59 protein-coding genes and 1 pseudogene (2 of these 60 cut by a window edge) are annotated in these 57,671 nt (G+C 52.6%); all 60 read right to left on the bottom strand.

The genetic code is table 11. The features are described from left to right. Positions 1-858, bottom strand: partial view of a DHH family phosphoesterase gene (locus ACE99V_RS01180; protein WP_400489127.1) — the 5' portion only. Its footprint begins 138 nt before the window's first position; the window shows 858 of its 996 coding nt (coding positions 1-858); the start codon lies at positions 856-858; its stop codon lies beyond the left edge, outside the window. Then, positions 851-1,213, bottom strand: coding sequence for a 30S ribosome-binding factor RbfA (gene rbfA, locus ACE99V_RS01185; RefSeq protein ID WP_400489236.1), 363 nt, complete (start codon positions 1,211-1,213; stop codon positions 851-853). The genes ACE99V_RS01180 and rbfA overlap by 8 nt, the downstream gene beginning before the upstream one ends. A 30-nt stretch (positions 1,214-1,243) precedes the next feature. Continuing rightward, positions 1,244-1,525, bottom strand: coding sequence for a DUF503 domain-containing protein (locus ACE99V_RS01190; protein ID WP_400489128.1), 282 nt, complete (start codon positions 1,523-1,525; stop codon positions 1,244-1,246). Then, on the bottom strand, positions 1,525-4,053 hold the full coding sequence (gene infB, locus ACE99V_RS01195; RefSeq protein WP_400489129.1) for a translation initiation factor IF-2: 2,529 nt from the start codon (positions 4,051-4,053) through the stop codon (positions 1,525-1,527). The genes ACE99V_RS01190 and infB overlap by 1 nt, the downstream gene beginning before the upstream one ends. 11 nt (positions 4,054-4,064) lie before the next feature. Further along, complete coding sequence (locus ACE99V_RS01200; RefSeq protein ID WP_400489130.1) at positions 4,065-4,373, bottom strand: YlxQ family RNA-binding protein; 309 nt, start codon at positions 4,371-4,373, stop codon at positions 4,065-4,067. Further along, the gene (rnpM, locus tag ACE99V_RS01205; RefSeq protein ID WP_400489131.1) at positions 4,370-4,660 is read right to left on the bottom strand and encodes an RNase P modulator RnpM; all 291 of its coding nucleotides are present in this window, start codon (positions 4,658-4,660) and stop codon (positions 4,370-4,372) included. Before rnpM ends, ACE99V_RS01200 begins: the two co-directional genes overlap by 4 nt. Beyond that, positions 4,657-5,742, bottom strand: a complete 1,086-nt coding sequence (gene nusA, locus ACE99V_RS01210; RefSeq protein WP_400489132.1) for a transcription termination factor NusA — start codon at positions 5,740-5,742, stop codon at positions 4,657-4,659. The genes rnpM and nusA overlap by 4 nt, the downstream gene beginning before the upstream one ends. 47 nt (positions 5,743-5,789) lie before the next feature. Beyond that, positions 5,790-6,248: a ribosome maturation factor RimP gene (gene rimP, locus ACE99V_RS01215; RefSeq protein WP_400489133.1), complete on the bottom strand. Its 459-nt coding sequence runs from the start codon at positions 6,246-6,248 to the stop codon at positions 5,790-5,792. Between the two features lie 158 nt (positions 6,249-6,406). Then, positions 6,407-10,717 carry a PolC-type DNA polymerase III gene (locus ACE99V_RS01220; RefSeq protein ID WP_400489134.1) on the bottom strand — a complete coding sequence of 1,437 codons (4,311 nt, stop codon included), beginning with the start codon at positions 10,715-10,717 and terminating at the stop codon, positions 6,407-6,409. A gap of 100 nt (positions 10,718-10,817) precedes the next feature. Continuing rightward, entirely contained in the window at positions 10,818-12,557 is a 1,740-nt protein-coding gene (locus ACE99V_RS01225; RefSeq protein WP_400489237.1) for a proline--tRNA ligase, read from the bottom strand. Between the two features lie 35 nt (positions 12,558-12,592). Then, positions 12,593-13,675, bottom strand: a complete 1,083-nt coding sequence (gene ispG / locus ACE99V_RS01230; protein WP_400489135.1) for a flavodoxin-dependent (E)-4-hydroxy-3-methylbut-2-enyl-diphosphate synthase — start codon at positions 13,673-13,675, stop codon at positions 12,593-12,595. A 56-nt stretch (positions 13,676-13,731) separates the two neighbouring features. Beyond that, positions 13,732-14,997, bottom strand: coding sequence for an RIP metalloprotease RseP (gene rseP, locus ACE99V_RS01235; RefSeq protein ID WP_400489136.1), 1,266 nt, complete (start codon positions 14,995-14,997; stop codon positions 13,732-13,734). A gap of 37 nt (positions 14,998-15,034) precedes the next feature. Beyond that, entirely contained in the window at positions 15,035-16,186 is a 1,152-nt protein-coding gene (locus ACE99V_RS01240) for a 1-deoxy-D-xylulose-5-phosphate reductoisomerase (protein WP_400489137.1), read from the bottom strand. Between the two features lie 39 nt (positions 16,187-16,225). Then, the gene (locus ACE99V_RS01245) at positions 16,226-17,014 is read right to left on the bottom strand and encodes a phosphatidate cytidylyltransferase (protein WP_400489138.1); all 789 of its coding nucleotides are present in this window, start codon (positions 17,012-17,014) and stop codon (positions 16,226-16,228) included. A gap of 85 nt (positions 17,015-17,099) precedes the next feature. Beyond that, positions 17,100-17,870 carry an undecaprenyl pyrophosphate synthase gene (gene uppS / locus ACE99V_RS01250; protein WP_400489139.1) on the bottom strand — a complete coding sequence of 257 codons (771 nt, stop codon included), beginning with the start codon at positions 17,868-17,870 and terminating at the stop codon, positions 17,100-17,102. 74 nt (positions 17,871-17,944) lie between these two features. Continuing rightward, positions 17,945-18,502, bottom strand: a complete 558-nt coding sequence (frr, locus tag ACE99V_RS01255) for a ribosome recycling factor (RefSeq protein WP_400489140.1) — start codon at positions 18,500-18,502, stop codon at positions 17,945-17,947. After that, entirely contained in the window at positions 18,502-19,227 is a 726-nt protein-coding gene (gene pyrH, locus ACE99V_RS01260; protein ID WP_400489141.1) for a UMP kinase, read from the bottom strand. Before pyrH ends, frr begins: the two co-directional genes overlap by 1 nt. A gap of 242 nt (positions 19,228-19,469) precedes the next feature. Further along, the gene (tsf, locus tag ACE99V_RS01265; protein ID WP_400489142.1) at positions 19,470-20,357 is read right to left on the bottom strand and encodes a translation elongation factor Ts; all 888 of its coding nucleotides are present in this window, start codon (positions 20,355-20,357) and stop codon (positions 19,470-19,472) included. A 98-nt stretch (positions 20,358-20,455) separates the two neighbouring features. Further along, the gene (gene rpsB / locus ACE99V_RS01270; RefSeq protein WP_400489143.1) at positions 20,456-21,163 is read right to left on the bottom strand and encodes a 30S ribosomal protein S2; all 708 of its coding nucleotides are present in this window, start codon (positions 21,161-21,163) and stop codon (positions 20,456-20,458) included. 191 nt (positions 21,164-21,354) lie between these two features. Continuing rightward, positions 21,355-21,882, bottom strand: a complete 528-nt coding sequence (locus tag ACE99V_RS01275; protein WP_400489144.1) for a hypothetical protein — start codon at positions 21,880-21,882, stop codon at positions 21,355-21,357. Further along, positions 21,875-22,396: a DUF6115 domain-containing protein gene (locus tag ACE99V_RS01280; protein ID WP_400489145.1), complete on the bottom strand. Its 522-nt coding sequence runs from the start codon at positions 22,394-22,396 to the stop codon at positions 21,875-21,877. The genes ACE99V_RS01275 and ACE99V_RS01280 overlap by 8 nt, the downstream gene beginning before the upstream one ends. 27 nt (positions 22,397-22,423) lie before the next feature. Beyond that, positions 22,424-22,780 (bottom strand): hypothetical protein, encoded by a 357-nt coding sequence (locus tag ACE99V_RS01285; RefSeq protein WP_400489146.1) that lies wholly within the window; start codon positions 22,778-22,780, stop codon positions 22,424-22,426. Between the two features lie 14 nt (positions 22,781-22,794). Next, complete coding sequence (locus ACE99V_RS01290) at positions 22,795-24,210, bottom strand: flagellar assembly protein A (RefSeq protein ID WP_400489147.1); 1,416 nt, start codon at positions 24,208-24,210, stop codon at positions 22,795-22,797. Between the two features lie 41 nt (positions 24,211-24,251). Further along, a complete protein-coding gene (locus ACE99V_RS01295; RefSeq protein WP_400489148.1) occupies positions 24,252-25,040 on the bottom strand; it encodes a FliA/WhiG family RNA polymerase sigma factor in 789 nt (262 codons plus the stop codon). A gap of 17 nt (positions 25,041-25,057) precedes the next feature. Continuing rightward, positions 25,058-25,435, bottom strand: a complete 378-nt coding sequence (locus tag ACE99V_RS01300) for a hypothetical protein (protein WP_400489149.1) — start codon at positions 25,433-25,435, stop codon at positions 25,058-25,060. A gap of 2 nt (positions 25,436-25,437) precedes the next feature. After that, on the bottom strand, positions 25,438-25,923 hold the full coding sequence (locus ACE99V_RS01305; RefSeq protein ID WP_400489150.1) for a chemotaxis protein CheD: 486 nt from the start codon (positions 25,921-25,923) through the stop codon (positions 25,438-25,440). Then, the gene (locus tag ACE99V_RS01310) at positions 25,913-26,542 is read right to left on the bottom strand and encodes a chemotaxis protein CheC (RefSeq protein ID WP_400489151.1); all 630 of its coding nucleotides are present in this window, start codon (positions 26,540-26,542) and stop codon (positions 25,913-25,915) included. The genes ACE99V_RS01305 and ACE99V_RS01310 overlap by 11 nt, the downstream gene beginning before the upstream one ends. 5 nt (positions 26,543-26,547) lie before the next feature. Then, a complete protein-coding gene (locus tag ACE99V_RS01315; protein WP_400489152.1) occupies positions 26,548-27,024 on the bottom strand; it encodes a chemotaxis protein CheW in 477 nt (158 codons plus the stop codon). Positions 27,025-27,038: 14 nt separating this feature from the next. Continuing rightward, a complete protein-coding gene (locus ACE99V_RS01320) occupies positions 27,039-29,081 on the bottom strand; it encodes a chemotaxis protein CheA (protein WP_400489153.1) in 2,043 nt (680 codons plus the stop codon). 19 nt (positions 29,082-29,100) lie between these two features. Next, the gene (locus ACE99V_RS01325) at positions 29,101-30,225 is read right to left on the bottom strand and encodes a protein-glutamate methylesterase/protein-glutamine glutaminase (protein ID WP_400489154.1); all 1,125 of its coding nucleotides are present in this window, start codon (positions 30,223-30,225) and stop codon (positions 29,101-29,103) included. Positions 30,226-30,259: 34 nt separating this feature from the next. Continuing rightward, entirely contained in the window at positions 30,260-31,126 is an 867-nt protein-coding gene (locus ACE99V_RS01330) for a MinD/ParA family protein (RefSeq protein WP_400489155.1), read from the bottom strand. Further along, positions 31,119-32,420 (bottom strand): flagellar biosynthesis GTPase FlhF, encoded by a 1,302-nt coding sequence (gene flhF / locus ACE99V_RS01335; protein ID WP_400489156.1) that lies wholly within the window; start codon positions 32,418-32,420, stop codon positions 31,119-31,121. Before flhF ends, ACE99V_RS01330 begins: the two co-directional genes overlap by 8 nt. Beyond that, positions 32,420-34,402 (bottom strand): flagellar biosynthesis protein FlhA, encoded by a 1,983-nt coding sequence (flhA, locus tag ACE99V_RS01340; protein WP_400489238.1) that lies wholly within the window; start codon positions 34,400-34,402, stop codon positions 32,420-32,422. The genes flhF and flhA overlap by 1 nt, the downstream gene beginning before the upstream one ends. Positions 34,403-34,564: 162 nt before the next feature. After that, positions 34,565-35,662: a flagellar biosynthesis protein FlhB gene (flhB, locus tag ACE99V_RS01345; RefSeq protein ID WP_400489157.1), complete on the bottom strand. Its 1,098-nt coding sequence runs from the start codon at positions 35,660-35,662 to the stop codon at positions 34,565-34,567. After that, positions 35,659-36,213, bottom strand: a pseudogene (locus ACE99V_RS01350) (flagellar biosynthetic protein FliR); the annotation flags it as partial. The pseudogene ACE99V_RS01350 and the gene flhB, both read right to left, overlap by 4 nt. 107 nt (positions 36,214-36,320) lie before the next feature. After that, the gene (gene fliP / locus ACE99V_RS01355; RefSeq protein WP_400489160.1) at positions 36,321-37,097 is read right to left on the bottom strand and encodes a flagellar type III secretion system pore protein FliP; all 777 of its coding nucleotides are present in this window, start codon (positions 37,095-37,097) and stop codon (positions 36,321-36,323) included. Next, a complete protein-coding gene (locus ACE99V_RS01360; RefSeq protein ID WP_420997972.1) occupies positions 37,094-37,771 on the bottom strand; it encodes a flagellar biosynthetic protein FliO in 678 nt (225 codons plus the stop codon). Before ACE99V_RS01360 ends, fliP begins: the two co-directional genes overlap by 4 nt. Further along, complete coding sequence (locus ACE99V_RS01365) at positions 37,771-38,133, bottom strand: response regulator (protein ID WP_400489162.1); 363 nt, start codon at positions 38,131-38,133, stop codon at positions 37,771-37,773. Before ACE99V_RS01365 ends, ACE99V_RS01360 begins: the two co-directional genes overlap by 1 nt. Positions 38,134-38,154: 21 nt before the next feature. Further along, complete coding sequence (fliY, locus tag ACE99V_RS01370; RefSeq protein WP_400489163.1) at positions 38,155-39,477, bottom strand: flagellar motor switch phosphatase FliY; 1,323 nt, start codon at positions 39,475-39,477, stop codon at positions 38,155-38,157. Then, positions 39,470-40,465, bottom strand: a complete 996-nt coding sequence (gene fliM, locus ACE99V_RS01375) for a flagellar motor switch protein FliM (protein ID WP_400489164.1) — start codon at positions 40,463-40,465, stop codon at positions 39,470-39,472. Before fliM ends, fliY begins: the two co-directional genes overlap by 8 nt. A 40-nt stretch (positions 40,466-40,505) precedes the next feature. Then, positions 40,506-40,964: a flagellar basal body-associated FliL family protein gene (locus ACE99V_RS01380; RefSeq protein WP_400489165.1), complete on the bottom strand. Its 459-nt coding sequence runs from the start codon at positions 40,962-40,964 to the stop codon at positions 40,506-40,508. 13 nt (positions 40,965-40,977) lie between these two features. Continuing rightward, on the bottom strand, positions 40,978-41,199 hold the full coding sequence (locus ACE99V_RS01385) for a flagellar FlbD family protein (RefSeq protein WP_400489166.1): 222 nt from the start codon (positions 41,197-41,199) through the stop codon (positions 40,978-40,980). Between the two features lie 80 nt (positions 41,200-41,279). Then, positions 41,280-42,101 carry a flagellar basal body rod protein FlgG gene (flgG, locus tag ACE99V_RS01390; RefSeq protein ID WP_400489167.1) on the bottom strand — a complete coding sequence of 274 codons (822 nt, stop codon included), beginning with the start codon at positions 42,099-42,101 and terminating at the stop codon, positions 41,280-41,282. Positions 42,102-42,210: 109 nt separating this feature from the next. After that, positions 42,211-42,603, bottom strand: coding sequence for a TIGR02530 family flagellar biosynthesis protein (locus ACE99V_RS01395; RefSeq protein ID WP_400489168.1), 393 nt, complete (start codon positions 42,601-42,603; stop codon positions 42,211-42,213). 23 nt (positions 42,604-42,626) lie between these two features. Then, a complete protein-coding gene (locus ACE99V_RS01400) occupies positions 42,627-43,964 on the bottom strand; it encodes a flagellar hook-length control protein FliK (protein ID WP_400489169.1) in 1,338 nt (445 codons plus the stop codon). A 55-nt stretch (positions 43,965-44,019) separates the two neighbouring features. After that, positions 44,020-44,913, bottom strand: a complete 894-nt coding sequence (locus ACE99V_RS01405) for a MotE family protein (RefSeq protein ID WP_400489170.1) — start codon at positions 44,911-44,913, stop codon at positions 44,020-44,022. A 9-nt stretch (positions 44,914-44,922) separates the two neighbouring features. After that, positions 44,923-45,369, bottom strand: coding sequence for a flagellar export protein FliJ (gene fliJ, locus ACE99V_RS01410; RefSeq protein ID WP_400489171.1), 447 nt, complete (start codon positions 45,367-45,369; stop codon positions 44,923-44,925). Beyond that, a complete protein-coding gene (gene fliI, locus ACE99V_RS01415; protein WP_400489172.1) occupies positions 45,369-46,691 on the bottom strand; it encodes a flagellar protein export ATPase FliI in 1,323 nt (440 codons plus the stop codon). Before fliI ends, fliJ begins: the two co-directional genes overlap by 1 nt. Next, on the bottom strand, positions 46,688-47,509 hold the full coding sequence (fliH, locus tag ACE99V_RS01420) for a flagellar assembly protein FliH (protein ID WP_400489173.1): 822 nt from the start codon (positions 47,507-47,509) through the stop codon (positions 46,688-46,690). Before fliH ends, fliI begins: the two co-directional genes overlap by 4 nt. Beyond that, complete coding sequence (gene fliG, locus ACE99V_RS01425) at positions 47,493-48,506, bottom strand: flagellar motor switch protein FliG (protein ID WP_400489174.1); 1,014 nt, start codon at positions 48,504-48,506, stop codon at positions 47,493-47,495. Before fliG ends, fliH begins: the two co-directional genes overlap by 17 nt. Positions 48,507-48,519: 13 nt before the next feature. Continuing rightward, a complete protein-coding gene (gene fliF / locus ACE99V_RS01430) occupies positions 48,520-50,106 on the bottom strand; it encodes a flagellar basal-body MS-ring/collar protein FliF (protein ID WP_400489175.1) in 1,587 nt (528 codons plus the stop codon). Positions 50,107-50,137: 31 nt separating this feature from the next. Next, positions 50,138-50,437, bottom strand: a complete 300-nt coding sequence (fliE, locus tag ACE99V_RS01435) for a flagellar hook-basal body complex protein FliE (protein WP_400489176.1) — start codon at positions 50,435-50,437, stop codon at positions 50,138-50,140. A gap of 17 nt (positions 50,438-50,454) precedes the next feature. Beyond that, complete coding sequence (gene flgC, locus ACE99V_RS01440; protein WP_400489177.1) at positions 50,455-50,910, bottom strand: flagellar basal body rod protein FlgC; 456 nt, start codon at positions 50,908-50,910, stop codon at positions 50,455-50,457. Next, entirely contained in the window at positions 50,911-51,321 is a 411-nt protein-coding gene (flgB, locus tag ACE99V_RS01445; protein ID WP_400489178.1) for a flagellar basal body rod protein FlgB, read from the bottom strand. A gap of 581 nt (positions 51,322-51,902) precedes the next feature. Further along, positions 51,903-52,682, bottom strand: coding sequence for a GTP-sensing pleiotropic transcriptional regulator CodY (codY, locus tag ACE99V_RS01450; RefSeq protein WP_400489179.1), 780 nt, complete (start codon positions 52,680-52,682; stop codon positions 51,903-51,905). 42 nt (positions 52,683-52,724) lie between these two features. Further along, positions 52,725-54,122: an ATP-dependent protease ATPase subunit HslU gene (gene hslU, locus ACE99V_RS01455; RefSeq protein ID WP_400489181.1), complete on the bottom strand. Its 1,398-nt coding sequence runs from the start codon at positions 54,120-54,122 to the stop codon at positions 52,725-52,727. Positions 54,123-54,136: 14 nt separating this feature from the next. Beyond that, on the bottom strand, positions 54,137-54,682 hold the full coding sequence (hslV, locus tag ACE99V_RS01460) for an ATP-dependent protease subunit HslV (protein WP_400489182.1): 546 nt from the start codon (positions 54,680-54,682) through the stop codon (positions 54,137-54,139). A gap of 2 nt (positions 54,683-54,684) precedes the next feature. Next, positions 54,685-55,656, bottom strand: coding sequence for a tyrosine recombinase XerC (gene xerC / locus ACE99V_RS01465; protein WP_400489183.1), 972 nt, complete (start codon positions 55,654-55,656; stop codon positions 54,685-54,687). A gap of 55 nt (positions 55,657-55,711) precedes the next feature. After that, complete coding sequence (trmFO, locus tag ACE99V_RS01470; RefSeq protein ID WP_400489184.1) at positions 55,712-57,031, bottom strand: FADH(2)-oxidizing methylenetetrahydrofolate--tRNA-(uracil(54)-C(5))-methyltransferase TrmFO; 1,320 nt, start codon at positions 57,029-57,031, stop codon at positions 55,712-55,714. Positions 57,032-57,048: 17 nt separating this feature from the next. Beyond that, positions 57,049-57,671, bottom strand: partial view of a type I DNA topoisomerase gene (gene topA, locus ACE99V_RS01475; RefSeq protein ID WP_400489185.1) — the final stretch only. 1,453 nt of this gene lie beyond the right edge of the window; the window shows 623 of its 2,076 coding nt (coding positions 1,454-2,076); its start codon lies beyond the right edge, outside the window — the gene reads right to left on this strand; the stop codon is at positions 57,049-57,051.

Below are 57,671 nucleotides of genomic sequence, written 5' to 3' on the forward strand. Positions count from 1 at the left end.
AACGTCCACGAAACTGCGCGCACGCAAACTCACCTTGACGATGCCCGGCACCGTCTCTACAAAAGAAAGGCCCACTTCAACCCCTTCAATGTTGCGCGCGTAATTGACCAGTCCGCTGGCATCCTCCGAACTCGCTCCCGTATCCGCCAGATCGTCATGGGTAACCCGCAGGGAAGCCACAAGATTGTTGTGAGTCAGTCGAAGCGACTGCAGGGAGCGGCGCAAAATCTGGACGTGTTCCAGAGTGATCTCCTCCAGGCAGCGCTCCGCGATCTCACCCGGTTTGACGCCGTAGCGAAGCATTTTGGCCGCAATCTCCATCACATTGGGCGAGGTGTTGGAGTAGCGGAATCCGCCCGTGTCGGTCAACAGCCCGGTGTATATGCACATGGCGAGCTCCTTCGTGAAGCCAAAACCGCCGGCTTCCATCAGCTCAAACATGATTTCCGCGGTCGCAGCGGCATCCGTTCGAATTACGTTGATATGCCCGAAGCTGTCGTTGGTGGGATGGTGATCGATGTTCAGCAGGATCGCATCGGGTGCGAACAGATGGCGCACGCCGCCCATCCGCAGGGAGTCGGCAGCGTCTACGGCGATCACCGCAGAGAAGCTCTCATCCAGCTGATCTGTCGCGAGATTCCGAATTTGCTCAAAGCGCGGGAGAAACCCAAACTTGGACGGTGTCTCTCCTTCGTTGACGATTACGTATGTTTTCCTAAGTTCTTCCAGCATTAGCGCCGCAGCCAATGCCGAGCTGGTTGTATCCCCGTCCGGATTGACGTGGGAAATGATCAGGAAGCGGTCGTGATCCCGCATGAAACGGGCGGCTTCCTCCAGTGAACGGCGGTAATCACTCATGTTTGCTTTCCCCTTCGGTGGAGATTTCGCGCAGGATGGTTTCAATCTTGTTGCCGTAGTCAATGGACTGATCAAGTTTGAACACAAAGTCCGGCACGTGGCGCAGCTTCACCCGTTTGCCAATCTCCGAACGCAAAAAGCCTTTCGCTTTCTGCAGGCCAGAGAGCGATGCTTGCCGCTGTTCTTCACTGCCGAACACGCTGATAAACACTTTTGCCAATTGAAGATCACTGGTTACTTCCACCGCGGTCACAGTGACAAAGCCGATCCGCGGATCTTTCATCTCGCGCTGAAGGAGGATGCTCAGTTCTTTCTTGATTTCTTCCCCGACTCGGCTAATTCGTGTCTTGTTCATGCTCATTGAATTCACCTCCACTCAACAGCCTTAGTCGTAGTATTCCGTATCGGCATGAATCAACTCCACGCCGGGATGGTTTTCCACCAGACGGATCGCAGACTGCAGAACATTTTCCAAAAAAGAAGCTTTATTAGCAACGGCAGCGATACCCAGAACGGTACGCTGCCACTGCTCATGGTAGGCCATCTCCGCTGCGGACACGTTGAACTTGTTCCGCAGCTTCTCAAGAATGCTTTTCACGATGGCCCGTTTCTCTTTTAAATTCTGGCAGGCGGGCAGAAACAGCTCGATGCGCGCCCCCGCCATCATTACGCTTTCACTTCCACCATGACAAAGGCTTCGATGATGTCACCTTGTTTAATATCGTTGAAACGCTCCAGCGTAATACCGCACTCGTAACCGGCGGCTACCTCTTTTACGTCGTCCTTGAAGCGCTTCAGGGTGTCCAGTTTACCTTCGTAGATGACAACCCCGTCGCGAATCAGGCGTGCACCGGCATCGCGGGTCAGTTTGCCTTCTGTGACATAGCAGCCCGCAATGTTCCCCACTTTGGAAATCTTGAACACTTCGCGGATTTCCGCCTGTCCGATGATGGATTCCTTGAACACCGGATCAAGCATGCCCTTGAGCGCAGCTTCGATTTCTTCGATTACATTGTAGATCACGCGATGCAGGCGGATATCAATCTTCTCTTGTTCGGCCATGTTGCGGGCATTTGGCTCAGGACGAACGTTGAAGCCGATGATAATCGCGTTGGACGCGTTTGCCAGGGTAACGTCCGATTCGGTAATGGCTCCGACGCCTGTGTGAATAATCTTCACGCGGGTACCATTGACGTCGATTTTCTCCAAAGAGCCGCGGAGCGCTTCGACAGAACCCTGCACGTCCCCTTTGACGATCAGGTTCAGTTCCTTCACTTCGCCTTCCTGAATGTGCTGGAACAAGTCGTCGAGAGAGACTCGAGTATTGGCGCGGCGTTCCGATTCGCGCTGTTTCGCCGCGCGCGCTTCCCCGATGGCGCGGGCTTTTTTCTCGTCTTCAAAGACCATGAACTGGTCGCCTGCCTGCGGAACGTCGTTGAGACCGGTAATTTCCACCGGAGTGGACGGACCTGCTTCTTTCAAACGACGTCCCTTGTCGTTCACCATCGCACGAATGCGACCGTATGCGGAACCGACGACGATCGGGTCTCCTACTTTCAGCGTGCCGTGTTGAACCAGGACGGTTGCGACCGGACCGCGTCCCTTGTCAAGCTCTGCCTCCACGACAGTACCGCGAGCGCGCTTGTTCGGGTTGGCTTTCAGTTCTTGAACCTCTGACACCAGCAAGATGTACTCCAGCAGCTCCTCGATCCCTGTACGCTGTTTTGCCGACACCGGGCAGAAGATCGTATCACCGCCCCATTCCTCGGCAACCAGCTCATACTCGGTCAGTTCCTGCTTGATTCGATCGATGTTTGCTTCCGGTTTGTCGATTTTGTTCACAGCGACAATAATCGGTACCTTGGCCGCTTTGGCATGACTGATGGCCTCTACGGTTTGCGGCATGACCCCGTCATCGGCCGCCACAACCAGGATGGTAATGTCGGTAATTTGCGCGCCGCGCGCACGCATGGTCGTGAAGGCAGCGTGGCCAGGCGTATCCAGGAAGGTAATTTTCTTCCCTTTGATCTCCACCTGGTATGCACCGATGTGCTGGGTAATTCCCCCTGCCTCGCCAGCGACGACGTTCGTCGAGCGGATAGCGTCAAGCAGCGTGGTTTTTCCGTGGTCGACGTGACCCATGATGGTAACGACCGGCGGACGCTCTACCAGATCGGCCGGGTTATCCACCTCTTCAATGGTCTCGAAGTTGGTTTCGTCGATGACGATCTTTTCTTCGACTTGAACATTGTACTCAGAGCAGATGAGCTCGATGGCATCGCGGTCAAGGTCCTGGTTAATCGTGGCCATGATGCCCAAATTAAACAACTTTTTGATGATTTCGGCCGGTTCTTTGCGCAGTTTTTTCGCCAGTTCGCCAACGGTAAGCGATTCGGTAAAGGTAATTTTGGACGGCGGCTCCGGAGCGGGTCGCTGAGGCTCACGCTGGCCGAATTTGCGGTTGTTGTCCGGGCGTTTGTTGTTTCCTTTAAACGGCTGGTTCTTTTTGTTCTCTTCGAAGGTTTTCTTGCCGCCCGGTGCCTTCTTGATCTTCTCGCGCTTCTCCAGGGCTACCTTGCCTGGAATTTTCACCTTGTCTTCGAAATCGTCTCCAGTTGTGCGCACATCATCCTGTGCTTCCACGACCGCTGGCTCTTGGTTGTTTACCGACTGTTTACGATCGAATGGTTTTGATTGACTTCTCATATCGTTTGGTTTTCGCTCCTGATTCTTCCCCTGATTTTTTCCCTGTGGCGAGCGCTGTTGATCCGGTCGGTTGCCTTGCGGGCGGTTGCCTTGCGGGCGATTCCCTTGCGGCTGATTGCCTTGCGGGCGATTCCCTTGCGGCTGATTGCCTTGCGGGCGATTGCCGCTGCGCTCAAACGGGCGATCGTTTTTTCGAGGCTGCTGTTGTTGTCTGTTAGGCTGTTGCTGTGCTTTTGCCTCTTCCGTCTGACGTCTTGGTTCTCCCGTCTCCGGTTGTTTAGCCTTAGGTTCGGCTTGCTGGACTGCCGGTTTTTCCGGCTTGCCGCTTGCGCGAAGCTTTGCCATATGCTGTTCAATTTTTTGAATCATATCCTCGTCCATGATGCTCATATGGTTTGCTACTTCTATGTTCAAACGTTTTAGCAGATTGAGGATTTCCTTGCTGCTCATATTGTGCTGTTTTGCATATTCATACACTCGTGTCTTCATAAATTCACCCCTTAGGAAATAGGTGTGAGCAGGTGCTGAATGCTTTCCGCCATCTTGCTGTCCGTGATAGCCAGGGTGACGCGGGAATCTTTTCCGATGGCGCGGCCCAGTTCAAACCGATCGGCTACGGCGTAGCAGGGAACACCGTAGTGCCTGCACTTGTCCGTTACCTTTTTCGTCGTGTTGGCGGAAGCGTCGGCCGCAAGCAGCACGAGCTTGGCTTGCCCGCTTCGCACGGCTCCCACAACGAGTTCTTCGCCCGTAACCACCTTTCGGGCACGCATCGCAAGTCCCAGCATTTGCGCCACTTTGGGGATCATTGTCCCATCATCTCCAACCATTGGTTGCGAAAAGCGTCGTACTTCTCCTGAGATATCGTCATGTTCAACGAACGTTCCAGCACTTTCTTCCACTTACCGGCAGCAAATGTGTCCGGTTTCATACAGGACTCCTGCTTGCATACGTACGTTCCTCGGCCTGCTGCTCTGCCCGTTGGATCAATTACGATCTCCTCTTCCGGCGTCCGGACGACGCGAATCAATTCTTTTTTGGGAAACATTCCTTGGCAGACGATGCACTTACGCAAAGGAATCTTTTTTTGCTTCATGCCTGATCCACGTCCGTATCCAATTCTTTCGGATATGCGATGCCTTCCTGTTCTGCCTGGCTTTCGCTCTTGATGTCGATTTTCCAGCCGGTCAGTTTGGCTGCGAGACGGGCATTTTGACCGCGTTTGCCGATTGCAAGGGACAATTGGTAATCCGGCACAATGACGCGGGTCACTTTTTCCGCCGCGTTCACTTCGACGTGCAGGACTTTCGACGGACTGAGCGCGTTGGCCACATATTCTGCCGGATCTTCCGACCAGCGGACAATGTCAATTTTTTCACCTTTCAGCTCGTTGACAATCGTCTGCACGCGCATTCCTTTCGGCCCGACGCACGCCCCCACCGGATCGACGTCCGGATTGATGGAATGCACCGCTATTTTGGAACGATCTCCCGCTTCGCGAGCGACAGATTTGATTTCCACTACACCATCGTAGATTTCCGGCACTTCCAGTTCGAACAAGCGTTTCAACAAGCCGGGATGAGTGCGGGATACAATGATCTGAGGCCCTTTCGTCGTCTTCTCCACTTTGATGATATAGGCTTTAATGCGATCCTGCGGCTTGAAGTCATCGGTCGGCATTTTTTCGGTGATGGGCATGACGGCTTCCACTTTTCCCAAATCAATGTAGTAATTGCGGACGTCCATGCGCTGAACCACACCTGTGATGATGTCGTCTTCTCGTTCAATGAACTCGCTGTAGATCAAGCCCCGCTCCGCTTCACGGATACGCTGGGTGACCACCTGTTTGGCAGTCTGCGCTGCGATGCGCCCGAAATCACGCGGCGTCACTTCAATTTCTACAATGTCGTCAAGACGGAAGTTGGGGTCGATCTCTTGAGCCGCTTCCAGCGAAATTTCCAGACGCGGATCCAGCACTTCCTCTACCACGGTTTTGCGCGCATAGACACGCACCTGTCCAGTGTGGCGGTTCACGTCTACGCGAACGTTTTGCGCGGAGTTGAAGTTCCGCTTGTATCCGGAGATCAATGCCGCCTCGATGGCTTCGATCAACACTTCCTTGGTAATTCCTTTTTCACGTTCAATGGCTTCCAGTGCCTCAATAAAATCGGCGTTCATTTTTTCGTTGCCTCCTCCTTTCAATACAAAAAGCAAAAACGTCTAGACTAGAACACAATCGCCATGCGGGCAGTGTCGATTTGGTCAAGAGAGATGACGTACGTCTTTTTCGACTCCTGCACAGTCAGCTTGCCTTCCTCAAATGAGGTCAGCTCGCCCTCAAACACGGAGGCACCATCCAGAGGTTCCTTCGTGGTGATATGTACATGTTTGCCCACGGCTTTGCGAAAATCGCTCTCTTTGCGCAAAGGGCGCTCCGCACCCGGCGAAGAGACTTCCAGGAAGTAAGCGGTCGGAATGGGATCCACCTCGTCCAGCTTCTGGCTCAAACGCTCGCTGACCTGTCCGCAGTCGTCGATGTCGATGCTCCCCGTCTCATTGTCAATGAAAATACGGAGAAACCAGTTGCTGCCCTCTTTCTTGTACTCGATGTCGACCAGTTCCAAACCCATTTCGTCTAGGATGGGCGTGACCAGTTCTGTCACGATTTGCGCTACCTTGCTCAATCAAGAACCTCCCCTTCAATGTATCCTGCGGTTCAGCCAGAAAGAAAGAGTGGGTTTCCCCACTCTCATCCGCTTCGCGTATAACCAGTATTTCCAAAAAAATTATAGCATAACAAGCACGATCTTGACAACCTTTGGAAGGAAATGGTTCTCTTTGCTCAAAACAGGGACAGCTGATTGGACTCAGGCAACCCTTTCAACGCTCCCTGCTCCTCCAGATATTCCAAAATCGTCTTGGAAATGCGCGAACGGGACAACAGGTCTTCCTTGGAGAGAAACTCTCCTTCCTCCCGCGCCTTGACGATACTGATCGCCGCATTGGTGCCCAATCCCGGCAGCGCGTTGAACGGTGCGATCAAGCTGTTGCCGTCGATCAAAAACTTGGTTGCGTCAGAACGGTACAAATCCACATTGGCGAACCGGAAGCCCCGCTCCACCATTTCCAGTGCCATCTCGAGCACAGTCAAAAGCGCTTTTTCCTTCGGTTGGGCATCATGTCCCTTCTCTTCGATCTCTTCGATTTTTTGACGAATCGCTGCGGAACCTTTTACCATGAGCGGAATGTCAAAATCGTCCGCCCGCACAGTAAAGTAGGTTGCGTAAAATTCCAGCGGGTAGTGAACCTTGAAGTAGGCGATGCGCACAGCCATCATCACGTAAGCCGTCGCGTGGGCCTTCGGGAACATGTACTTGATTTTCTGGCAGGATTGAATGTACCATTCCGGCACATTGTTTTTGCGCATCTCTTCCTGGTCTTCTTCGTTCACGCCCTTGCCTTTCCGCACCGACTCCATGATCTTGAAGGCGCGGGACGGTTCCAACCCTTTGTAGATCAAATACACCATGATGTCGTCACGACATCCGATTACGTCGGAGAGAATGCAGGTACCACTTTTAATCAGATCCTGCGCGTTGTTGAGCCATACATCCGTACCGTGGGACAAGCCGGAAATCTGCACCAATTCAGCAAAAGTAGTTGGTTTGGTATCTTCCAGCATTTGACGGACGAATTTGGTCCCGAACTCCGGAATCCCCAGGGTTCCCAGGTTGGTACGAATTTGTTCCGGCGTTACGCCCAGCGCTTCGGTTGAACTGAAAATGGACATGGTCTTTTTGTCATCCAGGGGAATGGTTTTCGGATCGATGCCCGTCAAATCCTGCAGCATGCGGATCACCGTGGGATCATCGTGCCCGAGAATATCCAGCTTCAACAGGTTGTCGTGAATGGAGTGGAAGTCAAAGTGCGTGGTCCGCCATTCCGATTCGTTGTCGTCCGCCGGATATTGAATCGGGCAAAAGTCTTCGATTTCCATGTAGTCCGGTACGACGATAATCCCGCCAGGGTGCTGACCGGTTGTTCGCTTCACGCCTGTACACCCGTTAACGAGCCGGGCAATTTCCGCATTTCGCAGTGTCAGCCCCCGCTCATCTGCGTATTTTCGCACGTAGCCATAGGCGGTTTTCTCCGCAACCGTACCGATCGTTCCCGCGCGATAGACGTTGTCCACTCCGAACAGTTCCTGTGTATACTTGTGCGCCCTCGGTTGATAATCACCGGAGAAGTTCAGGTCAATATCGGGAACCTTGTCTCCCTTAAAGCCAAGGAACGTCTCGAACGGAATGTCCTGGCCGTCCTTCGCCAGCTTGTGTCCGCACTTCGGGCAGTCCTTGTCCGGCAGGTCGAAGCCGGAACCGATGGAACCGTCCACGATGAATTCACTGTGCTTGCACTCCGGGCAGCGGTAGTGCGGCGGGAGCGGGTTTACTTCGGTAATTTCCGACATCGTTGCCACAAACGATGAGCCGACGGAACCACGTGAACCGACGAGATACCCGTCAGCCAATGACTTGGTCACAAGCCGCTGGGAAATCAGATAAATCACGCCGAAGCCGTGCGTGATAATGCTGTTTAGCTCCTTCTCCAAACGCTTCTCGACGATTTCCGGCAACGGATCGCCGTACAGATGGCGGGCCTTGGCATAACACATGTTGCGAAGCTCATCGTCCGCCCCTTCAATGATGGGTGTATACAGCTTGTCCGGAATCGGACTGACATCGTCAATCGAGTCGGCAATCCGGTTGGAGGCGTTCACGACCACCTCTTTGGCTGTCTCCTCGCCCAGATAGGCGAACGCATCCAGCATCTCGTCGGTCGTACGGAGATAGAGCGGCGGCTGGTTGCCGGCGTTTGGATCCCCTTGTGAGAGCAGGAACACATCGCGAAAAATGCTGTCCTGCGGATTGAGAAAATGCACATCCCCGGTGGCAACAACCGGTTTATCCAGTTCCCTGCCAATATCGACCAGCGTCCGGTGATACTCTTTTATCACTTTAAGCGACGGAATTTCCTCGTTGCGCAACAGCGGCGCGTAATGTTCCAGCGGCTGAATTTCGATGAAATCATAAAATTTGGCGGCTTCTTTCAATTCCTCCCGCGACTTCCCGCGCAGAATGGCCTGCATCAGTTCCCCTTCCTTGCAGGCGGAGCCGATCAGGATGCCTTCCCGATATTTTTGCAGTTGACTGCGCTGGATACGCGGCACGCGGAAAAAGGTTTCCACGTGTGAGCGGCTGACCAGCTTGTACAAGTTTTTCAATCCTGTTTTGTTTTGTACCAGGAGCGTGGCGTGGAACGGACGAGTGCTCTTGTAATCGGCCTCTGCATTGCTTCGTTCGTTCAGTTCGGCCAGAGTGGTGATTTGCGCTTCTTTCATGTCTTTTTGCATGTGCTGGAAAACATGAGCGAGTGCCACGGTATCGTCCAATGCGCGGTGGGCGTTGATCAGTTCCACGTTGAACCTCTTGGCCAGCGTACCCAAACGGTAGTTACGCATCCCTTTGTACAGCATTCGTGCCAGCGGCAATGTGTCGAGGAAGGGGTTGTCCCACGGTTCCATGCCGATTCGCTTGGCGCAGGCGTTGATGAAGCTCTTGTCGAACTCCGCATTGTGGGCGACCAGAACAGCATTCCCGGCAAACTCCTTGAAGCGCCGCAGAACGATGTCGATCGTCTCCTTGCCCTTCAGCATTTCGTTCGTAATCCCGGTAATTTCTGTTGTCTTGGGACCAATCGGGATCTGCGGGTCGATGAGATCCGTCCACTTGTCGATAATTTCACCGCCGCGCATTTTTACGGCGGCAATTTCAATTATGGTATGCTCAGCTGCGTTCAAGCCGGTGGTCTCCGTGTCAAACACGACGTATTCCGTATGTTCGTCGATGGAAACGTTGTTTTCGCTGGTCAGGTTGTAGACGACATCCACACCGTCTTCCACCACGTACGCCTCAAGCCCTAAAATGCACTTGATGTTGTTTTTCTTGGCGATTCCGTACGCTTCCGGAAAGGCCTGAACGACTCCGTGGTCCGTGATGGCAATCGCTTTATGCCCCCATTTGGCAGCAGTGGAGATGAGCGATTTGACGGAAGCCACTGCGTCCAGGGCGCTCATCGGTGTGTGACAGTGAAGCTCGACCCGCTTCTCTTCGGCCCTGTCCTTTCGAGAAACCTGCTCGATCTGATTGATGTCGTTGGCTGTCATGACCAGTTCGCGGACAAACGTATCATGCTGTACGCTACCCCGCACTTTTACCCACATGCCGTCCTGCAGGGCCTCCAGCATTTTCACGTCTTCCTTGTCGCGGGAAAACACTTTGACGGTAAGGGAATCGGTGTAATCCGTCACGTGGAAGGTGAGCAGGTGTCGCCCGCTGCGCAGCTCCTTCAGCTCGGCTCCGAAGACGGTTCCCTGAATCACAATCCGGCGTTCTTCATCCTGGATCTCTTTGATCGGCACCGGTTCTTCCTTGATCTCGTAGCCAATCATAAGAGTCGTGACAGCATCCGTCTTTCCGCCCTCTTTATTTTCCTTCTCTGTTTGCTGGGCAGTCATCACCACTTCAATCAACGCCCGCTCTTCTTCCTCGCGCTGTTCCACAAATGCCTTGTACGCTTCGTCGCTCTCCTCCGCGAGAAAGGTGAAGCGCGGGGATACCTCGGTGATTCGCTGGAAAGCGGCAGTGAGTTCCCCCTCCACCTTTTTCCGTTTGGCTACCTCGACCGCCATCTCGGTGGGCAGGTATACCTTTACTTCCTGACTGTTCAGCTGACGCCGGGCAGAACGGAGCGTTACGGCCAGAGAGTTGATTTTCGGTTCCAATTCCTCCAGAAGTACGTCCCAGTAGTCGTTGACCGCAATCTCCGTCAACGGTTTGTTTATGTACCGGTAGCACGCCTCCACTTTGGCCAAATGCGAAAATGTCTCTGCCAAACGTCGGGAAAATGCCTGATACACCTCGGCCGGCAGCAGCTGCGGAAGCGTGAAGTGGAACACCCACTCCTTGTTTTGTTTATACAGTTCCAATTTATTGATTTGTCCGTCATGAAAAAATCGCTCCACCCATTCTGCCGGCAGTTCCATCTGCTTGATCAGCAGTGAGAAGCGATGTTTTTGCTCTTGGATCCGATCCACGATGCAATCACCTCAAATCTAAAAAGGAAAGGGGGTACCCCCCTTACACGGGTACCCTCTATAGATTCGACAAAATCTGATCCGTTTCCTGCTCACCCTTTTACCTGGACGGATTGGTTTGTGAACGATCCAGACGGGTTAGCTGTTCTTTTACGAACGCTGTCAAGTTGTCGATTTGAACCTCGTACGATTCACCGGTACGGCGGACGCGAACTTCCACGATCCCTTCCTGCGCCTTGTCCGAAACGGTGATGCGAAGCGGCAGGCCGATCAGGTCGGCGTCTTTGAATTTTACTCCAGCCCGCTCCGGACGGTCGTCGTACAGCACTTCCAGACCGGCTGCACCCAGCGTTTCCGCAATGCGCTCACTCGCTTTGCGCTGCTCGTCCACTTTTACATTGACCGGAATCACGTGAACGTGGAACGGAGCCACCGCTACCGGCCAGATAATACCGTTCTCGTCGTTGTTCTGCTCAATGATTGCTGCCAGTGTCCGTGACACGCCGATGCCGTAGCAACCCATGATCATTGGCTGACTGCGGCCGTTTTCATCCAGGAACGTCGCTCCCATCGCTTGCGAGTACTTGGTTCCCAGTTTGAAGACGTGTCCGACCTCAACGCCGCGGGCAAATTTGATTTTGCCGCCGCCGCGCGGACAGTCGTCACCTTCCATGATGTTGCGCAAATCGGTGTACGTTTTGACCTGAAAATCGCGGCCCGGCTTGACGTGCTTCAGGTGGTAGTCCGCCTCGTTGGCACCGACCACGCCGTCATAGACATCCTGCACATAGTTGTCAGCAATGATTTCCACTTCTTCGCCGTCGATGCCGACCGGCCCGATGAACCCGGCTGGTGCACCAGTCAGCGTGCGGATCTCATCCTCTTTTGCAAGAGACACGTTCGTCGCATCGAACAGATTTTTCAACTTTATTTCGTTGATTTCGTGATCGCCGCGCACCAGCACCATCACCAGCTTGTCGTCAACGCGGTAGATCAGGCTCTTGATTATGCGATTGGCTTCGATTCCCAGGAATTGGGTCAGCTGTGCAATCGTTTTTACACCAGGTGTATGAATCTTCACAAGGTCTGGCGTTTTTGTGTCAGGCTGCCGGGAAGGCTTGTACACAACTTCTGCCTTTTCCAGGTTGGCGGCGTAGTCGCCCTCGGTGGAGTACGCAATCGTATCCTCACCAATGTCGCACAGCGCCATAAACTCGTACGTACCTTTCCCGCCGATTGCCCCGGCGTCCGCTTCGACGGCACGGAAATTCAACCCGACGCGGGTAAAAATGCGGGTATATGCGTCAAACATGGCCTGGAAGTTGCGATCCAAACCCTCTTGGTTGATGTCAAAGGAGTACGCGTCTTTCATGATAAATTCGCGGCAGCGAATCAGACCGAAGCGAGGACGAACTTCGTCGCGAAACTTCGTCTGGATCTGGTATAGATTCAGCGGGAGTTTTTTATACGAATTCACATCGTCTCGCACCAGACTGGTTACCACTTCTTCATGAGTCGGACCAAGAGCGAACGGGCGCTCGTGCCGGTCAAAAAGTCGAACCAGTTCAGGTCCGTAGACGTCCCAGCGGCCCGTTTGATTCCACAGCTCCGCCGGCTGCATCGCCGGCATCAGAATTTCCTGCGCTCCGGCGCGGTTCATCTCTTCGCGTACAATCGCCTGGATTTTCTGCAGAACGCGAAGAGAGAGCGGCAAATAGGTATAGATACCGGAAGCCAGCTGGCGTGCCATCCCTGCCCGCAGCAGCAGCTTGTGGCTGGCGATCTCCGCATCGGCAGGGACTTCCCGCAGTGTAGGAATTAACATTTGGCTTTGTTTCAACACGACTTGTCCTCCGATCTATATCTGTGCGAACGTTACCCAACCTGGGTCGCATTACGCTCATCGACGATCTCGTTGATTTCTTTCATTAATTCTTCAAACAGTTCCGTTTCCTTTACTTTTCGCACGATCTCCCCGTTGCGGAAAATCAGCCCCTCGCCGTTTCCTCCGGCAACACCGACGTCGGCTTCACGCGCTTCACCCGGTCCGTTCACGGCACATCCCATGACCGCAATCTTGAGCGGGACTTTCAAGGTTGAGACGGCATCCTCCACTTTTGTCGCCAGACCAATCAGATCGATAGCGCAACGGCCGCAGGACGGGCAGGCGATGACAACGGGATCGTTGTTGACGATGTCGAGACTTCGCAAAATCTGCTTGGCAACCTTGATCTCCTCCACCGGATCGGCAGTGAGCGACACGCGAATCGTGTCTCCAATCCCCATCGAGAGAACCGTACCGATGCCGACAGCGGATTTAATGCTGCCGGAAAACTGCGTACCCGCTTCGGTGACACCTACATGCAGCGGATAATTGCGTTTTTGCGCCATCAGCGAATAGGTTTGAATCATGGTCGGAACGTCGGACGACTTCAAGGAGATCACAATGTTGTCATAGTTCAGATCTTCCAGGATCTCTACATGATCCATGGCGCTTTCCACAATGGCCTCCGGACTTGGGTAGCCGTATTTATCTAGCAGGCGTTTTTCCACGGAACCGGAGTTGACCCCGATGCGAATCGGCACATTGCGTTCCCGGCACGCTTCCACGACCGCTTTTGTTTTTTCTTTTGAGCCGATGTTCCCTGGATTGATACGAATCTTGTCGATACCGCTTTCCAGGGCGATGAGTGCCAGTTTGTAGTCAAAATGAATGTCAGCGACGAGCGGCAGCGGAGAACGCTCTTTAATGACTTTAATCGCTCTGGCTGCGTCTTCGTTGATGACGGCCAGACGTACTATTTGACACCCGGCATCGTACAATTGCTGAATCTGCTTCAGCGTCGCTTCCACATCGCGGGTATCCGCCGTGGTCATGGATTGGATGACGACGCTCTTCTGACCGCCAATCTGCACTCCTCCAACAAATACCGGTTTCGTCTCCTCGCGCTTAAACATTTTGCACCATCCTTTTTTCTATTGCCCGCACTTATTTCATAAAGGTGGATTACCTTTCACAAGAACAGGCGTTGTAAGTCATTCCACGTCACTACCAAGATCAACAGCATCAGGAAAGCAAAACCCAGGAAGTGAACCATCCCTTCCTTGTGCGGGTCGACCGGGCGGCCGCGCAGGGCTTCCACCAGGAGGAATGCCAGACGACCACCGTCGAGTGCCGGCAGCGGAAGCAGGTTGAACAGCCCCAGATTGATACTGAGCACGGCTGCCCATTTCATCAAAATGGCCAAACCTTGTTGGGCAAACTCTCCTGTCATTTTGAAGATCCCCACCGGTCCGCTCAAATCCTGCAGTCCGACCTGCCCTGTAAACAGGAGTCCCAAGCTCTTCAAAATCATGGCGGTAAACTCATACGTGGACAACGCACCGTACTTCAAGGCTTCCCAGGGGGCGTACGTAACCGGATTGGCGACGAGGATTTTTCCGACGTTATGATCGTTTGCCACCTTCACCGGTATCGTTTTGCGCACGCCGTCCCGCTCAATCTCAAACGTCAGCGTCTGGCCAGGAGACTTGCTGATGATCTGGACAATATCACGCCAGGACGCGACGCTTTTGCCCTGGATCGAGATCACCTGATCTCCTTTCAGCAGCCCTGCCTGCGCAGCCGGTCCCCCCGGACGCACTTCTCCCAGTTGGGGAATATCGTTCGGCACACCGTACATCAACCCGATGACGGCGAAGAGTACGAAGGCTAAGAGAAAGTTGGCGGCAGGACCGGCAAAAATCGCCCAAAACCGCTGCATGACCGTCTTTCCTTTGAATTGACGGTTATACGGAGCGATTTGGATTTCCTGTCCTTCCTTGACGAGATGAGCCTGCGGATGAACGGAAAAGGTTCTCTGCTCCCCTCCGATATCCAGGGTAAGGGTCAGCGCGTGTTCCAGATCAAAACGAACAACGTTTCCGACGATCATTCGTCCAACACCCTTTTCCAACCCGTCCAGCAGAATTCGTGTCACCTTGCCGGATGCATCCCATTCCACACCAACTTCCATGTGAGGCTTTAAAATATCAAGTTCCGGGTCTTCTCCTGCCATCCGCACCAGTCCCCCAATAGGAAGCAGACGAAGGGTGTATTCGGTTTCGCCGCGTTTCACGCTAAAGATCTTGGGCCCCATCCCCAACGCGAATTCCCGGCAGAGGATTCCCGCCCGTTTCGCCAAAAGAAAATGGCCCAATTCGTGAACGAGTACAAGCACACTAAACACGACAACGATCGCGAGAACCGATTCTACGGAATCAACATTCGGAAAAGGCAAGAGAGTAGCCACCTTTCATTCAGTTTGGGTTAAGACGCTACCGCACGGACAGCTTTGCTTGCCGACGCGCCCATTCATCCGCCTCGAAAATTTCCTCCAGGCTCGGATGGCTGTTTCCATGATGCGACTCGCACACCCGCTGTACAATCCGTTCAATCTCCAAAAAGGGAATCTCACCTGCAAGAAAACGAGCAACCGCCACTTCGTTGGCGGCGTTCAACACGGCAGGATACGTGCCTCCCCGTCTTCCGCATTCATACGCCAGCTGAAGCAGGGGATACCTCTTCAAATCCATCGGGGCAAAGTGCAGCGTACTGCACTTGACCAGATCAAGCGGTTCCGTTGCAAGCGGCATACGCTTCGGATAACTGAGGGCGTATTGGATCGGCACTTTCATGTCAGGTGTTCCGAGCTGGGCTATTACAGCCCTGTCTTTATATTCTACCATAGAATGAATGATGCTTTCATAATGAAGTATGCAGTCGATCTGTTCGTACGGCAAGTCAAACAGCCAGTGAGCTTCGATGACCTCAAAGCCCTTGTTCATCATCGTCGCCGAATCGATGGTAATTTTTGCGCCCATGCTCCAGTTCGGATGATGCAGCGCTTGTTGCACGGTCACGTGTTCCAATTCGTCTCGCGTCTTGTTTCGAAAGGAACCTCCGGACGCTGTCAAAATGATCCGGGCGACATCCCCAAGCCGCGCACCCTGCAAGCATTGATAAATCGCAGAGTGTTCGCTGTCCACAGGAATAATCGCTACACCGCGGTCGCGGGCGGCTTCCATGACAATTTGTCCGGCGCTTACCAGGGTCTCTTTGTTGGCCAAACCAATGGTTTTACCCGCTTCAATGGCAGCCAGCGTAGGAGCGACGCCGACACTGCCGACCACGGCGGTCATGACGAAGTTTGCCTCCGGGTGGCTGGCCGCAAGCGCCAACCCTTTATCTCCATACGTAATCTCCACGGCTGAAGTTTCACCAAGCAAGTCTCTCAACGCAAAGGCTGCCTGTTCGTTTCCGACAGAAACCAACTGCGGTTGAAACTGCTTCACCTGTTCCGCCAGAAGTTCTACATTCGTACCAGCTGCCATGGCCACAATGGAAAAGTCCTGCGGATGCTGTGCCACCACTTCCAGGGTGCTTTTTCCAATTGACCCGGTTGAGCCGAGCAACGAAATTTTTTTCACTAGGTTCACCCTCTATATCTCTTTCGATATGGTACGGATTCATACGATTCCCAGGAGATGCAAAACCGGAAAAACAAGAATCCAGCTGTCAACCCGATCCAATACACCCCCGTGGCCGGGTATGATGTGACCCGAATCCTTTACGTCAAAATGGCGCTTGAATGCAGACTCGATCAAATCGCCCATTTGTCCCGCTGCACCGGCAACCGCAGCGATGGCCAGGGCCTTCGTTAACGGGAAAGTTCCGAGCCAGGCGTTTACTCCCAGAACGATCACAGTTGCGATGATGAAACCGCCAATCGAACCTTCCACCGTCTTGTTGGGGCTGATGGCCGGCCATAGCTTGCGTTTTCCAATGGCCTTGCCGACGAAATACGCCCCCGAGTCGGACGCCCAAATCCCCAGAAGCGCCAGGATCGTCAGGTGGAGTCCCACGTCCGGAATATTGCGCGTTGCCGCCATATAAGAAAATCCGCAGCCTATGTATAACGCCCCGATCAACGTAAGGGCGGCGTGTTCAATGTGAAACTGATTCTTCCGTATGACAGAGTACATCAGCAACAGCAGCGTGACGGGCAGCAGCAAGTCGGGAACACGCAGGTGTACCCATGTGGAAAAGTACAAATCAGGCCACATGATGCTGACCATCAGCAGGTAGCCAAGCACTCCGGCAAAACCGAACGGCGCAATCCCGGCCATCCGCAGAAATTCAAATAGGCCGAGGATGGCCAACGTTAGTACGAGCAGAGAATACCATTCTTTTCCGACGTAAACAAGCAAAAGAAAGGCAACGCCGCCAATAAGCCCAGTAACGATCCGTTGCTTCAACTGATTCCACCTCTTCGGCTACATCGTGGCAATACTACACCGATCTACATCTCCGCGAAGCCACACCCAGGTCCCCGCAGGGGGCTTAAACCGCCCCGTAACGACGAGCCCGGCCCTGGTATTCCGCAATGGCTTGATAGAAGTGTTCTTGGGTAAAATCCGGCCAGAGCACATCGGTAAACCACAGTTCCGTGTAGGCAAGTTGCCATAGCATAAAGTTGCTTAAACGAATTTCCCCGCTCGTCCGTATCAACAAATCCGGATCGGGAATATCGCGGGTGTAGAGATAGCGGTTGATCACCTGCTCATCCAGCTGTTCCGGCTCCAGCTCTCCCGCCTGAATGCGTGCCGCAATTTCTGCGACTGCCTTTACAATTTCCTTGCGCGATCCGTAGTTCAAGGCAAAATTTAACTGCAGACCGGTATTATCGCGCGTTCTTTCCTCCGCTTTTTCCAGCGCCTCCAGTGTATGATCCGGCAGTTCGTCCTTGCTCCCCACCATGCAGATCCGCACATTCCGTTCGACCAATTCATCCAATTCAGTCGACAGGAATTCCTGCGGAAGTTTCATCAGAAAGTCCACTTCTTCGCGCGGACGCTTCCAGTTCTCCGTGGAGAACGCGTACATTGTCATGTATTGTATACCGATTGCATCGGCCGCTTTTACGATTTCCTTTACGGTTTTCATCCCGGCACGGTGTCCGGCTACACGAGGCAAACTGCGCATTTTTGCCCAGCGTCCGTTGCCGTCCATGATAACCGCGACATGCTTCGGGATTTGCCCTGTTACATCCAGTTCGAATGCTTCCGTTGGCTTTTCCTTGCGCGACCATTTTCGCGCCAGATGTTCTAACATAAAGTGTTCCCCCAGAAAGAGAGATATAGACATAAGTCCCCCTCTAGATGAGGGGGAAACCAACCACAGGAACTTTACACTTCCAGAATGTCTTTTTCCTTGTCCTTGACGATCTTGTCAATCTCGGCGATGAATCTATCCGTGGTTTTCTGCACGGTTTCTTGATGGCGGCGGGATTCATCTTCAGAGATGGTCGCAGCTTTTTCCAGCTTCTTAATCTCGTCGTTGGCGTCACGGCGGATGTTGCGAACGGCTACTTTTGCTTCCTCACCGCTCTTGCTGGCCACTTTTACCAGTTCCTTGCGGCGCTCTTCCGTCAACGGCGGGATGACGATCCGGATAATGTTGCCGTCATTGGATGGCGTAAGACCCAGATCAGACTGTTGAATCGCCCGATCAATCTCTTTCAGCGCCGATTTGTCCCACGGCTGAATGGTAAGCATGCGCGGTTCCGGAACGCTAATATTGGCCAACTGGCTGATCGGCGTCGGGGTACCGTAATAGTCAACCACCACTTTGTCGAGCATGGCCGGATTGGCACGTCCCGCGCGCAGGCTGGCAAGGTCTTTTTTCAAGGTCGCAATTGCTTTGGTCATGCGTTCTTCCATATCTTTCAGTACGGATTGTGGCATCATTCTTCCCCCTTTACAATCGTTCCGATTTTTTCGCCCATCACGGCACGGCGAATATTGCCTTCTTCAGAGATGTTGAAAACAATCAGCGGAATGTTGTTGTCCATGCACAGGCTGGAAGCGGTGGAATCCATCACGCCCAGACCTTTGTTCAGCACCTCGAGGAACGTGAGATGGTCGTACTTCTCGGCAGTCGGGTCAAGGCTGGGATCGGCAGAGTAGACGCCGTCCACCTTGTTTTTCGCCATGAGGATCACCTCTGCCTCAATCTCTGCCGCGCGCAACGCTGCTGTCGTATCCGTTGAGAAATACGGATTCCCTGTACCCGCTGCAAAGATCACTACACGTTTCTTCTCCAAGTGACGGATGGCTCGTCTCCGTATGTAGGGTTCCGCCACTTGTCTCATTTCAATCGACGTCTGAACGCGAGTTGGAACGTTCACCTTTTCAAGTCCATCCTGCAGGGCGAGCGAGTTCATAATTGTGGCCAGCATGCCCATGTAATCAGCCGTTGCCCGATCCATTCCCTTGGAGCTGCCGGAAAGTCCGCGCCAGATATTGCCTCCACCGACAACAACCGCTACTTCTACACCTAGTTCGACGATTTCCTTGATTTGATTAGCGATGGAGAAAATGACTTTGGGATCTATCCCATACCCTACTTCTCCCGCCAGAGCTTCCCCACTCAACTTTAACACAACCCGTTTATAGGCAGGAAGTGGCATGTGAAACGGCCTCCATTTCGTGTATCATTCTCTGTATAAACCTGTATTCCAGGAAGTACGGCAGGTACGATTTTTTATCGTGTAGAGAAAGTTTAAGTTTGCTACATCGTTAACACATCAGTGTCTTAAACTTTCCGGAACGCATAAAAAGCTTCCTCTAAGGATGAACCAGCTTCAACGAAAGGGCTTCGACAGAAGCTTTTTTTAAAAATAGGGAACACGCAGGTGTTCCCTATTATTTCTTATTGCTTATTCACTTGCGCCATTACTTCTGCTGCAAAGTCTTCTTGTTTTTTCTCGATGCCTTCGCCCACTTGGAAGCGCACGAACGCTTTCAGGGAAGCACCTGCCTCTTTCAGCAGGGCGGAAACTTTCTTGTCCGGATCTTTCACGAATGGTTGTTCAACCAGGACATATTCTTCGAAGAACTTGGAGAGGCGGCCTTCTACCATTTTCTCCACGATGTTGGCAGGTTTGCCTTCTGCCAACGCTTGGTTTTTCAGAACTTCTCGCTCGCGTTCGATCTCGTCTGCAGAAACTTCTTCTCGGTTTGCAAAACGCGGATTCGCTGCAGCTGCGTGCATACCCAGGTCTTTTGCCAGCGCTTCGTCATTTGTTCCTTCCAGCGCTACGAGCACGCCGATTTTTCCGCCCATGTGCAGGTATGCGCCGAACACGCCGTTGTCGGATTTCTCCAGGATGGAGAAGCGGCGGAAGGTGATGTTTTCCCCGATCGTCGCGATTTTTTCGCTGATCACTTGGGAAAGAGCTTCGCCTTGGCCTTTGAACGGTTGCTCCAGAGCCGCTTCTACAGAGGCCGGACGTTGTGTTACCACATGCTCAGCAATATCTTTTACGAGGGTTTGGAATTCCGGGTTTTTCGCCACGAAGTCGGTTTCGCAGTTTACTTCCACGATGGCTGCTACGTTGCCATCGATCGCGTAGTTGGTAAGACCTTCGGCAGCAATACGGCCAGCTTTCTTTGCCGCTTTTGCAATACCGCGCTCGCGGAGCAGGTCAATCGCTTTTTCCATGTCGCCGTTCGTTTCTTCGAGCGCTTTTTTGCAGTCCATCATACCTGCGCCTGTACGTTCGCGCAGTTCTTTAACCGCTTGTGCACTGATTGCCATTGAGTTGAACCTCCTTGGTTATGAGCAACAATATGTGGTAGTGTTTAAAAAAAGGTGGACGGGGTTCTGAAACCCTCAGTCCACCCTCTTACACTTGCTTACGCAGTTGTTGTGGTTTGTTCTCCGCCTTGGCTGCCTTCGAGAAGAGCGTCTGCCATTTTCGCAGTCAGGAGTTTTACAGCGCGGATCGCGTCGTCGTTACCCGGGATCACGTAGTCGATCTCATCCGGATCGCAGTTGGTGTCCACGATCGCTACGATCGGGATACCCAATTTGCGAGCTTCTGCAACAGCGATGCGCTCTTTGCGAGGATCGATCACGAACAGAGCGTCCGGCAGTTTGTCCATATGAGCGATACCGCCGAGGAATTTCTCCAGGCGTTCCATTTCCTTGCGCAGAACGATAACTTCTTTCTTTGGAAGTACAGCAAACGTGCCGTCTTCTTCCATACGCTTCAGCTCAGCGAGGCGAGCGGTACGCTTTTGGATGGTGGTGAAGTTGGTCAGGGTACCACCCAACCAGCGTTGGTTGATGTAGTAGTGGCCTGTGCGTTCCGCTTCTTCTTTCACGGATTCTTGCGCTTGTTTCTTGGTACCAACGAACAGCATTTTACCGCCGTTCGCAGCCAGATCACGCACGAAGTTGTACGCTTCTTCCACTTTCTTTACCGTTTTTTGCAAGTCGATGATGTAGATACCGTTACGTTCGGTGAAGATATAGCGATCCATTTTCGGATTCCAGCGGCGAGTTTGGTGACCGAAGTGAACACCAGCCTCGAGCAGCTGTTTCATAGAGATAACCGCCATATTTCACACCTCCTCAGATTGGTTTTTTTGTGCCTACCTCCGCCTACCGCATTTTCCGGGCAAGACTGCAAAGAGCAGCACCTTTGCCGGAATTGGTGGACGTGCGAATTCAACACCGTTAATCAATATATCACAGGGAAAAACCAATTGCAAGGAACAGCGTACATTGATTTCGCAAAAAAATATCCGCCTTACTGTTTCGGCGGAGTGGCGATCATCTTCACAATCTGTTCTTCCGTTGTCCCTTTGCTAAGCTGGTACGTGCCGACACGAATGCGGTCCAGTTTGTCCAGGGTACGCAGCGTTTCGATCAGTTTGTTCTCTTTCGGCAATACCCCCGCTTGAACGAGCAGGCTTTCTACATCCTCTGCTGATGCTCTGTACGGAATCGTAACGGAGACAATCTCCTTCGATGCTTCCGGCTTTTTGGGAGCGGCGGGGACCGAACTTGCTGCCTGGGGCTGAATCGTTGCCTGGGGCAGTTTCGGCTGCTCAGGTGCTTTCGGCGGCAGCGCTTTCGACGACTGCTTGCTCCCGACCAGCTGTTCATACTCGCCTTTTGGAACCAACACGAAATTTTGCGCTTCTGCCGCCGACTGCAATTGGCCTTTGGTCATCACGCCCGCAGCAGGTTGTGTCTGATCCGGTAACAGGGAGAGAAAGCCTGCCGACACGATCAGGCCTGCTCCGAATCCGAACAGCAGGTTTCGGTTAACCATGGTTTTCCCCTCTTTCCTGCGGAGACGCCAGAGAGAAAATCAGCTCGAGTTCGCCGCGGCCGGCCCCCAGACGCTTGGCAATCTCATCAAGATCCAGGCCCTGCTGTCTCCATTCAAAAGCACGCCGATACCGCTCCCGCAGAGACAAGAGGTCGTCGGCTTCCTCTTGAATTTCCAGGCGAGGCGCACGATTTACAAGGGTTTGCATGGATTGAACCTGTGCTGTCAGTCCAGCCAATTCTTTCTCTGTCTGCTCCAACCGGTCACGCAGCTGTGCCACTTCATTTTGCAAGTCCGCTTTCGTGCGAACCATCCCTAAAGCAACGGCTTCGCTCTCCTGCTTCACTTGCTGCACAAAGTGCTGCAAGCTTTTTTCCATTTCCGCCCGCTCCCAGTTCTTCTGAACGACAGCAGTTTGTGCGGACCGGGATGAGTCTGACCTGTTTTTCATGAAAAAAGCTGCTATCATGAAGAACGCTCCTGCCCCAAACAGGATGGTAAGTGCTTGATCCATTTTTGATAAAAACTCCTTTGGAAGTTGTTAAAGCGAGATGTCAATGTGGCGGCCGCGCAGCGGATCGCGCATCGCGGACGGTTTGGCTGACTGGACAGATTCCGGATAAACAGCCGATTCCCCGGCGTGAAGATCCGAGTGAGGAGCGGATGGTTTCTTTTGTTTTTTCCGTTTATCCTGCTGCTTCTCCCGCTCACGGATCTGGTTTCGAGCTGTTTCGTCAACATTGGCTGCTCGCTGCCGTCTGCCTTCGTCCAACTGCTTGCGATCCTCGATCAGTTGCTGCTGTTCATGCATGCTCTTTTGCTGCAGTTGCTCCTGTATCCGGCTGATTTCCTGGGTCCGAGGCAAGGCCACTTGCAGTTCCACTGCTTTCAAACTCATCCCCGTCCCCTCCTTTACATGAGCGTTGAAGTGGTGATTTCCCCGTTCACAACAAGAAAACGGGTTCGCGGAAACTCTTGTTTAATGAAACGCACCCATTTCCCAAAGACCAGTTTGATTCCTGGAAACATGTTGCTATAGACGTCTACGGATGCCGGTGAATCTCCTTCGAGTTCCAGCTCCACTTCTTTTTTCCGCGCTTCCAGCTTTTTCGCTTCCTTTTCCAACACCAGTCTCGTGTTGGTCAGCTTGACTTGCAGAACCCGCTTTTCGGTGGGAAGCCCGCCGCTCACCTGCATCATCTGATTGAGGACGTTCAAACCCTGATCCGCTTTGCGCAAATTTTCGTAAATGTTTTGCAGCTCCTTCAGTATGGCGCCCAGTTCCGTCCGAAGTTCGGGTTTTACGCCTACTTCCAGAACAGTCGGAGTGGCACTTGAATTGCCGAAAATGCGGGCGGCCACCTTTTCACCCGCCTGCAAAACGCCTCCGATGATGATCCCCTTGGGACCGTTGCAAATGATTTGCTTTCCGGCCCGAACGTTGGAGAACATGATGCTTTGTGACACCAGAACATTATGGCCCGCCGTTACGTTGGCGTTTTGGATAAAAGAGGTCTTCACATCATTGCCGGCAATGACGTGCCCTTTTTCCTGCGCGACTATCCCGCTCTTGATTTCGACCGAACCGCCCGCTTCCAGTTCTGCGCCTTCGACGCTTCCCAACACGCGAATATCTCCTGAAGCTTTGATGCGAAAGCCGGTCGGAACGTTGCCACGGATGACGACGGTACCCACGAAATCAATGTTGCCTACTCCAAAATCGACGTCGCCGTTCACTTCGAATACAGGAAATACGTTTACCCTCCCGTTATCCGTAAACGACACCTGGCCGTCGATGGCAGCGTAGAGCTTCGTGCGCTCCTGGTTCAGCACCACATTTTTTCCCGGTTTGATCACCGCTTCCCGGCCGGGTTTCGGCGCGATCGTCTCACCTGTTACTGTCATTCCCGGCGTCCCAGGTCCAGCCGGCGTTGTTTTCGCGAGCAGCTGGCCTTTTGACACGTTGGCTATCTCCGTGATCGAATAAAAATCGACGCGGCCGTCTTCCAATTCCTTCGGTCGTCTATCCTCAGACACTTGCTCCTGAAACGGGAATTCTACCGTTCCGTCAACGCCGGGCAATGCGGGGATACCGCTTGCCACCAGCAGGGGTTGATTGGCATATGACAGCGGGTTGGCACAAAATTCCCGAATTACATTGTCCAAAACCCCATACGTAATCTGGCAGCTCTGCAGGGCTCTTCTCACTTCCCCTTCTGTCAAGTCGATCGACGTCCCGTTTGGTTGGTCAGTCACCAGTAGTATGTGCGCTTCCAGCTTGTCTTGTGAGATGTTCACTTCTAGCTTGAAAGTACTTGTCCCTTCCATACTGTATTCCCCTCTCAAAGCATGAAATGCCCTGCTTCTCTCTATATCAGTTGAGATTTCCACCTGGTCAAGGAAGAGCGCAGTCGAAAAATGGCCTTGGAATGCAGCTGGGATATCCGCGACGGAGAGAGATTCATTACTTCAGCTATTTCTGAAAGCGTTAATTCTTCAAAGTAAAAAAGGGAAACAACCAGCCGTTCCTTTTCCGGCAGTTTGTCGATGGAGTTGGACAGCACTTCTCTCAGGCTGGTGTTCTCCGCCACGCTTTCCGGCCGCGGGGTCACTTCGTCCACGATGTACGAATGACGAGCCGTTTTCTGTTCATCCTCATCCCCTACCGCTTCATCAATGGAAACCATTGTTGCTAGGGAAGTATCGTAGCACACTTGCTGCAGTTCCTTTTCCGTAATTCCCAGATATTCGCATACTTCCAGATCGGTCGGGGTGCGCAACTTTTGCTGCTCCAGAATGACGTAGGCTTCCTCAATTTTTTTCGCCTTGTCTCTCACGGTACGAGGAATCCAGTCATTTTCCCGGAGACCGTCGATCATCGCCCCGCGAATGCGCCACATGGCATAGGTTTCAAATTTCAATCCGCGTGTGTGGTCAAACTTGGCCAAAGCGTCCAGTAACCCAAAACGACCGTAGCTGATCAGGTCGTCCTTGTCGACGTTGCTCGGCAAGCCGATGGCCAATCGGTTGGCTACTTTGGTAACCAGCGGCAAAAACTGGGTGATGAGATCCGTCTCCGCTTCACGGCTGCCTTCCTGCTTCCACATGACCCATTTGTCAAATTCTTTTGCTTTGTCTTGATTGTGTAGCCGTGCCACGAATCAGTCACCAACCTTTATTCATCAGTTAACCGCCTAATTACATCGGCAACGGTAGCGGGATCCTGTGCCGGGGTGATTCGGTCAATCCCGGCGAAAGAAAGCGGCGTGAACACTTCAGACGATTCAGATTCTGACGGATTCGACTCCTGATCTGCCGGGACGGATGAACTCTCTGTATGCTCTTTGTTCTCCTGCGTTGATTTTTTCGATGCCGTCTGCGACATCGCCGACACCAGCCAGCGCACAGGAAACATGGCGAGAAAAAAGAGGATGAAGGCATAGACGGCACGTTCCAGGGAAACGAGCCAGGTGTTACCTGCCAGTGCCGCGCCAAACGTTATCAAGAAGGCCAGGATGCCCATACTTGTATGAATCCAAATCATTCCCCACATAGCTATACTTCCTTAACACCTTGATTTACCGTTCGTATCTGCAAAATACCCGTTGAAGCATCCATTTCGATGGTCCGACCGCAATTGCCCCCCGTATCTTCTGCAACGAGCCTGATGTTCGCCTGCTGCAGCATCGCTTTGCATGCTTCAACGTTACGAGGTCCGATCCTCATGGTATCGTTACCGCCCAGGAAGGAAAACATTTGAGCGCCACCAGCCATTTTGGCGATCATGTGTCGGGTGCAAGCTCCCGCCCTCTCCATTTCCTTGATCAAATGCGGAATGGCCGTATCTGCATATTTGCCGATCGTCAACTCTCCGCCTTTTCCAAAGGACGAATCAGGCAGCATCACATGTGCCATACCGGCAACCTTGTGAATCGCATCGTACAAGACGACTCCCACACACGAACCCAGCCCGGTCGTGCGAAGTCGGTCCGGCTGTTTCGCCACGCCCAGATCAGCCATGCCAATTTTCCTAATTTCCATCTAACGGAACTCCTAATGAACGAAATAGTATTTCCAGGGAATCGGGGTCCGGTATGAGAAAGAAATGGCCTTTTACCTGTTCATTCCCTTCAAAAAAGGCGGTGTCAATGGTTAAGGCAAAGTCCCCTACCCGCCCCAGTTCAATGAGTCCGTAGCTGAGAATAGCGCCGGCCATATCAATTGCGAGCGCCGGTACGGACGGCTGCAGGCTGAGCTTCGTAAAATCAGCCAAGGAAGAAAGATAGGAGCCTGCCAGGATGTTCCCGATTTCATGCAGGGCGGAAACTTCCATATCGGAAAGGAGTGCATCCTGGTGATCTTTTTCGATGCCGATCAATTGTGCCAGCAGATTGCGAGCCGAGTCATAATCCTGAATAAAAAACATATTGCTGGGACAATCCCCTTCCACTCGCAGGAAGACGGTAACGACCAGTGCTTCTGCACCTCCGACGAAGTCGGCCACCTCGTCAAACGGGATGATGTTGACCTGCGGCACTTTCATGTCCACTTCTTTTTGAATCAGCTTGGAAAGGGCCGTTGCCGCATGACCTGCGCCGATATTCCCCACTTCACGCAGCACGTCGAACTGAAAGTCCCCAATGTTTGAGAAGTTCGCCATCCTGATTAGCCCTCTAACGCATCCAACTGCTTGATTTCATCGGTATTCAGCACCTTGTCCAGATTCAGCAGAATCAGCAAACGCTTTTCCAGCTTCGCAACACCGCGCAGGTATGCCGCTTCCACTCCGCCGACTACCTCTGGAGGCGGTTCGATGGAACTCACCGGAATATCGATCACGTCGTTGGCCGCATCGACGATCAAGCCGACTTCCAATTCGCCTACCGCGACAATGATGACGCGGGTAGATTCCGTGTACGCCGTCTCTTCCAAACCAAAACGGTTGCGCAAGTCGATGATCGGCGTGACCACGCCTCGCAGGTTTATCACTCCTTTTACGAACCTGGGCGTCCGCGGTACTCGAGTGATATGTTCCAACTTTTCGATAGACTTGACCTGATTGACTTCGACGCCGTATTCTTCATCCTTCAAGCGGAATACGATTACTTTCACTTCTCCCACGATCTCTTTGTGATCCAGCATGCGTAGCCCCTCCCTTACTTGATCAGCGCATTGCAATCGATAATGAGCGCAACTTGTCCGTCACCCAGAATAGTGGCTCCGGAGATTGCAAAGACATTCGTCAAATACTTGCCGAGCGATTTCAAGACGATCTCCTGTTGACCGATAAAGGAGTCGACAACCAGCCCTGCCATCTTTTCGCCTTTGCGGACGATCACCACGGACACTTCATCCGATCGGGCTGCCTTGTTGTCGGGCACCTGGAAGATCTCCTGCAGGGACACGAGCGGAACGACACGACCGCGGAAATCGATCACCTTTTGACGGTGAGCCGTCATGATCTGGTCCTGGCGGAACACTGCCGTTTCGATGATGGAACTGAGCGGAACAGCGTACTTCTCGTTTTGAACTTGAACGAGCATCGCCGAAATGATCGAAAGGGTGAGCGGCAGTTGAATGAGGAACGTGGTCCCTTGGCCCTTCACCGAATCGACGCTGACGTTTCCGCCGAGCGATTCGATTTTGGACTTCACGACGTCCAGTCCAACCCCCCGGCCGGAGATGTCGGAAATGACTTCGGCCGTGCTGAATCCGGAGGCAAACAGCAGTTCATAAATCTGTTTGTCGCTCAAGCTGTCGGCGTTCGTAGGATTGACGATTCCCCGGTCGATCGCCTTTTTGAGAACCTTTTCCTTGTTGATGCCGTGGCCGTCGTCGCGCACTTCGATAAATACATGGTTTCCACTGTGGAAGGCACGCAGATGAATGGTTCCCTCTTCCGGCTTGCCAGCCTGCTTTCGTTCTGCCGGGGATTCAATGCCATGGTCGAGAGAGTTGCGCAGAAGGTGAACCAGCGGGTCCCCGATCTCGTCGATTACCGTGCGGTCCAACTCGGTTTCCGCCCCGAAGATTTCCAGATTGACCTTCTTGTTCAAGTCTTTTGCCAGATCGCGCACCATTCGCGGGAAGCGGTTGAACACTTGTTCCACTGGTACCATGCGCATCGTCAGGATAATGTTTTGCAGATCCCCGCTGATGCGGCTCATGTGCTCCACTGTTTCCTGCAGCTCACTCTTGCCGATTTCCCGGGCAAGCTGTTCCAAGCGTCCACGGTCAATGACCAGCTCGCTGAACAGGTTCATCAGGATGTCCAATCTTTCGATATCCACGCGAATGGTTTTGCCGGTGGTGGACACCTTCTTCGCGGCTGGTGCCTGGACCGATTCAGCTTGTTTGGATCGGTCGACCGGTGCGGCTGCAGCAGCAACCGCATTTGCTTCCTGCACGATTGAATCTGTGGCCGTTTCCTTTAGCACAATCGGTTCGATTTCGACTGATTGAATCTCCGAAATGTTTTCAATCGCTTTACGGATTTGCTCAGGCGGCTGCAGCGTGATGTACACCACTTCAAAGGACTGATCGAATCGTTCGTTTTCGATGTCTTCCACAGACGGAGTAGACTTCACAACCTCCCCCAACGATTCCAGCTGGTCAAACACCATATACGAACGAGCAGCCTTCAAAAGACAGTCCTCGTTAAGAGTAACCTTGATCCAGAACAGGCTGTTGCCCGCCTCTTTGGACTGCTTCATCACCGTCATGGCGTACTCATCAAGGTTGTGTACCCGTTTGGATGCTTCAGAAGGTTCTGCCTTTCCTACAGACGACTGGGTCTTTGCAGGTGAAACGGACCTGAAATCTCCGGAGACAATCGCACGCAGTTTTTTGACCGGAGCGGATACATCAGCAGATCCATCCCCGCCTTCCATGATGTTCAACACCATGCTCTCGATGAGATCCACGCTTTGAAAAATGACGTCCATGATGTCGCTGTTGATTTTCAATTTGTTGTTTCGGATCAGATCAAGGACGTTTTCCGCCTCATGCGTGATCGAGGCCATGTCCTCGAAGCCCATCGTGGCAGCCATTCCTTTGAGCGTATGGGCGGAACGGAAAATCTCGTTGACAATCTGGATGTTTTCCGGGTCGCTTTCCAGCAGGAGCAGGTTGGAGTTGATTGCCTGCAGGTGTTCTTTTGACTCTTCAATAAACATGTCTAGGTATTGATTCATGTCCATGGTACTGCCACCTCCCGATTCAGTTCAAAAGCATGCACAACTTCTCCGCAATCTTATCCAGGGGCACAACGTTGTCAGCCAATCCAGCCTGAATGGCTGCCCGTGGCATGCCATACACGACACAAGTGGATTCATCTTCAATAATGCTCGTCACTCGTCCCGTTTCTTTCATTTGCTTTAATCCTTTTGTGCCATCATTTCCCATTCCTGTCATGATAATTGCCCATTTGTCGACATTTGTCAATCGACTGACAGATTCAAACAGGACGTCGACGGAAGGGCGATGGCCGCTTCTCGGGTCTTGCAGGTGCAGGTGTGCTCTCAGTTGTCCGTTAACCTGATGTACCTCAAAATGATACCCGCCCGGAGCAATATACGCTGTTCCCGGCTCGATCAGCTGCCCGTCCGTCACCTCCGTAACCCGTATGGCGGACAGAGAATCCAGACGTTGAGCCAGCGATTTGGTAAACCCCGCCGGCATGTGTTGAACGATGACAATCGGCGCCGGGAACGTGTCGGGAATGGCGGACAGTACCGTTTGCAGCGCTTTCGGTCCTCCGGTCGAGGTGCCGAGGGCGACCAACTTTTGCAAAGACCCGTTTGTCCTCGTCTCCCGTATGGTGGGGGACGGCGGATGGCCCGAGACCGCCGGTCGAGATTCATTCGCGACAGGCGGGGATTTGGGCGCGGGTCTCTTGTGCATCTGCAGTCGATTGAACAAGGTATGCCGTTTTAATCGGCCTTTCATTTGCGCCGCAGCCTTTACCCGTTCAATAATGCCATCTGCCACTTTGTTGATATCAAGCGAAATAGGGCCGGAGGGTTTGGTGACAAAGTCTATGGCTCCGTACTCCAGGGCACGAATGGTAGCGTCGGCCCCCTCCTTGGTCAGACTGCTCAACATCACCACCGGTACGGGGGTTTGAAGCATCAGTTGCTCAAGCGCTTCCAATCCGTTCATCACTGGCATTTCGATGTCCAATGTCACAACATCGGGATCCAGCTGTTTTACTTTTTCCATACATTCGAGTCCGTTGCGTGCTCGGTCTATTACCTCGATTGCCGGATCACTTGTGAGGATGTCGGAAATAACTTTACGCATGAAGGCTGAGTCGTCTACGACCAGAACTCGAATTTTTTCCATCCAAGGCCGCTCCCTTCCTACTTCCTGTTGCGTGTTAGCGAATGAAGTGCTTCAGTTTCGTCAGAAAGCTCCGAATACCGCCGCTCTCGCTGTCCGCACTGTTAGAGGTGCTGCCCATGTACGAATCAACAAGCTCACGGATTCCTTTTGAAGCTTGCGAATGAGGATATGTAAGTAGAAAAGGACGCTGCTGTTTCACAGCTTTTGACACATGGGTATCATCCGGAACAAATCCCAGTGTGGAGATCTCCATGTCCAGAAAGCGTTTGGCCACCATCGCAAGTTTGTCCGCTGTATGTTTGCCTTCGCGCTGAGAGGTGGCTCGATTGATAACCAGGCGAATTTTGGCAAGCGGGTTTTGCGAATGGATCATTTTGATGACGGCGTAGGCATCTGTGATGGCGGTCGGTTCAGGCGTCGTCACCAAGATCACCTCGTCAGAGGCCAGCATGAAGCGAAGCGATTCTTTGGAAATGCCTGCCCCCGTGTCGAGGAAAATAGTATCGGCGTACCCTTGCAATGCCTCCAATTGACGGAAGAACTGATCGAGTTTGCCGTCATCAAATTGAAGAATTTGCGTAAAACCGGAACCTCCGGCAATAAACTCCAGCCCGTTCGGTCCTCGTTCGATGATATCCCAAACAGATTGACCCGGCTCAAGCAAATGCAGGAGATGTTTTCTGGGGGAAATCCCCATCAGAACGTCCAGGTTGGCCAAGCCCAAATCGACATCAAAGACGATGACCTTCTGCCCTCTCTCCATAAGTCCAAGGGCGAAGTTCAGGCTGAAATTGGACTTGCCTACTCCTCCTTTCCCGCTTGTGACCGTCACGAGGCGGGTGGGACGGGATTTGTCGCTGCGCTGCAATCGCTCTCGTAGTTGTGCCGCTTGATCATGCATACGCTTTGTCTCCTAGAATCATTTTGGCAACCAGCCTCGGGGTAGCGACGACGATGTCGTCCGGCACGTTTTGTCCCGTCGTGATGTACGAAAACGAGAGGTCGGTACTTCGAGCCACGTTGAGAATCGCTCCATACGCTTCGGTTTCGTCCGCTTTTGTAAAGATGACTTGCGTGATGGGGACGTCCTGGAAATTGCGAATGATTGCCTTCAAGTCGGTGTACTTGGACGTCAAACTCAGGACCAGATAGTTCACACTGTTCCCGCCGTATCGAACCAGTTCCGAAATTCCCTGAACGTACTGGTCGTTGCGGAAATTCCGTCCGGCCGTATCAATGAAGACGAGGTCACAGCTGCTAAGTCTCTCCATCGCCTGCACGATTTCCTTCGGGGAAAAAACAACTTCCAGCGGCACGTTCAGGATGTTCGCGTACGTCTTCAACTGTTCCACGGCTGCAATCCGATACGTATCCGCCGTGATGAAGCCGATCTTCCGTTTCTCTTTTAGCATGCTGTCAGCGGCTAATTTGGCAATCGTGGTCGTTTTCCCGACACCGGTTGGACCGAAGAAAAAGACGTATTTTACCGACGGGGCAATCCGGACGGGCCGTTCCATCGCCTTTTGCAGCATGTTATCCAGAATAACAGCGGTTCGCTGAAATGCTTCCGGTTCACTCAGCTGTTCAGGATGCTCCGACTGCAACAGGAGCTCCTTGACGATTTCCGCTGCCGTCTCTTCCTCTACCTCCTGCTGCAAAAGGCGCTCGCGTACGGCTTGGACGGGGGGCGGAAGGTGATTCCCCCGGTCGTTCATCAGCCATTTTTGAAACATGTTTCGCATGTCGCGCAGCTCGTGTACCAGTTCTTCGTTTTCCGCAACGGCCGCTTTTCCAGTCCGTACCGGTTCAGCATCTGCAGAGGTCCGGTCGGGCTGGCTCTGTTCACTGGCTGCTGCCTGCGATCCAAACGGCTGAGCGGCGGACGGGACCACCTGTTTTTGACGTTCAGCGGACATCGGTTGCGTTGGAGCGGCACTCCGTTGGTAAGCCTGTTTCGCTGCAAAGGTATTGGGCCCAGACCGCATCTCCTGCTGTCGGATTGGTGGGTCATCCCGTTCCGACGTCTTCTCATCAATCGCGGCAATCACTTCGATCTGCTGCTTGCCGAACAAACCGAAGAATCCGCCGGTCTTAATCGGTTTGCTGTTTAAGATGATGGCGTCCTGGCCCAGTTCCGTCCTGATTTTGCCCAGAGCCTCCGGCATGGAATCGACTACGTATCGCTTGACTCTCACTAGATATTCACCATCCCTATGCTCTGCACTTCAACATGAGGTTCCAGCTCGCTGTAAGACAAGACGGGAATATCCGGCATCATTCGCTCCATCAATTGGCGGAGGTACATCCGAATGGCGGGGGACGAGAGCACAATCGGCTGCTGTCCCGCATTGACCATCTTGCTGACCTGCTCGGACATGCTTTGATAGATTCGCTGTGACGTTTCCGGGTCAATCGCGAGGTAGGAACCTTGTTCCGATTGCTCGACGCGCTCCGAGATGACTTTCTCCAGCCCGGGACCTGCCGTGATGACGCGAAGCGGCTGGCCTGGTTCGGAATACTGCAGCGTAATTTGGCGTGACATCGCTTGACGCACATACTCGGTCAGTACTTCCGGGTCTTTCGTAAACACGGCGTGATCAGCCAGCGCTTCGAGGATCACAATGAGATTGCGGATGGAGACTTTTTCCTTCAACAGCTTCTGCAGAACTTTTTGCACATCGCCGATCGACAGCAATCCAGGAATCAACTCGTCGACGAGGACTGGGACTGCTTCCCTTACATTGTCGATCAGTGCGCGGGTTTCCTGACGACCCAGCAGCTCATGAGCGTGGCGCTTGATAATTTCAGTCAGATGCGTTGCCACGACGGATGGCGGATCAACAACGGTGTATCCGGAGAGCTCGGCGATCTCCTTATTTTCTTCTGTTACCCATAATGCGGGCAATCCAAACGCAGGTTCCACGGTTTCTATACCCACAACAGAGTCGTCTTCAAAACCGGGGCTCATCGCCAGATAGTGATCCAGCATGATTTCCCCTTTTGCCACCTGATTGCCTTTGATCTTGATGATGTATTCGTTGGGTCGAAGCTGAATATTGTCGCGGATCCGAATGACCGGAACGACAATCCCCAGCTCCAGTGCGCACTGGCGACGAATCATGATGACGCGGTCGAGGAGGTCGCCGCCCTGTTTCGTGTCAGCCAACGGAATCAAGCCGTAACCGAATTCAAACTCAATCGGATCAACCTGCAGCAGGTTGACGACGCTTTCGGGACTGCGCACTTCTTCGATCTGCTGTTCCTCCACCTGATGCGCCGTCTCCTCCAACCGCGTTTTCTGTTTTCTCGTCATCTGCCAGCCGGCGTATGCGAGGATGCCGGCAACAGGAAGAACCGGTACCAGGCCAATTGGAGTAAACATACCAAGAAGAGTGATCACGCCCGCAACAATGTACATCAGCCGGGGATAACTGAACAGCTGCCCGGTAATGTCTTCTCCCAACGTCTCTCCGGAGGTTGCGCGGGTCACAATGATACCTGTCGCCGTTGAAATCAACAGCGCCGGTATCTGGCTGACGAGCGCGTCTCCCACAGACAGGTTGGTAAACGTGGATGCCGACTCTTTAAAGTCCATATCGTGTATGAGGATACCGATAATAAAGCCGCCGATGATGTTTACGATAAAAATGATAATGCCTGCGATGGCATCCCCTTTTACGAACTTGCTGGCACCGTCCATCGCTCCGTAAAAGTCAGCCTCATCTTCAATCTTTTTTCGCCGGGCACGGGCTTCTGACTCGGTAATCATCCCCGCATTCAGGTCGGCGTCAATACTCATCTGTTTCCCCGGCATCGCGTCGAGGGTGAAGCGCGCCGCCACTTCCGCCACCCGTTCGGAACCTTTGGTGATGACAATGAACTGAATAATGATCAGGATCAGGAAGACGACAAAGCCTACCACCTGATTGCCTCCCACGACGAAATGCCCGAAGGCTTCAATCACCTTTCCGCCCTCGCCGTGCGAGAGGATGTTTCTCGTCGTGGATACGTTCAGTGACAGGCGAAACAGAGTCGTAATCAGCAATAAGGTAGGAAAAATGGAAAATTGCAACGCCTCTTTGGTGTACATCGAAACAAGCAAAATCGTCAAAGAAAGGGAGATGTTCACGATCAACAGCAGGTCTAACAGCTCCGAAGGCAGTGGGATGACCATCATGACGACAATACTGATCACAAATAGTATGGTACCCAGCTCTTTGTATCCCACTTTTTCCACCCTCCATCTTAGTGGCGATTCTACGTCGGCTTAACTTCCTCGCGAAGCTACACCCAGGTTCCCCAGGGGGCTTTCTTTCTTAGCCCCGCCCGGCGGGTTCTATTACTTCACTTTCCCCTGCAGTTTGTACACGTACGCAAGAACTTCCGCGACCGCTTTAAACAGTTCCTCGGGGATTTGCTGACCAATTTCCACTTGATTATAAAGAGCCCGGGCCAGGGGCTTGTTTTCCATGGTTACAATTCTGTGCTTCTTGGCGATCTCTTTGATCTTCAGCGCGAGGTAATCCTGCCCTTTGGCGATGACCGTTGGAGCGCTCATTTGGCTCGCGTCATACTTGATGGCCACGGCAAAGTGCGTCGGGTTCGTAATGACCACATCCGCTTTCGGCAGTTCCTGCATCATGCGTCGTATGGCCATACTGCGTTGACGCTCGCGAATTTTCCCCTTGATCAACGGATCCCCTTCCGACTGTTTGTGTTCGTCCTTGATATCCTGCTTGGACATCCGCAAGCTCTTCTCGTATTCGTACCGTTGGTAGAAATAGTCCAACAACGCCAAGATAACGAGCAGACACCCGATGAACAGGCCCAGCTTCACAACCTCGTCCGCCGTAAAGGCGACGGCTGCTTCTATTGATTTCAACGAGAGCTGGATCAGCTCGTGTTTGGTGTTCCACAAGATCGTAAAGGCAACGAATAGTCCCGCGGAAATCTTTAAAATGGACTTAAACAGTTCCACCAGCGTGCGCAAGGAGAAAATCCGCTTGGCTCCCTCAATGGGATTCAGCTTCTCCAACTTCATCCGCAGCGGCTCGGTGGTAAACATCCACCCGACTTGCAGATAATTCGCGGCAAAAGCGACGACCAGCGCGAGTCCCAGTACGGGACCGACGATCTTCAGCGATTCAAACAACAGCTGACTGGTAATGACACTCAAATTTTCCTGGTTAACCTCCCAGGTCGTATAGGTTCCAAGGGACTCCCGCAAAATGTTCTGGAAGATTCGAAACATCGTCGATCCGAACAGCAGCAACAGCAGAAAAAAAGCTGTCATGGATACGGCGGGAGCAAGATCGGAACTCTTCGCAACCTGTCCTTTCTTCCGCGCATCCTGCCGTTTTTTGGGAGTTGCCTTTTCCGTTTTTTCGCCGGAAAAGTACTGCAGGTCAACTGGATAAAGAAAAATATGACGCTTCATGGTGAGCCTCCGAGCAGTTTCATCATCTCTGCGAGCGCCCGAAACATTTTTTCAAACAATCCGTTTAAGGTAAGTAAAAAGGCCGGCATGACCACAATCAGCAACAAGAAACTGGCAATCATTTTCAGCGGCAATCCGACCACAAAAATATTAAATTGCGGAACGGATTTGGCGATAATTCCAAGAGAGAGATCTACGAGAAACAACGCGACCACGATCGGAGCGGCGATCAGAAAGGCGCTTAGAAACATGTCGCGAAACACTTTTACCGCCATCCACATGACCTGCTCATTGCCGAGCGGGACCCACATCCTGTCAATGGGGATGGCCTGATAGCTGGCGATGATGCCGCGGATCAGCAGATGGTGCCCGTTGATGCTGAGGAAATAGAGCATCGCCAGAATATTTTTGAAGCTGCCCGTGATCGGGACGTACACACCTGTCCGCGGATCAATGACGTTTGCCATGGCAAACCCCATCTGCATGTCCATCAGCCCGCCGGCTACCTGGACACTCAGATACATCATTTCGCACAGAAATCCTAAAATGACCCGCTGGGGCCGTCACCAGCAAGATGGTGTAAACCGAGCCCTGGGCTACCTGCATCAATAATTCCTGTGTCATGCACTACCCTCCTACACGTGCAACCTGCCTGGGATTAAAAACCGGTTAAGAGCGATTTGACGATGAGATACCAACCATCCACCATGATGAACAACAAGATTTTAAACGGCAATGAGATCATCACCGGCGGCAGCATCATCATCCCCATCCCCATCAGGATGCTGGAGACAATCATGTCGATGACCAGGAACGGAATGAAAATCATGAATCCGATTTGAAATGCTGTCTTCAGCTCGCTGATTGCATACGCCGGAACGAGTGCGGTAAGGGGAATGTCCTGAATCGTCTTCGGCCGTTCCGCTTTGGCGTGCTCCAGAAAGAGAGCCAGATCCTTTTCCCGTGTCTGTTTTGCCATGAATTCCTTGAATGGCCCCACCGCAGCGTCAAACGCCTGCTGCTGTGTCATCTTCCCCTGCATGAACGGTTGGACTGCCGTGTCGTTTACCTTGGCAAACGTAGGAGCCATAATAAAAAACGTCATAAACAAGGCGAGAGCAACCAGCACCTGATTGGGCGGCATCTGCTGTGTCGCCAGTGCATTGCGAACAAAGGAGAGGACGACGACAATGCGGGTAAAGCTGGTCATCAAAAGCAAAATGGCAGGAGCTACCGATAGGACCGTCAAGATCAGCAGGATTTGCACGGCCGAAGAGGTTTCAGCAGGATTTCCGCTGCCCCCGCCGATTTTCAAGTCAATAGACGGAATGATCGGTACGTTATCCGAAGCAGGCGCGTTTGGAGCCGCCTGGGCAATCGCCGGGATCATCAGAATGATGGCAAAAATCAAAAGCAGTTGTAACGTTCGTTTCATGATGGATCCCCTCTGTGGTGGCCTTTCTCATCCGTCCACGAATTAGCTTTGCCTGTCTGCCGGTTGACTTCTCTCCACTGCTTGTTGAGCAGCTCCTCGAAGGAGCCGTCTGGTTGGTCGGCAGTAAACAGCATCTCTTCCTGATTCTTCTTCACCGGGAAAGGCAGCCAATCCCATTTCCAACCGGCGACCGGTTTCATTTCCAGCTCGGCAAGCACAACGTCCGCTTCTTCGCCTGACGGAATATGGCGCAAAAGCTGAACGTTCTCCCCTACACCCAATAGGTACAGGGAATCGCCAATCATGACGATTTGCAGCGTCTTACCGTTCCCCAGTGAGACAGCTCCAATCACCTTGATCGGTCCGCTGGTGGCGGATAACTGCCTTTTGCCCAGGAATCGCAGCAGCAGGAATATGCAAACCACGATGACACCCAACGAAAATACTACCTGCAGCAGGTAGCCCCACACGCCAGTCGTATCACTCCCTGGAATTGCGGTCAATGGCACGGTTCCCCCATTGGCAACATTGCTGCCGGAGACCCCGCCGTTCACGATGGCGTCCCAGGCCGATTTTTCTTCGGCAAAAGAGACCGGGGGAAGCGAAGCGAAAAGCAGCAAGATGAGACAGCAGATCCGGACGAGTCGAGCCCCTGCTTTTCGATGCATCATCATTATCCCAGCGTTTTCTTGATCGCTTCAATGACGCGATCAGCTTGGAACGGCTTGACGATGAAGTCTTTTGCCCCTGCTTGAATGGCATCGATGACCATCGCTTGCTGACCCATCGCGGAGCACATGATGATGCGTGCGTTCGGATCAAACTTTTTAATTTCTTTCAGGGCCGTGATACCGTCCATCTCCGGCATGGTGATGTCCATGGTTACCAGATCGGGTCCCAACTCCTTGTACTTCTCTACCGCCTGCGCCCCGTCGCTTGCTTCTCCAACCACGCTGTAGCCGTTTTTCGTCAAAATCTCCTTGATCATCATGCGCATGAACGCTGCATCGTCTACGATTAATACTTTATTGGACATCGTTGGCTCCTCCTCAAGTGACTACTGTAATTTTTGTACGCGATCCCATTGACTGATAATGTCGGTTACACGCACCCCGAAGTTTTCGTCAATGACGACAACTTCCCCTTTTGCAATCAATTTGTTGTTCACCAGAATATCGACAGGCTCTCCCGCCAGCTTGTCCAACTGGATGATGGAACCGGCAGACAGCTCAAGAATTTCCTTGATCAGTTTTTTCGTTCGCCCCAGCTCTACGGTTACCTGAAGCGGGATGTCGAGCAGCAAATTGAGATTTTGCTCATCCGGCAGCGCCATGGCACCTCCGCTGAACGGTGAGAACTGTGCCGGTTTTACATGGGCTCCCGCTGCACCCCCGAAGTGCTGAGGGGCCGGTTGAGGAACCGGTGGCTGCTGATAGTGAGGCGGATACGGATACGTTGGATAACCGCCAGGCTGCATGCTGTGCATGGCGTACGGATCATGCTGCATCGGATAGCCCGCTGGTGGCGCATACCCCGCCGGAGGCTGCTGTTGGTACGCAGGCGGCTGCTGTGGCGCGGTTGGCGGTTGAACCGGCGGAGGCGTTACTGCCGCGGCTGCCGCTACTTCCGGTTCTGCAAACACAGGCTGGCTCGGCGTGGTCGGTTGACCGGCAGGTTCTGCCTCACTGGTTCCCAACAGCATACTGATCATCTGTTTGGCAAAGGAAATGGGAAGGAGCTGCATGATATTGGAGTCGATCAATTCGCCCTGTTCGCCCACTTTCAAACGGAAGGATACTTTGACCAGCATCTCAGTCGTCGGTAAGTTTTCTCGGCCCTCCCCTTTGCTCAGATCCAACACATCAATGCCCGGAGGGGAAATGTTCACGAATTGATTGAAAATCGTGGACATGGAAGTGGCGGCAGACCCCATCATCTGGTTCATCGCTTCCTGCACGGCGCTGATGTGCAACTCTGACAGTTCGGTCGATTCCGGTTTTCCGGCCCCGCCCATCATCAGGTCGGCAATCACAGCCGCATCCTCCAGACGAATGACCAACAGGTTGATCCCTTCAAAACCGTCCGTATATTGCACATGAACAGACACATGCGGAATCGGAAATTCCTTGTCGAGATGATCGCTCTGTACCATGGACACGGTTGGCGTCGTGATGTCTACCTTTTGATTCAACAGGGTAGAGAGAGCAGTCGCTGCGCTTCCAAAGGTAATATTGCCTATTTCCCCCAAGGCGTCTTGTTCAAACGGAGTCAGGAATTCGCCCACATCCGGGCTTCCATTCGCTTCCTCTTCTTCTTCAACCAGGTTATTTGCGCGCAACAGCGCATCAATCTCATCTTGAGAAAGCATGTCTCTACTCATAAATCTCCTCTCCTTCCTCGAGGACTTCGTCAATCTGCACAGCGATACGCCCTTTTTGCGTACCAGGCTGACCCAGGAACTTGAGACGGTCGCCCACCTTTATTTTCATCTTATGCTCGATCAACTGATCGAGTTGGATCACATCACCCGCCGAAAGCTGCAGGAAGTCGCCAACCGTAATGGTCGCCGTTCCCAGCTCGGCAATAATCGGCAGTGCCGCCGTTTTCACGCGCTCCTCGACGCGCAGCCGCTCTTCCTCGTCCCTGTTCTTCTTCTGCTTGGAAAACCAGTACTGGCCGGACAGCTTCGGCATAATCGGCTCCAACACCACATGCGGCAGACACAAATTGATCATCCCGGTCGTTTCGCCGATTTTCGTGCTGAACGATATCACCGCCACGATTTCGTTGGGGGAGACGATCTGCATGAACTGCGGATTCATTTCCAGGCCTTCCAGATACGGATCCAGCTCGATAATTTGCTTCCACGCCTCATGGAACGTATCCAGCGCCTTGCTAAACACTCGTTCCATGACAGTCGTTTCAATTTCCGTCAGTGCTCCCATCTTGTCAGGAATGGTACCTTGTCCGCCAAGCAGTCGATCCAGCATCGCGTACGCGATATTCGGGTTCACTTCCAACACCATGCGCCCTTCGAGAGGCGGCGCTTCAAAAATGTTCAAGATCGTCATTTTGGGGATGGAGCGAATAAACTCGTCATACGGTAATTGGTCGACGGAGGCAACCGTAATTTGCACGAAGGTACGAAGCTGAGCGGAAAAATACGTTGTTAAAAGACGCGCATAGTTTTCGTGAATACGGGTCAAACCGCGGATCTGATCTTTGGAGAAGCGCAGCGCACGTTTGAAGTCGTATGCTTTCACTCTTCGCTCAGTCTCTTCTTTTTTCAGCTCGTTGGCATCCATCTCTCCCGATGAGAGAGCAGCCAACAACGCATCAATCTCACTTTGTGAGAGAACCTCGGCCATGTTTCGTCACCTCCCGGCTATGTATATCTGCATCGCGTTGTTACTGCAACACGCGTTCTGTCGTGATCACTTGTACGATTTTCCCTTCCTGCATGAGGGCGCTGGTCTCGTTCATGATTTTGGCTTCCAGCTTGTTGACGCCTTCTGTTCCCTTGATGTCTTCCGGGGAGAGTCCGGCCAACGTTTTGATGATGATCTGTTTTACCTGCGGAAGCCGCTGTTCCAGCTCTTCTTTTGCTTCCACGCTGTCAGTGGTGATGGTGAAACGAATAATTATGTAGTTATTGGTGAGCAAATTGGTGGTAATCTTGTCGGTGTCCAAAGAGTACTCTTGCATTTCTTCCGCTGTCAGAGGCTTTTCCTCTTTCGGTATTTCGTGGGCCGCGGTTTGTGCCGCCGGTGACAGATACGTCTGCCACAGAACGAAGGAAACCACACCGAGCAGCGAAATTGCGATGATGACAATAAGTGCCATGTTAAACAGTTTGTTTTGAAACATCGTAGGCCTCCCGCTATTCGATAGAATCGTCAGTCAGACGCGGAGTTACGCTTGCCGTGTGGGCGCGTTGATAAAAGGCAGTAATCTGCGCAGCTACTTCGTCTGCAGGATCCCTGACAATGTACTTTTTGCCGTTGATCAGGGTAATCACGGTGTCTGGGGTGGATTCCACCGTTTCAATATGGGTAATGTTGAGATAAAACCTGCCGCCGTTAAAGCGAGTGAGTTTAATCATGACTGACTCCTTCGAAAATCGAGCGGGATCAGGAAGGGCTTGATGCCCTTCCATCCACACTCATATCAATTACCTACCCGTTATCGTTTCAGGTTAACCAGTTCTTCCAGTACGGTATCGGACGTGGTGATAATCCGGGAGTTCGCCTGGAATCCGCGCTGTGCCACGATCATTTCCGTAAATTCTTCGGACAGGTCAACGTTGGACATTTCCAGCTGTCCGGAGATGATGTTTACCTGCGCGTCAGTCGGGGAAAGCGGTGTTGTCGGATCGTCTCCCTGAGCACCTGCGTTACCCGTATACTCGTAGAGGGAATTCCCGACTTTCTTCAAGCCGGCCGGGTTGTTGAAGGACATGATTCCCACAGTATACGGGGTGTCAAGCGCACCCGTGTCATCCACGGTCGTAATCACACCGTCTTTTCCGATGGAATAAGAGGTAATGCCGTCGTTGCGGGAAATCTGGATCGCATCACCATCGGTGCTGAGGAGCTTCATCCCTTGTGAATTGACCAGAAATCCCTGTGCATCGCGAGTAAAGTTACCGGCGCGGGTATAGTAGATCGGGCCGTCATCCGAACCGCGTACCATGAAAAATCCTTCACCCTCAATGGACAAGTCTGTCGGCAGGTTGGTGGTCATCGGGCTGCCGCTGGAAAACGCCATCTCGATCGAACCCACCGCTGAGCCAAGGCCTACCTGCATCGGGTTAACCCCGCCTTTTCCGCCATCCTCAGACGGTGCAGTCGCACCCTGAATGTTTTGGCTGAGGATATCCTGGAACATGACTCTGCTTTTCTTGAAGCCAACCGTGTTAACGTTCGCAATGTTGTTGCCGATTACATCCAGTTTGGTTTGAAAACCGCGCAGACCGGAAATGCCGGAGTACATGGAACGAAGCATCTTTATTATCTCCCCTCAAGTTTGGTATCACAGATGATTACCTCAGTCGGTCGGTAATCCGATTGGGCTTCCTCACAGAGGGCCAGCCCTTTTTTTCTTCTGTAGGTTTTTAGACAAAAACGGCGCTGTCGATGTTGGTAAAGACATTGTCTTTCATGCTCGCTCCGTCCACCGCCGTGATCACCTTGCGATTGACTACGCTGACGACATAGGCGACGTTGTCCATCATGATCAATGATTCCTTGGCGCCTTTGTTCGCCGCTTTCTGTACAGCTGTTTCCAAGCGAGTCAGGTCCGGTTCCGTCAGTTCAATACCGCGCTCCTGCAAGCGGTGAATCGCATGTTGGCTAAAGGAGAGCGGTTTTGTATTGTTCACCTGCTGCAGTGAATCTGTAAGCCATTGCTGGAACGGCTTTTGAACGGTTTGGGGACCAGGTGCTTTGGTGATGCTATGCGGCTTCGGAGGAAAATAGGTTTGTCCCACGCGAAACGAGTGGTTCATGACTTCCCCCCCTCTTGGCTCCCTTAAGCGGAGTATTCAATTCCTGCAGCCTTCTTCAAGCGATCCCACATCGCTGCAATGGGCTCCGAACGATCCACGAGCGATTCCAGAGAGAACTCCGTTTGCTCCTCTTGCTGCTTTTGCTGCCGGCGTCCGCTATCCTGTTGCTGTCGCGATTGTTCGCGCTGTTGCTGGAAGCTGAATTGATGTGTCTGCTGCTGCGTCACTTCCAGTCGATCGACCTGTAAACCTTGCTGCGTCAACGCTGCGCGCAGCTGCGGCAGCTGGTTGTCCAACAGTTCCTTGCCGTTTGCGGTCTCTGCGGAGAACTGGGCCGTGATCTGTCCGTTGTGTGAGGTGATTTTCACATCAACTTGTCCCAGTGACTGCGGGTACAAAATCAGCTTTGCTTCGCTCACACCGTTGGCGGTACCGATTTTCATCTGCTTCACAAACAGTTCACTCACTTTTTGGGCAAACTCATTGCCATGCACGATGTAACCGTTGTTGCTCATAGCCTGCTGTGTCGATCCACTGACTTGCACGGTAGACACAGGCACAGTCGGTGTCTGGATAGGCAGCGGCGTACCTTCACTTGCCGTCTGCTTGTCTGACTGACCGGCCATCCTGTTCACCGATTCCACAGCAGCCGGGACGTTGTTGATGCCGGCTTCGGCCTGATAGCGTGACAGCGCCTGATGAACTCGCAGCGTTTGCACGGATTTCACCGTCTCCATCTTCAATTGGGACGATGCGAAAGCCATGCTTTGAGGCCAATCTGCTTTTGACACTGACGGCACTGCCGATAGGGAACGTCGGTCCATTGCGAACGTTTTGCCGTCTTCCTTTGGATGCATGCCAAGTGCCGCAAACAACTCCTGAACCTGCTTCCCTGTATCCTGCCATTTGGGCTGCTTGATGGTGTCTCCCGCTTGTGACAAAGAGACAAGCAAATCCATTGCTTTCGTCGCAGCTTCCTTCGACAGGCCCTGCTGAGTGAACGTAGCGATGAGGCGTTGACTGTCCTCCTGGTTCAGGACCGCTGTACTTGCTTTTTGCAGTTGGGCTAAAGCCTTATCCAGCGAATCCAGCTTCTGTTCTACCTGGGGAGCCAATTCCTGCTGTTGAACGATACCCGAATCAAGCAGTTGCTGAAGCATGGCCAACAAGTCTTCCAGCTGTTCCACATCTTCGGCGCTAAGGTCGCCGGTTCGTGTGGAGAGTACATCGGCCTGCTGCATGTTTTGCAAGGCGTTTCCCATTTGCAGGGCGAACAGATTCCCCATTCCGGCGTACTCTTGCGGGATGACGCTTGCCACGTTCGGACTGCCGAGCGTCGCCATCATGTTGACTACATTCATCTCAATCACCTCCTTTGGTATTTTGTTGCTATAGGAACGACAAGCACAAATATGCTTATCGAAGCAACTCGTTGGTGATACGAGCGGCGACATTTTCTTTCAATGTTGCGTCCTGTTTCGCGATGGCAGAGAGAATTTGCGCTCGCTTGTCATTCGCCATTCCCGCCAGAATGGAAATCACTCTGCTCTGGCTGGTACCCACCAATTTGCGAAGGATGCTGGCCGCATCTTCTGCGGGCATTTGCGAAAAGGTATTGATCAGCTGGTCCAGACTGGTTGAATCCTGCCGCGTTTCGCTCAGCGCCTTGGTCAGTACATGGACGCGTTCCTGAAGAGCGGCAATGTCGTCATCCTTGTTGACGACCGTATCCTTCAGCAGGATGGAAATGTCAGCCGCTTTTTTCGGGTCCATTTTTTCCAGAATGGCTGCCCGCTGTTCCGGCTTCATCTTGGTCAATACCGTGACAGATTCCTGGAGACTCAAATTTCCAACGATGGAGGCAGCATTTTTGGCAGACATCGTCGTATACAGCTTGGCCAGATCCTGATACTGCTTTTGCCGCTCTTCCTCCGTCGTCCGCTTGTCTTCCATCAATTTTTGCAGGTTCTGAATCTGTGCCTGCAAAGCCTGAATGGTTGACTCTTTTTTCGCTGCTTCTTCTTCCAGAGCGGCGATCGTCTGCTTGTTTTTGGCCTGCTCGCCTTTTAAGGCCGCAACCTGCTTGTCCAGGTCAGGTTCTTTTAAGGCAGCTTCAGGGCCGGGGTCCGGGACGATTTTTTCTACGTATGGGATGGTATTGGCCCAATCGAGAACCTTCCCCAGCACATTGACACCCAGCAGGCTCAACAGCACTCCGCCGAGGATGCTGGCAAACAGGGCGGGAATCAATATCATATAGAAGAACCATTCCCACCTGCTGTATTCCCTCTCTTCTCGGATATCTTCCATATGTACCTCCTAGAGACTTCTGCGAAGATAAAGCTGGGTGCCGATTTCGTCCAACCATTTTTGCTCGTGGTTCTTTATTGTTTCGACAAAATGTTCCTGCGCTTTTTCCCGCAAGCGTTGCCACAGCTGCGTCTCCTGCATTTGCTTCGTCAGTCGATGTTTGCACTGTTCCACTTCCTGCTCACAACCGTAAAGCGTTCGCTGTTGGGCGGTAATCGAGCGTTCGACCGATTGACGGTAGCGGTTGATTTCAATCAACTCTGCGGCGCTGCATGTCTGTGATTGTACCGCATGCAGCATTTGCGTCACTTCATCGTGAATCTCCGTCAGGCGATAAAGTTTGTTCTCCTCTTCGTTGCGCCGTTGAACGGATTTTCCGAAGGCCCATGCCGCCTGTTCCTTTTCTTTCTCTTTCAGATCGAGAACCTTTTGCAGATGAAACTGAAAGGTTTTCACTATGATAACCCTCCAAAGTGAGCGGTTAACGCTTGAATGGTAGTGGCGAAATCAGACGGTTCGTGTGTTCCCTGCGCCGTAAAGTCTCGAATGATATCGCGGTAGCGGATCGCTGCGTCAATCTCCCTGTTCGTTCCCAGCTTGTAGGCGCCGATGTTGATGAGATCCTCCGCTTCCCGATAAGTCGCTAGGTGGCGTTTCAACTGTCTCGCAGCTTCCAGATGCTGGTCGGAACAGATTTCATTCATGACACGGCTGACGCTTTGCAGAACATCAATCGCCGGAAAATGACCTTTATGGGCAATTTTGCGGTCGAGGACGATATGTCCGTCGAGAATACCGCGGACCGCGTCCGCAATCGGATCGTTCATGTCGTCGGAGTCGACCAAGACCGTGTAAAACGCGGTGATGCTTCCTTTATCCGCAGTCCCTGCCCGCTCCAGGAGCTTTGGCAATACAGCGAAAACAGATGGCGTATATCCTCTCGTCGCCGGAGGTTCTCCAATCGCCAGTCCGATTTCACGCTGCGCCATGGCAAAACGGGTAACCGAATCCATCATCAGCATGACATTCAGCCCGCGGTCGCGGAAATACTCGGCGATCGAGGTGGCTATCATCGCCCCTTTGATTCGGATCATCGCCGGTTGATCAGAAGTGGCGACCACCACAACGGACTTCTGCAGTCCTTCTTCCCCCAGATCACGGTGGATAAACTCCATCACCTCGCGCCCACGTTCCCCGATCAGTGCGATAACGTTGACGTCGGCGGTGGTATTGCGGGCGATCATTCCCATCAGTGTGCTCTTCCCCACACCGGATCCGGCGAAAATACCCACGCGCTGTCCTTTCCCGATCGTCAACAGGCCGTCAATGGCACGAACCCCCACACTGAGCGGCTCACAGATGCGCGGACGAAGCAACGGATTGGGCGGCATGTTGTTCGTCGGATAATGAATGAGTCCAAAGGGAAGGCTTCCTCCCTGCATGGGTCGTCCCAATCCGTCCAGCACCTTTCCCAAAATCTCCGGCCCCACCTTTACCGAGAGGGCTCGTCCTGTTGCCACCACATCACAGCCCGGACCGATGGATGTCAGTTCGCCCAAGGGCATCAGCAGAACTTTATTGTCGCGGAAACCCACTACCTCTGCAGATATGGGCTCCTCGCCGTGCTGGGAATAGATCTGGCAGATTTCACCCAGCTTCACTTCCGGCCCCTGAGACTCAATCGTCAGTCCCACCACTTGGGTTACTTTCCCGTTTACGCGGATCGGGTTTATCTCCTGCAGGGTTTCCTTGTACTTCGCGATGTTCAGAAAGGTCATTTCCCTTCACTTCCCCGCGCAATGTCCAGTAAAACCTGTTTGATTTCGGCAAGCTGGGTATCGATGCGAGCATCTACGCTTCCAAATGGTGTACGGATTACACATCCTCCGTCCCGTACCGTATGATCCGGATAAATTGACAGTTCGGCCTGGCCATCCAGAAGCGCCAACAGTTGCGTCCGGTGCTCCTGTACATAGTCAAAATACCGATGGTTGACACAAACCGTTATGTCTCCGTGTACGCGAGAGCGGCGCAGCACCCTCCGGACTATCTCCAGCACCGGCTCCGGGGACGTATTGAGTTCATCCCCAATCACCTTTTTCGCCACTTCCATGCTCAATTCAACCAAAAACGGCTCCGCTTCCGCGATAATCCTCTCTTTTTCGGCGAATGCTTGGGCCAATACATGTTTCGCCGTTTGAACGGCCTCTTGCTCTTCCTGCATGGCCTGAAGCTTGCCTTCCTCGCGCCCGAGGGCAAATCCTTGTTGCCTGGCTTCTTCCAGCGTCTGTTGAAACAGCCCGTCCGCTTCCTGACGCCTCTCTTGCCACCATTGTTCAATTTCGGCAAGCGCCTGGTGTTTCAGCAGCTCCGCTTGCTGCGCCGCTTCGTGAAGCATCTTGGAAGCAGTTTCCTCAGCATCCCGAAGGATTGTTTGCGCTTCATCTTCCGCACTTTTCATTTTTTCTTCAAATTCTTGCAACCTTTCAGATGAAACTACCGTCTTTAATATCGGAAGAGATTTCACCGATAGAATTACCTTCTCTTCCGACGCCGAGTAGTGGGCTGATTTGATGATCCTAGACAATGATATCATCTCCTCCGCCGCGAGCGATGATGATCTCACCCGCCTCTTCTAAGCGGCGGATGGTAGCAACGATCCGCGATTGCGCTTCTTCGACGTCGCGCAGACGAACGGGGCCCATAAACTCCATCTCTTCCTTGAACGTGTCGGCCATCCGCTTGGACATGTTGCGGAAGATCGTCTCCCGAACTTCTTCGCTGGCCACCTTGAGCGCGAGCTGCAGGTCCGCATTTTCCACGTCGCGTATGACGCGTTGGATGGAACGGTTGTCCAGCGTCGCGATGTCTTCGAATACGAACATTCGCTTTTTGATTTCTTCTGCGAGCTCGGGATCCTGAATCTCCAGGGAATCCAGAATGGTACGTTCGGTACCGCGATCGACGCCGTTTAACACGGAGACAATCGCCTCAATGCCACCCGCTTGCGTGTAGTCCTGTGTCACCGTTGCCGATAGCTTCTGCTCCAGTACCTGTTCCACCTGGGCAATGACTTCCGGAGATGTGCTGTCCATCAACGCAATCCGTTTGGCGACATCTGCCTGACGCTCCTGCGGCAGTGCGGAAAGAATCATCGCCGCCTGCGTGGGTTCCAGGTAGGCAAGCACGAGGGCAATGGTTTGCGGATGCTCATTCTGGATAAAGTTTAAGATTTGGCTGGGATCTGCCTTGCGGGCAAAGTCGAACGGACGAACCTGCAGATTTGCTGTCAGGCGATTGATGATGTCCATCGCTTTGCTCTCACCCAGAGCCTTTTGCAAGATTTCTTTCGCGTAGGTAATCCCGCCCTGGGAGATTACCTCTTTTGCCACTGCAATCTGGTGGAACTCGGAAAGAATCTTCTCTTTTTCATCGGAATCTACTTTTCTGACATTGGCAATTTCCAATGTAAGCTGCTCAATCTCATCCTCACGAAGATGTTTGAAAACCTGTGTGGAAACTTCCGGTCCGAGTGAGATGAGAAGAATCGCAGCCTTTTGTCTTCCGGTCAACTCTTTGGCGCCGCGAGCCATCTGCTTTCACTCCCTAATCTTCAGCTAACCATGTACGAAGCAAGACGACAAATTCGTCCGGCTTGCTGCGCGCTAACTTTTCCAACTGCTTCCGGACAACGACCTGGTCGTCATCTTCCGCATAGACGAGGTCCGGTACCTCAAACGGCTGCGGCGGCTGCAGATCCGGCATTTCCTCTTGCTGCAGATTCGCTTGATTTCGCCTGCGATAGATGAGAAATGCGACGGCACCAAGAGCCAACAGGGCAATAATCCCTGTTCCATAGAGAAGAGCGGGACTGAGAGAGCTTGTCTCTTCTACGACCACTTTGCCGGAGAACGTTCGCGGGAATACGGAAATGCGTCCGTCCAGCTGTTCCTGTGTAAGCTCGACGTTTTTTTCACTCAGCGTTACCCGTACGACATTGCGCAGCACCTGCTTGATGTTCTCCATCGTCTGCTCGTCCAATTGACCGCCTGCCGGAGGTTCTACCCCGACGTTAATGGAGATGTCTTCAATCTGGTACGGACTCATGGTAATGTTTCGGGTAATCCGATTTACTTCCCGGTTTACCACATCGTTCAGCTCTTCATACTGGCTGTTTGCGCCTTGCGAACTGCCTCCAGGGTAGCTCGCAACGTCGTTTGGACCGGTACCGCCAACTCCACCCGGCGGTGTCCCTTGGCCGGAGAACGTTTTGGATAACTTTTGCGCAGAAATGATTAACCCTTCGTTGTTCTCCTTGTCCGGCGCCTCCACCAGATTTTCCACGCGGTTTTCCTTGTCGAAGTTCATCTTGACGGCAGCGTGTACGATTACCTTGTCCCGTCCCATGATGGTGCCGAGCAGATTGTAGAGGTTCTGCTGAATCTTTTTCTCGACTTCGGCTTTTATCTTTTCCTGTTGTTCGTAGAGGGTAAGCGATCCAGCAACTTCCGTGTTTTCGGCCAGTTCCAACAAGTTGGAGTACTGGTCCGTAATGGTAATGTTTTCAGTTGGCAGTTTTGGTACACTGCGGGAAACGATCAGATAGAGCGAATTGATTTGTTTTTGATCCAGTCGCGTTCCCGGTTCTACATCAACAATGACAGAAGCGGTGGCCTTGTCAGGTGTTTCGGTCACCCATACGCTCTCTTGCGGCAGGGTAATCATCACCTGCGCGGCGCGAACTCCTTTTACCCGTTCCAGCATCTTCCTCAGTTCTTGCTGAAGCGCTTCTTTTTTTAGAACGTCAAACTGTCGATCCGTCACACCGAGTGTGCTGGTGCTGGAGAAAATTTCCGTATTGATTCCCGCCTCACTGGGTATCCCTTGCGCAGCCAGGTCGACGATCACGTCCTGAGCCATTACTTCCGGCACTTCAATCCCAGTGCCGTTTCCGGTTATGCGGTAGGGTATTTGCCGGCTTTCCAGCTCCTGTTTGATGACTCCAATTTCCTGCTCGCTCAGCCGTTGGTTATAAAGCGGCTGATACACAGGTTGGGATGCTATGTATATGTATAGACCGAGTGAGATGAGGAGAAACAATGCGGTTGCAGATATCATCCACTTTTGTTTGGTTGAAAACTGATTCCATTTTCCTGTTATCTGTTCTTTATATCCTGCTAGACGTTCGTTCATGGTTCACCTCACCAAGGAATAGCAACTACAGTTAGATAGGCATGCGCATAATTTCTTGGTAGGACTCGATGACTTTGTTACGCACTTGCATGGTCAATTGCAGCATAAGGGACGACTTTTGGCTCGCTATCATGACTTGATGGACGTCTTGAATCTGCCCTGCTGCAAACTTGTCCGTCAAATGGGCAGATTCCACCTGCGCCTGGTTAACCTGATCCAACGCATCGGTGAGAAAGGAAGAAAAGGATTTTGTCACCTCTGCAGGCGTTGTCGGTTTCGCTGCCGTCTGCGGTTGGACAGCTCCGATTCTGGCTAAACTGCTGATGTCCATGGATTACACGCCTTTCTCTACTTGATCTCAAAAGCTTTCATCATCATGCTCTTGGTTGCGTTCAGGACGGTCACGTTTGCTTCGTAGGCCCGAGAAGCTGAAATCATGTCTACCATCTCTTTCATCACATCAACGTTGGGGAGCAAAACGTATCCTTCCTCGTTGGCATCGGGATGCTCCGGATTATACACTCGTTTGAACGGAGTATTGTCCTCCCGAATCGCGGTTACCCGCACCCCCTGTTCGGTCTGTCCGTAAACTGTCCCCACCGCCGCTTGCAGTACGTTCTCAAATGATTGGTTGGACTTTGGCGCCAGCTCTACCAATTTGCGACGATACGGCTGCCAAACTCCATCTACCAGATTGGCTCGCGTCGTGTTGGCGTTGGCGATGTTGGCCGCGATCGTATCAAGGCGAAGTCGATTTGCCGTAAGGGCCGACGCGCTGGTATCCATTCCCCGGAACATCATCATCTAGGATCTCCCTCCACCATCAATCACGCTGCGCAGTTTATTGAAATGACCGGCTGTCAGTTGAGTCAAGCCGTTGTACCAGATTTGGTTCTTTGCCAGCTGGTTCATCTCATATTCCAAATCGACGTCATTCCCGTTTATCTGCACGGTTGCGTTGGGATTGGAGATCACTTGCGGAGCAGGCACACTGCCTAGCGGGACAAACGGAATGTGCCGCTCATTTGTACGGTAGGCTTGCAATTTCGGCTGAGAACCAGCCAATTCCAGTTGCAGCATCTCCTCAAATACCACCTGTTTGCTTTTATATTGAGGGGTGTCGATGTTTGCAATGTTGTTGGCAATGGTACGTTGCCGAAGCATGCCAACATCGAGTGAACGCTCCAATATACGCAAATGATTGCTTTCCAGCATGGTTGATTTCCCCCCTCCCGACAATTTTCTTCTCTGTTCTTTCTGCAAAAGTTCCAATATTTCCTTCTTATTCGACACGGAATACGAATAAATCATATCAAAATCACAATGACGAAAAAAGCCCTATCTTCAAGGGGGACCTGAAAATGATTCAATGGGACTAAATCCCTTAAATTGCCGAATATTGTTAGTATTTCTCATGAAATTCCTAATTTGGCACCACATTTTATGAAAAATGGAATTGTTTGATTATTTTTTATGAAAATTTTTTCATAAATATTAGTTCAAAAGTCCTAGAATTCATCAAGAAAACCCACCCGGCATTCGCTATCCTCGACCCACTCGGCGTTAGCTAGGCTCCACCCACCCGACCATAGCATTCGCTGGGTCGGGCGGGGCCCAGTATGTGCCGAGTGGGGTCCCTTTCTTCGCCGGGCGGGGCCCCGAACACTTTTCTAGCGGCTGTATGAGATGTCCAAATTTATAAATTCTTATACACCCAAAAAGAAAGGTGCCGCGCCAGTAGTCGCAGCACCTTTCCTTGTGAGTCCCTGTCAGAAACTATCAACCGTCTTCCAGGCTTACGAAGTTTTCAATTTTTCCAGTTCCGGCAACAGTTTTTCGTTCAGCACCTTGATGAATGTTCCTTTCATCCCCAACGACCGTGACTCAATGACTCCGGCGCTTTCCAGTTTGCGCAGCGCGTTTACAATCACGGAACGGGTGATACCCACTCGGTCGGCAATTTTTGAAGCGACGAGCAGACCTTCCTTGCCTTCCAACTCTTCAAAAATGTGTTCCACCGCTTCCAACTCGCTGTAGGAAAGAGAGCCGATCGCCATTTGAACGACCGCCTTGCTGCGGGCTTCCTCTTCGATCGCTTCCGAGCGCTCACGGAGAATTTCCATCCCTACTACCGTGGCACCTACCTCTGCGAGAATCAGGTCGTCGTCCACAAACTGATTGTTGACGCGCCCCAAAATCAGTGTACCCAACCGGTCTCCTCCGCCCATGATCGGAACGAGAGTGGTCCAGCCGGTGCGGAATACCTCTTTCATCTCCACCGGGAAAATCGTGTACGGGCTGTCAATGTCCAGGTTGGCAGAGGTTTCTTCCACTTTCAAGAGACCGAGGCTGTACTCTTCCGGAAAACGGCGCTCTTCCAGCATCTTACGGATGCGGGCGTTGTCCACTTCCTGGTGAATGGCGAACCCCAGCAGTTTGCCTTTGCGGCTGACGACGAAGATGTTCGCTTCGATCACGTCGCTCAACACTTGTGCCATTTCATTAAAGTTTACAGCGTGGCCCGCAGACTTCTGAAGCATGCGGTTAATCCTTCTGGTTTTTGATAACAGATCCATTTTGACTTTCCTCCCAAAAATGTTTGGTTTTCAACCAACTCATCACAAAATATATTGGCTTAAATCTCGATTCCCCACGATGCTGCCAAGCTTTTCGTTTACGTATTCCGGGGTAATTTGCACAACATCGAGATGAATGTCAGGCGCTTCAAAGGAGAGGTCCTCCAGGAGCTTCTCCAGCATGGTGTGCAGTCGCCGCGCCCCGATGTTGTCGGTCGTCTGATTGACCTCTGCAGCAAGGCGAGCGATCGCGTGAATCGCATCCGATGTGAACTCGACGCGAATCCCTTCTGTTTCCAAAAGAGCACTGTATTGTTTGAGAAGCGCGTTTTTTGGTTCGGTCAAGATGCGCACAAAATCTTCCTCGCGCAGGCTCGTTAACTCAACGCGAATCGGAAAGCGTCCCTGCAACTCCGGAATCAGATCGGACGGTTTCGCCATGTGGAACGCTCCTGCAGCGATAAACAGGATGTAGTCGGTTTTCACCGGACCGTATTTGGTCATGATAGTAGAACCTTCGACGATCGGCAAAATATCCCGCTGGACGCCTTCGCGCGAAACGTCGGGTCCACGGCCGTCTTTTCCGGCGATTTTGTCAATCTCGTCGATAAAGATGATACCGTGCTGCTCGGCGCGGCGAATCGATTCTTGAATAACTTCGTCCATATCCACCAGTTTTTGCGCTTGTTGTTGAATTAATACCTTCCGGGCATCCTTTATTCGCAATTTTCGCTTCTTCGTTCGCTTGGGAAGAAGACTGCCAAGCATATCCTGCATCTGCATCCCCATCTGTTCAGTACCCGGAACCTGAAACAGATCAAACATAGACGGAGATTGGTCTTCTACGTCAATTTCAATCATTTGATCTTCCAGCTGCCCGGCAGCCAGCTGCCAGGATACCTGTCTCCGCTGCTGTTCAAGGGACGCTTCCTCTGGATCGTTGGCCTGAGTCTGGGTGTTTTGCTGCCCGCCGAACAGCATTTCCAACGGATTCTTGAAGGAGCTCTGCTGCTTGCGGGATGGAACAAGAATATGGACAATCGCTTCGTTGGCCAGCTTCTCCGCCTTTTCCTTCACGGACTCCATCTTTTCCTGCTTTACGTTGCGAATGGCTGTTTCCACCAGGTCGCGAACCATGGATTCCACATCTCGTCCGACGTAGCCTACTTCAGTAAACTTGGTCGCTTCCACTTTTACAAAGGGTGCTCCCGTCAACTTGGCGATGCGGCGGGCAATTTCCGTCTTGCCCACACCGGTCGGTCCAATCATCAGAATGTTTTTCGGCACCACTTCTTCGATCATGTTTTCCGGCAGGCGGCTGCGTCGATAACGGTTGCGCAGTGCCACTGCGATGGCTTTTTTCGCCTGGGCTTGCCCGACGATGTACTTGTCGAGGTGTTCCACAATCTTGCGGGGAGTCAATTGCTCAAAGGCCAGCATAGAAATCCTCCCTTCTATTGGTACATCTCTTCCACTACCAGATTTGAATTGGTAAAGACGCAAATCTCAGCTGCCGTCAACAAGGCAGCTTCGGCGATCTCTCGCGCCGTCAGGTGAGGGGCATGCTTTTTCAGCGCCCGCCCCGCTGCAAGCGCGAAGCTGCCGCCGGAACCAATTGCAAGTATGCCATCGTCAGGCTCAATGATTTCACCGTTGCCTGACACGAGAAGCAGGTGCTCACGATTCATCACGATCATCATCGCTTCCAGACGCCGCAATATCTTGTCAGTACGCCACTCTTTTGCCAGTTCCACCGCAGCGCGCTGCAGGTTTCCGTGATACTCTTCCAGTTTGGCCTCAAACTTTTCAAACAGCGTGATCGCATCAGCCACCGAACCGGCAAAACCGGCAATCACTTCTCCGCGATAGAGGCGGCGCACCTTTTTGGCTCCGTGCTTCATCACCATGCTGTTGCCGAAGGTGACCTGCCCGTCGCCCGCCATTGCCGCCCCGCCATTATGGTGAACGGCAAAAATCGTTGTCGCGTGAAACTGTTCCATCGTCATTCCTCCACTCTAACTGAGCTGACTGCAGGCAAATCACTCACGTTCGCGCTTCTAGGGTTGGCACGTGGATGAGCGGCATCGTAGACATGTCGGAGCCGTTCTTTGGTCACGTGTGTATAGATCTGTGTCGTCGAGATATTGACATGCCCGAGCAGTTCCTGCACCGTCCGCAAATCGGCCCCCGCATTCAACATGTGGGTGGCAAACGTATGCCGAAACGTATGGGGGGAAACATTCAGATTCAGCGCATGCGTTTCTATATACTTGTCAACCACACGCCGGACGCTGCGATCGGACAACGGCTCTCCCCGGTAGTTCAGGAAGAGGTGTCCTGGGTCCTGTTTGCCTGCCAGCAATCGGCCTCTCCCATACTCCAGGTATTGCCGAAGCACGTCACAGGCATAACTGCCGATTGGAACATAGCGTTCTTTTGCCCCTTTTCCGTAAACCAGAGCGACACCCGCCGACAGATTGACTGCGTCAACCGTCAGTGTGACCAGCTCAGTCACACGCATGCCGCTTGCATACAGCAATTCAAAGATCAGACGGTCTCGAAGCCCAAGCGGTGTCGAGACATCGGGCAATTCAAAAAAAGGCTGTATTTCATGGGGATATAGAAAGGAAGGGAGTTTTTTCTCCACCTTCGGGGTGGAAACCAGCTGAAACGGGTTTTGTTCCAGCCTGCCTTCCCTCATGAGATAGCGGTAAAAGCTGCGCAGGCTCGAGAGCTTCCGCGCAATGCTCTTCCGCGACAGTCCACGTTTGCCGAGATGGGCCAAAAACGAGCGGCCGTGTAAATAAGAAACAGCAGCAAATACGGTGATTTGGTGCTGTTCCATAAAAGCGACGAATTCGTTGATATCTGCAACATACTGCTTCACCGTATGGGGAGAGGCGTTCTTTTCCACTTGTAAGTAGCTGGTAAACATTTCTATCTCATCCGTGGATATTTTCGACGAAATGTCCATCTCACATGCACTCTCCTCAAAGCACCTTAATAGTAACACAGCATGAAAACGAATATCAACCGTAATTGTGTCTGTTTTGTGTAAAATTCTGAATTGTGTCCAACGCCCGCTCAGCCAATTTTTCGTTTTTTTCTTTTTTGTTGCGAATGCGTACCGGCAGATTTGGCAGCAAGCCAAAGTTGGCATTCATCGGCTGGAAGTGGTTCGGATCGGTAGTGGTGATGTAGTGGGCCATGCTGCCCATTACGGTCTCCGGCGGCAGGACGATGGGGTCCTCGCCTATTGCCAGCCTGGCCGCGTTTAAGCCCGCCAGCAATCCGGATGCGGCCGATTCCACATACCCTTCCACACCGGTCATCTGACCTGCGAAAAACAGCGTATCGCGATCGCGGTACTGGTAGGTGGGGCGAAGCAGCTTCGGCGAGTTGATGAACGTGTTGCGGTGCATCACGCCGTAGCGGATGATTTCGCAGTTCTCCAAGCCTGGAATCAGCGAGAAGACGCGCTTTTGTTCCGGCCATTTCAAATGGGTCTGGAAGCCGACGATGTTGTATAACGTTGCCGCACTGTTGTCCTGGCGAAGCTGTACAACGGCAAACGGCTGTTTGCCGGTACGCGGGTCAATCAGACCAACCGGCTTGAGCGGTCCAAACAGCATCGTTTGACGCCCACGCTTGGCCATCACTTCAATCGGCATGCAGCCCTCGAAGAAAATCTCTTTTTCAAATTCCTTCAGCGGAACGGCTTCTGCCGTAATCAGCGCCTCATAGAACCGGTCAAACTCCTCTTCCGACATCGGACAGTTCAGGTAGGCCGCCTCCCCCTTGTCATAACGGGATGCGACGAACACCTTGTTCATGTCGATGGAGTCCTTTTCAATGATCGGCGCAGCAGCGTCGTAAAAATACAGATACTCTTCACCGGTCAGCTGTTTCAACCGTTCTGACAACGCGGGCGATGTCAGCGGCCCTGTGGCAATCACGACAATTCCGTCAGGGATCTCCGTGATCTCTTCGTTATACACCTCAATCAGCGGATGGTTGCGCACGGAATCGGTCACGTATTGGGCGAATTCATGCCGGTCTACTGCCAAGGCCCCGCCAGCAGGAACGGCGCATTTGTCTGCGGCGCCGATAATGACCGATTCAAACCGGCGCATCTCTTCCTTGAGCACACCGACTGCGTTGGTCAAAGAATTGGCACGCAGGGAGTTGCTGCACACCAGTTCAGCAAATTTATCGGTGTGGTGGGCCGGGGTTTGCGTTTTCGGGCGCATCTCATACAGTTTGACCGCGACGCCGGACTGGGCGATTTGCCACGCCGCTTCGCTTCCCGCCAGTCCCGCGCCAACGACTGTTACGTATGGTTGGGTCATGTCCTCTACACTTCCTCCTATGCATCTGCTTCTTCTTGGTAGTCACACTTCGTGCAGACGATGCTGACGCCCTGTTTCTTGCGCTTTTTCTCTACGAGCATGCTGCCGCATTTCGGGCAGGGACGGGCAATCGGTTTGTCCCATGAGACGAATTCGCATTCGGGATAATGGTTGCAGCCGTAAAAAATACGGCTTTTCTTACTCTTACGTTCAATAATCGAACCGGTTCCACACTGCGGACACGTGACACCGATCTCTTTGACGATCGGTTTCGTGTTGCGGCAATCGGGAAAGCCGGAGCAGGCGAGGAATTTGCCAAAGCGGCCCAGTTTGTAGACCATGTGGCGTCCGCACAATTCACAGTTCTCGTCGGCAATTTCGTCCTTTATCTCCACTTCTTCCATCTGCTCCTCGGCCACAACCACGCGCTTGGAAAAGTCCTGATAAAAGTGATCCAACACCTTTACCCAGTTGGCAATTCCTTCTTCCACCTTGTCCAGATCGGACTCCATGTGAGCAGTAAACTCGACATCGAGAATTTCCGGAAAAAACTCCTCAATCAACGAAATGACGATTTCCCCCAGCTCTGTCGGGACAAAGCGTTTTTCTTCCAGGGCGACGTACCCTCGCTTCTGAATGG

It is taken from the genome of Brevibacillus soli (genome assembly GCF_044759095.2).
Lineage (GTDB): Bacteria > Bacillota > Bacilli > Brevibacillales > Brevibacillaceae > JBIYSM02.

Coding starts and splice junctions, on each gene's coding strand:
- ACE99V_RS01330 (WP_400489155.1), bottom strand. CDS start 31,126: ATGCATGATCAAGCGGCACAACTACGAGAGCGATTGCAGCGCAGCGAC.
- fliY (WP_400489163.1), bottom strand. CDS start 39,477: ATGAGTAGAGACATGCTTTCTCAAGATGAGATTGATGCGCTGTTGCGC.
- ACE99V_RS01290 (WP_400489147.1), bottom strand. CDS start 24,210: ATGGAAGGGACAAGTACTTTCAAGCTAGAAGTGAACATCTCACAAGAC.
- ACE99V_RS01395 (WP_400489168.1), bottom strand. CDS start 42,603: ATGAACCACTCGTTTCGCGTGGGACAAACCTATTTTCCTCCGAAGCCG.
- trmFO (WP_400489184.1), bottom strand. CDS start 57,031: ATGACCCAACCATACGTAACAGTCGTTGGCGCGGGACTGGCGGGAAGC.
- codY (WP_400489179.1), bottom strand. CDS start 52,682: ATGGATCTGTTATCAAAAACCAGAAGGATTAACCGCATGCTTCAGAAG.
- flhA (WP_400489238.1), bottom strand. CDS start 34,402: ATGATGGTCATCCCACTGCCTTCGGAGCTGTTAGACCTGCTGTTGATC.
- ACE99V_RS01310 (WP_400489151.1), bottom strand. CDS start 26,542: ATGGCGAACTTCTCAAACATTGGGGACTTTCAGTTCGACGTGCTGCGT.
- ispG (WP_400489135.1), bottom strand. CDS start 13,675: ATGTTTAAGCGCGAGGAGACGAAACCGGTATTTGTTGGAGGAGTGCAG.
- ACE99V_RS01305 (WP_400489150.1), bottom strand. CDS start 25,923: ATGGAAATTAGGAAAATTGGCATGGCTGATCTGGGCGTGGCGAAACAG.
- nusA (WP_400489132.1), bottom strand. CDS start 5,742: ATGAACGCCGATTTTATTGAGGCACTGGAAGCCATTGAACGTGAAAAA.
- ACE99V_RS01400 (WP_400489169.1), bottom strand. CDS start 43,964: ATGAATGTAGTCAACATGATGGCGACGCTCGGCAGTCCGAACGTGGCA.
- ACE99V_RS01300 (WP_400489149.1), bottom strand. CDS start 25,435: ATGTGGGGAATGATTTGGATTCATACAAGTATGGGCATCCTGGCCTTC.
- flgC (WP_400489177.1), bottom strand. CDS start 50,910: ATGATGATGTTCCGGGGAATGGATACCAGCGCGTCGGCCCTTACGGCA.
- flgB (WP_400489178.1), bottom strand. CDS start 51,321: ATGCTGGAAAGCAATCATTTGCGTATATTGGAGCGTTCACTCGATGTT.
- fliI (WP_400489172.1), bottom strand. CDS start 46,691: ATGACCTTTCTGAACATCGCGAAGTACAAGGAAACCCTGCAGGAGATA.
- ACE99V_RS01275 (WP_400489144.1), bottom strand. CDS start 21,882: ATGGTTAACCGAAACCTGCTGTTCGGATTCGGAGCAGGCCTGATCGTG.
- ACE99V_RS01280 (WP_400489145.1), bottom strand. CDS start 22,396: ATGGATCAAGCACTTACCATCCTGTTTGGGGCAGGAGCGTTCTTCATG.
- frr (WP_400489140.1), bottom strand. CDS start 18,502: ATGCCACAATCCGTACTGAAAGATATGGAAGAACGCATGACCAAAGCA.
- fliG (WP_400489174.1), bottom strand. CDS start 48,506: ATGGCTCGCGGCGCCAAAGAGTTGACCGGAAGACAAAAGGCTGCGATT.
- xerC (WP_400489183.1), bottom strand. CDS start 55,656: ATGGACATTTCGTCGAAAATATCCACGGATGAGATAGAAATGTTTACC.
- tsf (WP_400489142.1), bottom strand. CDS start 20,357: ATGGCAATCAGTGCACAAGCGGTTAAAGAACTGCGCGAACGTACAGGC.
- hslU (WP_400489181.1), bottom strand. CDS start 54,122: ATGCTGGCCTTTGAGCAATTGACTCCCCGCAAGATTGTGGAACACCTC.
- uppS (WP_400489139.1), bottom strand. CDS start 17,870: ATGTTAGAACATCTGGCGCGAAAATGGTCGCGCAAGGAAAAGCCAACG.
- flgG (WP_400489167.1), bottom strand. CDS start 42,101: ATGCTTCGTTCCATGTACTCCGGCATTTCCGGTCTGCGCGGTTTTCAA.
- fliE (WP_400489176.1), bottom strand. CDS start 50,437: ATGGACATCAGCAGTTTAGCCAGAATCGGAGCTGTCCAACCGCAGACG.
- ACE99V_RS01365 (WP_400489162.1), bottom strand. CDS start 38,133: ATGTCCAATAAAGTATTAATCGTAGACGATGCAGCGTTCATGCGCATG.
- ACE99V_RS01360 (WP_420997972.1), bottom strand. CDS start 37,771: ATGATGATGCATCGAAAAGCAGGGGCTCGACTCGTCCGGATCTGCTGT.
- rpsB (WP_400489143.1), bottom strand. CDS start 21,163: ATGGCGGTTATCTCTATGAAACAGCTGCTCGAGGCTGGTGTTCACTTC.
- fliH (WP_400489173.1), bottom strand. CDS start 47,509: ATGATATCATTGTCTAGGATCATCAAATCAGCCCACTACTCGGCGTCG.
- ACE99V_RS01380 (WP_400489165.1), bottom strand. CDS start 40,964: ATGTTTCAAAACAAACTGTTTAACATGGCACTTATTGTCATCATCGCA.
- ACE99V_RS01325 (WP_400489154.1), bottom strand. CDS start 30,225: ATGGAAAAAATTCGAGTTCTGGTCGTAGACGACTCAGCCTTCATGCGT.
- ACE99V_RS01190 (WP_400489128.1), bottom strand. CDS start 1,525: ATGATGGCGGGGGCGCGCATCGAGCTGTTTCTGCCCGCCTGCCAGAAT.
- ACE99V_RS01385 (WP_400489166.1), bottom strand. CDS start 41,199: ATGATTAAACTCACTCGCTTTAACGGCGGCAGGTTTTATCTCAACATT.
- fliP (WP_400489160.1), bottom strand. CDS start 37,097: ATGAAACGAACGTTACAACTGCTTTTGATTTTTGCCATCATTCTGATG.
- ACE99V_RS01315 (WP_400489152.1), bottom strand. CDS start 27,024: ATGCTGGATCACAAAGAGATCGTGGGAGAAGTGAAAGTAATCGTATTC.
- infB (WP_400489129.1), bottom strand. CDS start 4,053: ATGAAGACACGAGTGTATGAATATGCAAAACAGCACAATATGAGCAGC.
- ACE99V_RS01405 (WP_400489170.1), bottom strand. CDS start 44,913: ATGGAAGATATCCGAGAAGAGAGGGAATACAGCAGGTGGGAATGGTTC.
- fliM (WP_400489164.1), bottom strand. CDS start 40,465: ATGGCCGAGGTTCTCTCACAAAGTGAGATTGATGCGTTGTTGGCTGCT.
- flhB (WP_400489157.1), bottom strand. CDS start 35,662: ATGAAGCGTCATATTTTTCTTTATCCAGTTGACCTGCAGTACTTTTCC.
- rbfA (WP_400489236.1), bottom strand. CDS start 1,213: ATGAACAAGACACGAATTAGCCGAGTCGGGGAAGAAATCAAGAAAGAA.
- fliF (WP_400489175.1), bottom strand. CDS start 50,106: ATGAACGAACGTCTAGCAGGATATAAAGAACAGATAACAGGAAAATGG.
- rnpM (WP_400489131.1), bottom strand. CDS start 4,660: ATGAAGCAAAAAAAGATTCCTTTGCGTAAGTGCATCGTCTGCCAAGGA.
- hslV (WP_400489182.1), bottom strand. CDS start 54,682: ATGGAACAGTTTCACGCGACAACGATTTTTGCCGTTCACCATAATGGC.
- ACE99V_RS01200 (WP_400489130.1), bottom strand. CDS start 4,373: ATGATCCCCAAAGTGGCGCAAATGCTGGGACTTGCGATGCGTGCCCGA.
- pyrH (WP_400489141.1), bottom strand. CDS start 19,227: ATGCCACTTCCTGCCTATAAACGGGTTGTGTTAAAGTTGAGTGGGGAA.
- ACE99V_RS01285 (WP_400489146.1), bottom strand. CDS start 22,780: ATGAGTTTGAAAGCAGTGGAACTGCAAGTGGCCTTGCCTCGGACCCAG.
- ACE99V_RS01320 (WP_400489153.1), bottom strand. CDS start 29,081: ATGGACATGAATCAATACCTAGACATGTTTATTGAAGAGTCAAAAGAA.